The sequence below is a fragment of the Luteococcus sp. H101 genome (genome assembly GCF_038433155.1).
GTDB lineage: Bacteria > Actinomycetota > Actinomycetes > Propionibacteriales > Propionibacteriaceae > Luteococcus.
This window is the reverse complement of the sequence record NZ_JBCDMW010000005.1, coordinates 1-54588: the sequence shown is the minus strand read 5'-3', so window position 1 is coordinate 54588 and position 54588 is coordinate 1. Positions and strand designations below refer to the sequence as shown.

The window sequence follows — 54588 nt, the reverse complement described above, 5'->3', positions numbered from 1 at the left end:
GCCGGGCCAGCAGGCTGCGCGACGCGGCGGGTGACTTCCCGAACAACCCCAGCAGCGCCACCAGACCCGGCCCCGGCAGTTCGGGCAGGGCAGTGATCCCGAAACAGAAAGCCACCAGCCCCGCGTCATTGTCCAGTTCCCGGAGTGCGCTCACGCCCCCAGCATTACAGGCTCGCCGGAGGCCGGTGCAGCCGATTCTGGAAAACGACCTCGAGATTCCAGCGGGCCCCGTCAGGTCAGCCGAACCAGGGCGAGGGGCCAGGATTCGGGGGTCGATTTCCAGAATTGGACGACGGACCAGGTTCTTGGGGGCTCCGAGGAGAGGCCTCGACAAGCTCGGCCACCATGGCTGGGTCCGGCTCGGCCGCCGTGGCGGGCAAGCCCGCCCACTGTGGTGGATCCGGGCCGGATTCTGGAAAGTGACCTCCAGAGTCCTTCTCCGTCCGCCTGTCAGGCGGGGCAGCGCGAGGGAGTCGGAATTCTGGAGGTCAATTCCCAGAACTGGACGAAGGACCCAGATCTCCGGCGCCCCCAAGGAGGGGCCTCGACAGGCTCGGCCACCGTGGCCTGGAGACCTGGGAGGGCCTCGACAGGCTCGGCCGCCGTGGTGAGCCATGCTTTCCCCGCCGTGATGGGTGAATTTCCGGGCAACTCCTTGCCCCGGCCATTCATCCGTCGCGCCGGTGCGGCAAGAATGGTGGGGTGAGCACCGAGCAGACCGTCCCCACCACGCCCGACGCCCCCGAGAGCGCCCCCGTGAAGCTGGGCATCCTGACCTCCGGCGGCGACGCCCAGGGCATGAATGCCGCCGTGCGCGCCGTGGTGCGCACCGCCATCCGGCTGGGCGCCCAGCCCTATGCCATCTTCGAGGGCTACCAGGGCATGATCGACGGCGGCGACGGGATCAAGGCCTTCGGCTGGGACGACGTCGGCAGCATCATGCACCGCGGCGGCACCTTGATCGGCACCTTCCGCAGCAAGGAGTTCCGGGAGCGGGACGGTCGGTTGAAGGCGGCGGCAAACCTCGTCGGGCACGGGATCGACCACCTCGTCGTGATCGGCGGCGACGGCTCCCTGTCCGGCCTGGACCTGTTCCGCCAGGAGTGGCCGGGCCTGCTGGCCGAGCTGGCCGAGAACGGCGTGATCACCCAGCAGGAGGCGGATCAGCACCCGTCGCTGATGATCGCCGGGCTGGTGGGCTCCATTGACAATGACCTGGTGGGCACGGACATGACCATCGGCGCGGACACCGCGCTGCACCGGATCGTCGACGCCATCGATGACCTGGCCAGCACCGCCGCCAGCCACCAGCGCTCCTTCGTGGTGGAGGTGATGGGCCGGCACTGCGGCTACCTGGCACTGATGGCCTCGGTGGCCGGCGGCTGTGACTACTGCCTGATCCCGGAGTACCCGCCCGCCGAGGGCTGGGAGGACCGGATGTGCGCCGAGCTGAAGCGGGGGCGCGACGCCGGCCGTCGGGACTCGATTGTGATTGTGGCCGAGGGCGCCAAGGACCGCGACGGCAACCCGATCACCAGCGAGTACGTGCGCCAGACCCTGGAGGACCGGCTGGGCGAGGACGCCCGGGTCACCATCCTGGGCCACGTGCAGCGCGGCGGCACGCCCAGCGCCTATGACCGGTGGGCCTCCACCTGGCTGGGCCACGAGGCCGCCAAGGAGGTGCTGGCCGCCACCCCGGACAGCCCCGGGAATGTGATGGCGCTGCGCGGCAACCGGGTGGTGGGGGTTGACCTGATGGAGGCCGTGAAGCAGACCCGTCGAGTACCGGAACTGATTGCGGACAAGAACTTCGACCAGGCGATGACGCTGCGCGGCGGCTCCTTCACCGAGATGCGCAAGATCTTCCTGGAGCTGGCCGAGCCCAGCCGGGTGAACCCGGATTCCAGCGCCAAGCGGATCGCGATTGTGCACGCCGGCGGCCTGGCCCCGGGCATGAACACCGCCGCCCGGGCCGCGGTCCGGCTGGGGATCAGCCGCGGCCACACCATGCTGGGCGTGCGCAATGGCTTCGTCGGGATGCGCGACGGGCAGATCGAGGAGCTCAGCTGGGACGACGTCGAGGGCTGGACCGGCGAGGGCGGCGCGGAGCTGGGCACCCGTCGCACCATCCCCCCGCTGGAGCACCTGTACGGGATCAGCCGATCGCTGGAGGACAATGACGTCGACGCGCTGCTGGTGATCGGCGGCTGGAATGCCTACCGGGCCGCCCACATGCTGCACACGGAGAAGGACCGCTACCCGGCCTTCAACATCCCGATCATCTGCGTGCCGGCCACCATCGACAACAATGTCCCCGGCTCGGAGCTGGCGATCGGCACGGACACCGCGCTGAACGTGATCGTCGAGGCGATCGACCGGATCAAGATGTCCGGCTCGGCCACCCGACGGGCCTTCGTGGTGGAGACCATGGGCCGCTACTGCGGCTACCTGGCGCTGATGAGCGGCATCTCCGCCGGCGCGGAGCGGGTCTACCTGCACGAGACCGGGATCAGCCTGGGTGACCTGTACCACGACATGGAGTGGCTGCGCGGCTCCTTCGAGGGCGGCCGACGGCTCTTCCTGGCGATCCGCAATGAGCGGGCCAGCGAGCACTATGACACCGAATTCCTGGCCAACCTGTTGGAGGAGGAGGGCAAGGACTCCTTCGACGTGCGGCACTCCATCCTGGGCCACGTCCAGCAGGGCGGCGCCCCCACCCCCTTCGACCGACTGCTGGCCACCCGGCTGGTCTCGCACGCCCTGGAACTGCTGGACCAGGGCTGGGCCAAGCGCCGCCCGCAGTCCTTCTACATCGGGCTGCAGGAGGGGGCGGTGGCCAAGCAGCCGCTGGCCCACATGATGGAGCACGTGGACCCGGTCTTCCGTCGCCCGCTGGAGCAGTGGTGGCTGGAGCTGCAGGAGGTCTTCGCCGACGTCGCCTACGAGCCGTCGACCCCCTCGCACACCTCTCTCTGACGCTCGATCACCCACTATCCGCCTGTCTTGGACATTCCCGAGACAGGCGGATAGTGCGTGATCGGCCGCCGTCAGTTGTGGGATTCCCACGCCCCAAACCCAAGCATGCTGTGAATCTGGGCGGGATGGTGCAGAAACGTTACGGTACCGTAGGTTACGCAGTCGTAACCTACGGACGCGTACCCACCGAGGAGTCCCGATGAGTGAACGCCCCCTTCCCACCATCATCCAGGGCGGCATGGGCATTGCCGTCTCCAGCTGGCGGCTGGCGCGCGAGGTCAGCCTGGCCGGCGAGCTGGGCGTGGTCTCGGGAACGGCCCTGGACGCGGTGCTGGCCCGCACGCTGCAGGACGGCGACCCGGGTGGGCACTACCGGCGCGCGCTGGCGCACTTCCCCAATCCGGAGGTGGCGCAGCGCATCCTGGACAAGTACTTCAAGCCCGAGGGCCGGCAGGGCGCCCCGTACCGGCCGCACGAGACCATCACGGTCAACCCCAAGCAGAACATCATCGACCTGTGCGTGGCCGCGAACTTCTGTGAGACCTGGCTGGCCAAGGAGGGCCACGACGGGCTGGTGGGGATCAACTTCCTGGAGAAGGTGCAGATGGCCACCCCCACCGCCGCGCTGGGCGCGGTGCTGGCCGGCGTCGACTATGTACTGATGGGCGCCGGCATCCCGCGCGAGATTCCGCAGCTGCTGCGCGACCTGTCCGCCGGGCGCCCCGGCGGTGTGCACGTCGACGTCGACGGCGGGCAGGCGCTGTGGGATGAGGTGGACCCGACGTCGGTGCTGGGCGGCCCGATGGAACCGCTGCCCACCCCGCGCTTCCTGGCGATCATCTCGGTGCACTCGCTGGCCAACTTCCTCAACCGCGACGAGAAGATCAAGCCCTTCGGCTTCGTCGTCGAGGGTCCGGTGGCCGGCGGTCACTCCGCGCCGCCGCGCGGCAGGATGAACCTGGACGAGCAGGGCGACCCGATCTACGGCGAGAAGGACGTGGCCGATCTGGTCAAGATGGCCGCCGTCGGCTCCCCCTTCTGGATGGCCGGCGCCTACTCCGAGCCGGAGCGGGTGCAGGAGGCGCTGGATGCGGGGGCGGTGGGCGTGCAGTGCGGCACCATCTTCGCCCTGGCCAAGGAGTCCGGCATGCGCGACGACCTGCGCCGCCAGATGCTGGACGACCTCTCCCGGGACCAGCTGGACGTGCGCAATGACCCCCGCGCCTCCCCCACCGGCTTCCCCTTCAAGATCGCCCAGGTGGCCGGCACGCTGTCCGACCCGGAGGTCTACCAGGCCCGCCCGCGGCTGTGCGACCTGTCCTACCTGCGCCAGCCCTACCAACGGGAGAACGGCAGCATCGGCTACCGGTGCGCCTCCGAGCCCGTCGACGCCTATCTCAAGAAGGGCGGCAGGGTCGAGGACACCGTGGGCCGCAAGTGCCTGTGCAACTGCCTGATGGCGAACATCGGCCTGGGCCAGGAGCGCAAGGACGGCTACACCGAGGATCCGGGGATCACCCTGGGCCAGGACGTCACCGGCGCCAAGCGGCTGCTGGAGCAGCACCCCGAGGGCTGGGGCGCCGCCGACGCAGTGGGCTTCCTGCTGGGCAAGGCATGAGCCGTCGATTCCGGCTTCTATGGCTGTCTCGGATTCTACCTAGAGGAAACCAGAAAGCTCAAGCGCTGCGATTGGCCAGTCGGTCCACGCCGAACAGCAGCAGCGTCGGCAGCAACACCATCACCGGGATGAAGGCGAAGCTCTGGGCCGCTCGGACGACGACGAACACCAGGGCCGGGTAGAGCAGCAGGACCACCGGGTAGGTGACCGTGCGCACCCGGCGCCTGGTGCCCGACTCCCCCAGCAGGACAATCAGCAACCAGGCCAACGGATGCAACAGGAGAAGCAGCGCCCCCAGCACCGCCGAGGTGCTGTTCACGGTCCAGCCGACGATCACCACGGCCGGCAGCGCCACCGCCGTCCACAGCAGTGATCCCAGTGTGCACAGGATGTAGGCACCGGAGTTGAGCGGGTGCGGCTCGGGCACCGGGAGGGTCGAACGGATGTGCAGCCAGTCCCCGACGACGAAGGCCACAGCCCCGGCCACGGCGAGGATCGTCGCGGCCTGCAGGGCAATCCCTGCCCGGGCAGGGTCACACCAGGAATAGGACTGGCAGGTGGTCGGGCTCCCCATCCACTCCGAATGAAAGAGGTATCCCAGCGCCAGCGACCCCAGCACCAGCACCGCGCCAGTTGCCCAGCAGGCGCGTGCGGCATTCCGCTGGCGACGGTGGGAGTTCACGGGGGTGACGGCCATGGGTGCCATGATGCACCCCCGCGGGCCACGGATTGGCAACTATCCCGAAATCTTGCGAATTCGCTAGAAAATGAGGTCGAGAGTCCAGACCAACAGGCAGGACCGGGCTCCTCCTTCTGGGGAAATCTTCACGGACTCCGCCAGCCGGGGCGGCCGCTTCGGCGCTCCGGTGATTCGGTCACTCGCCCAGTTGTCCCGATAGAGCGCATGCCACGGTCCACTGCCACTATGGCACTGGGGTGCGGCATGCGCTCTGTCGGGATAACTGGTCAGTCGACCAATAGGGTTGGGTGGCGCAATTGTGGGTGAATCTCCCGGAAGCACGCAGATTCTTCAGCTCTCTGGGTCAACGGCTAGATTGCCTAAGAGTCTGCCAGAGGGCGCTCTGGCCTCGCGCCGCGGCGGCTCTGCTGGCGAGCCCGAAGGCAGCGACCGTCAGCGGGCATAGTGCAGGGCGACCAGTTCCCCGTCGATCTCCCGGACCCGGATGGGCAGCCCGAAGACATCTTCGAGCAACTCGTCGCGCATGATCTCGGCGGGGCTGCCGGCCGCCACCACCCGCCCGTCGGCCATCACCACGATGTGGTCGGCGTAGACACTGGCGGCATTCAGGTCATGCAGCACCACGACGATCGACTTGCCCAGCTCATCGGCGGCCCGGCGCAGCTGGCGCATCATCCGCACCCCATGGCTCATGTCCAGGTTGTTCAGCGGCTCGTCCAGCAGGATGTGGTCCGTGTCCTGGGCCAGGACCATGGCGACGAAGGCGCGTTGGCGCTGGCCACCCGACAGTTCGTCGAGGAAGCGGCCGGCGAAGGGGGCCAGGTCCAGGTAGTCCATCGCGGCCTCGATCTGCTCCCGGTCCTCTTCGGTCAGCCGGCCCTTGGAGTGCGGGTAGCGGCCAAAGGCCACCAGGTCCCGCACCGTCAGCCGCACCGCCAGGTGGTTGTCCTGGCGCAGGATGGCGAGCGTCCGGGCCAGCTGGTCGCTGGGGGTGGTGGCGACGTCCAGGCCATCCACCAGCACCCGGCCGTAGGCGGGGGTGAGCAGCCGGGAGATCATCGCCAGCAGGGTGGACTTGCCGGCGCCATTGGGCCCCACCAGGGCGGTCACTCCCCCGGCGGGGATCTCGATGGTGACGTCGTCCACCACCACCGTGTCGCCGTACTTGGCCTGGAGGTGGTCGGTGATGATCATGCGGGCCTCCCGGCGCGGGTTGAACGAAGGAGCAGGAACAAGAAGGTGATGCCGCCGACGAATTCCACCACCATGGACAGCGAACCCTCGAAGCCGAGCACCCGCTCGAAGAGCACCTGCCCGCCCACCAGGGTGATCACCCCGGCCAGGGCGACGGCAGGGATGGTGGCGGCGTGCCGATGGTCCCCGATGGTGCGGTAGGTCAGGTGGGCCACCAGCAGCCCGAAGAACATCGTCGGGCCCACCAGGGCGGTGGCGGTGCCCACCAGCAGCGCCACGATCACCAGGTTCACCAGGCTGGCCCGGCGGTGGTTGACGCCCAGCCCGATGGCCACGTCGCGCCCCAGGGCGACGACGTCGAGCTCGCGCCGGGAGCGCCAGACCCAGGCCACCGCCAGGGCGACGATGACGGCGCTGACCCCCAGCAGCTGCGGATGGGAACCGGTGAAGTCGGCGAACATCCGGTCACTGAGCACCTGGAAGGCGTCGGGATCCAGCAGCCGCTGCATGAAGCTGGACAGGCCCCGGAAGAGTCCGCCCAACAGGACACCCACCAGCACCATCAGGGTGACCGAGCGGTTCAGCCTGACCAGCATCGCGGTGAACAACAGCAGCGCGAAGCCCACCATGGAGACCAGCACCACCAGGTACTGGGCCACCTCCCCCAACCCGATGGTCCCCAGGAAGAAGACCGACGCCGTCTGCAGGGCGACGTAGAGCGAGTCCAGCCCCATGATCGACGGGGTGAGGATCCGGTTGGCGGTGACGGTGTGGAAGAGCACGGTGGCCACGCCGATCGCCACCGCCACCACGCACATGGTGGCCAGGGTGACCAGGCGTCGCTCCACCAGGTAGGGGGAGGCAGGCAGCCGGTAGTAGAAGTAGCCGGCGCAGGCGGTCAGGGCGACGACGGCCAGGACGAGCAGCCGCCGGCCGGGGCGCGGCCCGGGACGCACGTCACGGGCGGCGGTGACGACGTCGCGTCCGGTGCGGGCGACCTCGGGCCAGTCCATGGACAGCTTGGGCATCAACGTCGCCCCCGCAGCAGGATCATCAGGAAGGCCAGGGCACCGACGATTCCCATCACGGTGCCGATCGGCATCTCGTAGGGGTGGATCAGCAGCCGGGCGGCCAGGTCACAGGCGACGACGAAGCCGGCGCCCAGCAGGGCCACCCAGGGCACGGCCCGGCGGCAGTTGTCGCCAATGGTGGCCCGCACGATGTTGGGCACCACCAGACCGAGGAAGGGCAGCCCGCCGACGGTGACCACCACCGTCGCGCTGACCACGGCAACCACCGCCATCCCGATCATCACGGTGCGGCGGTGGTCCAGCCCCAGGTTGGTGGTGAAGGCCTCACCCATCCCCGCGACGGTGAACCGGTCCGCCAGGAAGCCGGCCAGCAGGGTCAGGCCGCCGGCCACCCAGAGCAGCTCGTAGCGCCCGGCCAGCACGGCGGAGAAGTCACCCGTCGTCCAGGAGTTGAGGGACTGCAGCAGGTCGGTCCGGTAGGCGACGAAGGTCACCCCGGCGCTGACCACGCCGCCCAGCATCATCCCGACCAGTGGGGTGACCAGCATGTCGCGCAGCGGGATGTGGGACAGGATCCGCAGGAAGACGGCGGTGCCGATCAGGGCGGCCACGGCGCCGAAGCACATCTTGACGATCATCGGGGCGCCGGGCCAGCACAGGGCGCTGACCAGCAGCCCGGCGGTGGCGAACTCGATGGTGCCGGCGGTGGACGGCTCGACGAAGATGTTGCGGGTGAGCAGCTGCATGATCTGACCGCTGACGGCCAGCGCGCTGCCGGCCAGCAGCAGCGCCAGCGTGCGGGGCAGCCGGGAGTTGAGCAGCACATTGGCGTCCAGGTCCGCGACGCCCACCACCAGGGAGCCGAACGCCAGCAGGGCGACGACGGCCACCGCCGCCAGATAGGCCGCGCCGCGGGCCACCGATCCATGGCCGCCAGGAGCCCCGCGCATCCCGCGGGGGTCGGCGGCGGCGGACGCGGCATCGCCCGCCGCGGGGGTGACCGCGGCGGGCGATGTGCTGGCGTCGTGGGGGCGACGCCCCTGGAGGGTCAGGCTCATGCCAGGCCGGCCTTGAGTTCCTTGGCCATCTCCAGGGTGTTGTCCAGGCCGGAGCCCAGCAGGTACCAGCGGGCCCCGTTGAGGTAGGTGATCTTCTTGTTCTTGGCGGCATTGGTCTTGTTGACCAGCGCATTGTCCAGCAGCTTGGCGGCGCTGGTGCCCTGCCGGCCGATGGTGGCGTCGCGGTCAATCACGTAGAGCACGTCGGGATTGGTGGTGCTCAGGTACTCATGGCTCACGGCCTGGCCGTGGCTGTCCACCTTCAGGTCCGCGGCGGCGGGCTTGATGCCGTAGACGTCGTGGATGAAGCCGAACCGGCTGCCGGGGCCGAAGGCGGAGATCTTGCCGCCGCTGGTCAGGATGGTCAGGGCCTTGGCATCGCCCTTGCTGGCGGCCTGCTTGGTCTCGGTGATCGCCTTGTCCACGTCGGCCAGCTTCTGGGTCACCTCGGACTCCTTGCCGAAGATGGTGCCGACGTTCTTGGCCTGCTCCTTCATGGAGTCGACGTACTTGGTGTTGTCCACCGCCAGGTTGATGGTGGGGGCCACCTTGCTCAGCTCGTCGTACTTCTCCGCGGTGCGGCCGGCGATGATGATCAGCTCGGGCTCCAGACCGGCCACCTTCTCCAGGTCCGGCTCCTGCATGGTGCCGATGTCCTCGGTCTTCTTGAACTCGGACAGGAAGTCCGGCAGCGTCTTCGCGGGGACGCCGACAACCTTCTCACCCAGCCCCAGGGCCTTCATGGAGTCCAGGGTGGCGTAGTCCAGCACCACCACCTTGCCGGGGTTCTTGGTCACCTCGGTGCTGCCCTGGGTGTGCTTGATGGTCACCTTCTCCCCGTCCTTGGCGGCGGGGGTGGCGGAGGAGGTGGAGCCGCAGGCCACCAGTCCCAGGGTCAGGAAGCAGGCGATCAGGGCAAAGATCCGGCGCAACATGGCTTGTCCTAGCGTGTTCGTGTGAGTGGCAGCGGCGGTGGCCCCGCGACAGCGCCGGGGACACCCAGCCGCGGTTAGCTGAGGTTTACCTAACTAAGGACACCCTTACACACTACGTGGTGAATTGTCACGCCGTGACCATGTTTTAAGACACGTTGACGTCACCAAAACGTGGGGAGCGCCGACGCCTACCGCGCCGTGCGGGAACGGGCGATCCGCTGACCACCAGTCGTGCGCCGCATGTCCAGCGCCGGCACACGGTCCACGATCACCGCCTCCGCCCGGCAAACCCCTGTTCCAACGCCATCCCACGCGGATCGACAGTGGTCAGTGCTGTGCCCGGACACAGCGACGCGGGGCGAGCCGAAGCCCACCCCGCGTCCCACCGTCGTCGGGTCAGGAGACGGTGAAGGTCTTGCTCAGGGTGGCCGCCTCATGAGTGGCGGTCGCGGCCTGCTTCACCGTCACCGTGCAGGTCCCCTTGGCGCCGAAGACCATGGTGCCGGCGCCGAACTTGCAGACCCCGACTGCATTCATCGAGGCCGAGTAGCTGAAGGCGCCCGAGCCGGAGGTGCTGGTGGGGTTCAGCGGAACCGACTGCCCCACCGTGACACTGGTGGGCACATTCCAGGTGATGGCATTGGCCTTCAGCCCGCTGACCGCCCAGGACCGGGTGACCGGGGCGGCGGCATTGACCGTCGCGCTACCGGACTGGCTGGCCGTCACGGTGCAGGTGCCGCCGCTGAGGTACTTCACGGTGGTGCCGCTCACGGTGCACACCGACGGGGTGCCCGAGGCATAGCTGACCGCGAGCCCCGAGGAGGCGGTGGCCCCCAGGGTGCCCGAGGTGCCGGAGTCCACAGCCGCCGGCTGGGCCCAGGTGATCACATTGCTGGCCTTGCCCGCCTGGCCAACCAGGATGGTGCGGCTCTCGGACGTGGCGGCCCAGGTGGCGTCCCCAGCCTGCTTGGCGGTGATGGTGCAGGAGCCCTCGGCCAGGTAGCTCACCGTGGCGCCGGAGACGGTGCACACCGTCGGGGTGGACGACGAGTAGGTCACCGGCAGGCCCGAGGTGGACGTGGCCATCATCGTGGCCGTCTTGCCCGTCAGGCCGTCACCCGCCGGGGTCCACGCGAGGGTCTGCGGCGACTTGTCCTGGGTCTGGTCGAACAGCGTCGTGCGGTAGGTGTAGGCGGGCTGCTCCACACCACCCTTCTTCATGCCGCTGACGGTGATCACCAAGGTCTTGTCCGACGTGACATCGGCCGCGCTGATCCCGGGCTTGAAGCCGACGGCGGGCTTGCCGTAGCCGGCGGTGGGCCGGGTGACCTCCACGGGGACGGCCTTGCCGTCGCTGGTGATGCTGACGGTGGCCGACGACATGTCGGTGCTGGCATCGCTGGCGGAGACGGTCCAGATGTTGTTCTTGGGCACCAGCACCTTGGGCACGTAGCCGGCGTCGGGCCAGGACACGAAGGCGGGGGTGTTGGCCGGATTGGTGGCCGGGACGGACCCCTCCCACAGCTTCAGCGAGTTGCCCCGGGCGGTGAAGCCGCTACCCATGGTGGTGATCCGCGGGTCCAGGATCCAGCGCCGATGGCCGAGCGTGGTGTCATTGCCGGCGTCGTCGATGTAGCCGTTGATGGCCTTGGCGCCATTGGAGAAGCCCAGGGCAAGGTTGCCGGTGGCCGCCGCGCCGGCGCCGTCGGAGGTCCAGCACTTCCAGGTGTTGGGCGGATTGTGGCTCAGGGAGTTGTTGGCCTCCATCATCAGGGCGGCCTGCTGCGCCTTGGCAGACCAGGCGGCGTTGAAGCTGGCGGGAGCCAGGCCCACCATGGAGCGGTAGTAGTTGATGGTGGCCAGCGTCGCCGCCTGGGCATCCGCCGAAACCGTGCCGGGGGTGCAGCTGCTGACATTACCGGTCCAGCCGCCCGCCACCGCGGTGGCGGCCTCGTTGTAGGAACGGTAGGCGGCCAGCGCACCGGCGCGGGTGGAGTTGTCCACGGTTGGGTTGGCGGGCAGCGCGGCCTGCGCCAGCCCGGGGCCGGTCAGGGCGGCCAGCAACGGAGCGATCGCGACGGCGGCCAGCCCGGCTCGACGGGCAGTGGTGCGACGGGGGTTGATGGTCATGTCTTCTCCTGGGTTTCGCTGGCCACGCCCCCCGCCGCAGCCTCGATGAACGCCATCAAGAGAAGCAGAGAATGTGACGAAGATCACCATTTTCTGGACATTTGACCCATTCGCTAGCAGTGAACTGCCCACCCACAAGGGTGAACGCGGCGAGCGGCTTCCGGCGTCCCTCAGGCGGACCGGCCCGACGGCTGCCCGGTCAGGCCCGTCGCTGATCCAGCACGCTGGACCCCAACTGCCGGATGGCCAGCAGCGCCCCAACAGCGGGCAGCGCCCACGCCCCCAACCAACCGGCCATGCCCACCGCACCGGCCCAGCCGGCTCCCGCGTGGCGTTCGGCCAGCCCTCCGAGGGTGCGCATCCACGGCAGCGCCAACAGGGAGAGCAACGTCATACCGAAGACGGCCGCCAGCCGTCGTCGAGCCGGGAGCTCACCGCCCAGCCGGGCCGTCAGGGAGATCATCACCGCCAGCACCAGGGCGCAGGCGGTGAACGGCGCCAGGCTCCCCAGCACGGAGCTGGCCAGCACCCCGATCACATAGACCGGGAAGCCGAACAGGGCCGTGGTCAGCAGCCGTCGGGCCACCGGCCGGGTCCCGTGCAGCCGCATCTCCAGGTCCGGGTGGGCCCGGGCCAGCAGGCCGTCGGCCAGTGAGGCCAGCAGCAGCCCCACGCCGGCCAGCCACAGCAACTCGGTGCGGCGCAGCATGGCGGTCACCTGCTCCGGCGTGCAGGGGGTGGCCCAGCGCTCACAGGGGCGCGGCGCCGCGTTCAGGCCCGGCTCATAGCGGCTGGAGAACCACATGGCCGTGACCATGGCCAGGAGCGCCAGCGTGGTCAGCAGCGAACTCACCCAGCGCGGCAGGCGCCGTCCGTCGTCGCTTGTCATCGCAGGGGCGATTGAGCCAACCGGGGCGTCCATGGCACGGATCCTAACCGGGGGTTCGGCGTTTTGCTGAGCACTTTTCGTGGTTTCGCTGAGGACGGTTCGTGGATTCGCTGGCCCGGGCGACCCACCGATAGCGTCGACTAGCCATATCTGACAAGAACGCTAGAGATGCCCATACACTGCAAGCCATGGATCCGATCCGCAATCCCTATGCCCCCGGCGCCGGCCAGCGGCCGCCCGAGCTGGCCGGCCGCGACGAGCAGCTGCGCGCCTTCGACGTCGTGCTGGAACGGATCGCGCGCGGACGCCCGGAGCGCTCGATCATCCTCACCGGGCTGCGCGGCGTGGGAAAGACCGTCCTGCTCAATGCCCTGCGCAGCCAGGCCGTGCGGGCCAAGTGGGGCACCGGCAAGTTCGAGGCCCGGCCGGATCAGGGGATCCGACGCCCGCTGGGCGCGGCACTGCACATGGCCGTGCGGGAGCTCGGCCACCCCGACGCCGACGCGGTGCTGGGCACCATCAAGGCCTTCATCGAGCGCGACGCCAAGCCCGGCGCCAAGCTGAGCGAGAAGTGGAACCCGGGGATCATGGTGCCCGCCACCAAGGGGCGCGCGGACTCCGGCGACATCGAGATTGACCTGGTGGAGCTGTTCACCGACATCGGCGGGCTGGCGCAGGACCAAGGGGTGGGGATCGCGGTCTTCATCGACGAGATGCAGGACCTGCGCCCCGAGGACGTCTCCGCGATGTGCGCCGCGGTGCACGAGCTCAGCCAGCAGCGGCTCCCGCTGATCATCGTCGGGGCCGGGCTGCCGCACCTGCCGGCGGTGCTGTCCGCGTCGAAGAGCTATTCCGAGCGGCTCTTCCGCTACAACCGGATCGACCGGCTGGAGCGCACCGCCGCGGACCTGGCGCTGACCCTGCCGGCCGAGGACGAGGAGGCCGCCTTCGAGCCCGAGGCGCTGGACGAGATGTATGCCCTGACCGGCGGCTATCCCTACTTCATCCAGGCCTACGGCAAGGTGGTCTGGGATGTTGCGCCGGCCAGCCCGATCACCGTCGACGACGTGCGGGTGGCCACCCCGGAGGCGGAGGCGGAGCTGGCGGTGGGCTTCTTCGGCTCCCGCTTCGAGCGCGCCACCCCGGCCGAACGCGACTACCTGCGCGCCATGGCCGAGGCCTCCGACGGGGGTGACGACGCGGACCAGGTGCCCACCGCCAAGGTGGCCGAGGTGCTGGACCGCAAGGCCCAGAGCCTGTCGCCCGCCCGCGACGCGCTGATGAAGAAGGGTCTGATCTACGCCACCGAACGCGGCAAGGTGGCCTTCACCGTGCCCCACTTCGGGCGTTACCTGCGCAACCAGCAGGGCTGAGCTCTCGGGCATCACCCGCCCGTTCGCAGACCGCGGACGGGCGTCGTGCCACCGGCTCCGCTCACCGCGAAATTCACCATCAGGGCGTGGTCGTGGTCTTCCGACGCCTGCCGGCCGAGGGGTAATTTCCCCGGGACGCGGTGAGGCGGCGAGGCCTCGCCCTGACTGGAGGGGGTTGCCGATGAGTTCGGCAGCAGTTGACCAGGACAAGCCGATCCGCAGCTTGATCCCGGAGCGCATGGACAAGATGCCGTGGTCGAGGTTCCACTGGATGGTGATCTTCGGCCTGGGTACCGCCTGGATCCTCGACGGGCTGGAGATCCAGATCGTCGCCAATGCCGGCTTCGCCGAGACCTTCGGGATGAGCAGTGGCCAGGTGGGCATGACCGCCACCATCTACCTGATCGGCGAGGTGGTCGGCGCGCTGGTCTTCGGCCGCCTGACCGACACCATGGGCCGCAAGAAGATGTTCGTCACCACCCTGGCCGTGTACCTGATCGGCTCCGCGGCGGCGGCCTTCGCCCCCAACACCTACATCTTCTGGATCCTGCGCTTCATCGCCGGCATGGGCATCGGCGGCGAGTACTCCGCCATCAACTCGGCCATCGACGAGCTGATCCCCGGCAAGTTCCGCGGCCGGGTGGACCTGGCCATCAACGGCACCTACTGGTTTGGCGCCATGCTGGGCGCGCTGGTCAGCAACTACATGCTGGCCGAGGGCCGCTTCGCCCAGGACATGGGCTGGCGCCTGGCCTTCCTGGTGGGCCCCATCCTGGGCCTGAGCATCATCTACCTGCGTCGCCACATCCCGGAGAGCCCCCGCTGGCTGGTCACCCATGGCCGCGGCGAGGAGGCCGAGCGGATCGTCGTCGGCATCGAGGAGGAGGTGCAGGCGCAGGGCAAGCAGCTGCCCCAGCACGACGAGGCGGATGCCATGTGGATCAAGGCCCGCGAGGGGCTCAACCCCAAGCAGCTGGCCTGGGTCTTCTTCAAGCTCTACCCGACGCGCACCTTCCTGGGCCTGACACTGATGATCACCCAGAGCTTCCTCTACAACGCCATCTTCTTCACCAGCGCGATGGTGCTCACCAAGTTCCACGGCAAGACGGCCTCCGAGGCGGCGTTGTACTTCTTCGCCTTCGCCGCCGGCAACCTGATGGGTCCGCTGCTGCTGGGGCACTTCTTCGACACCGTGGGACGTCGCAAGATGATCGGCGGCTCCTACAGCCTGGCGGCGCTGATCCTGCTGGTCTCCGCCTGGATGTTCAACCAGGACATGCTGACCGCCACCACCCACACGCTGCTGTGGTGCGCCAGCTTCTTCTTCGCCTCCGCGGGCGCCTCGGCCGGCTACCTGACCGTCTCGGAGATCTTCCCGCTGGAGGTGCGTGGCCAGGCGATCAGCTACTTCTTCGCCGTCGCCCAGACGGTGGGTGCCTTCGGCCCGGCCATCTTCGGCTGGCTGGTGGGCGACGGCAGTGACCGCGGCCCGCTGTTCATCGGCTACGTGGCGGCCAGTCTGATCATGCTCTTCGGCGGCCTGGTGGCCTTCAAGTTCGGCGTCGACGCCGAGGGCAAGAGCCTGGAGGAGATCGCTCCGCCGCTGTCCAGCTACGACGAGCAGGGCAATGAGACCCTGCACATTCCCGTCTGAGTGCCAGGAGGAGGATCATGAGCGAGCAGTACACGATCGTCGTCGGGATCAACGGCAGCTCCCAGTCCGGCGACGCGCTGCGCTGGGCCGCCGAGCAGGCGGACCTGCGGGGCGGCCGGGTGGTTGCGCTGCGCACCTGGCGCACGGCCGCCCCCACCGCACCCCCGTCGGGGACCACGGCCGGGCGCGTGGGCAGCACCCAGCGCACCGAGGCGGAGGTTCGCGAATCCCTCGCCCGGGCCGTGGAGCGGGCGCTGGGCCCGGAACACGACGTCGAACTGCGGGTGGTCAAGGGCGGCCGGAAGAAGGCCTTCGTGGACGTCTCCCGGGAGGCGGACCTGATCGTCCTGGGCTCGCCGCGCAAGATGCAGTCGGGCCCGATGTTCGCCCACCGGCTGGTCTATGCCACCCACTGCCCCATCGTCGTGATGCCGCCGGAGCCCGTGGCGCATCCCACCACGGTGGAAAGGGCGGCCTCCGCCGCGGGACGACGGGTGGTGCGGGCGGCCGGAACCGCCGGGCGGCCGGGACTGCCCCCGCGCGGGCGCCGCTGATCCCCGGCCCGTGGCACCCGCTGGAGCGAGGTCAGGGCTGGCGTCGCTCCAGCAGGGCGTGGCCCAGGTCGAACAGCGGGGTGCGGACCCCCGCTTGCCGGCCCAGGCGGCGCACCCCGCCGACCAGCGGGTCCAGCTCACCCGGGATTCCGGCGGCCAGGTCCCGGTGCATGGAGGTGGTGGCCTCGGCGGGCATCCGGTCGGCGAAGGCCAGGGTCTGTTCGACGGCGTCGGCCAGCTCGACGCCCTGGGCCTGACCCACTGCGCGCACCTCGGCCATGATCGCGGCCAGGTTCTCCCGCAGGTCGGTGCGCTGCACCCCCAGCGGGGCCTGGGCCAGCGCCCCCAGCAGGCCGGTGGGCACGACGAACATCACCTTGTGCCACAGGTCCTGCCAGATGTCGTCGGGCACCGGGCTGGGGACCCCGGCCGTTTCGAGGGCCCGCCGGATCGCCGCCACTCGCCCGGTGGCGGCGTTGTCCCATTCGGCCAGCGTGATGGAGCCGGGCCCGCCCATGTGGTCGATCACGCCCGGTTGGGCAATCCGGGTGTAGACCCGGACGATGCCGGGCAGCACGTGCCCCCGGCCGAGCGCCTCGGCCACCCGCGAGGGGGCCTCCACCCCGTTCTGCAGGGTGACCACGGCGGTCTGTTCGCCCAGCAGGGGCACCAGGCCGGGCAGCACCTCGTCGAGCTGGGTGGCCTTGACGGCCAGCAGCACCAGGTCCACCGGGCCGATCCGGGCGGGGTCCTCGGTGACGTCGACGGGCAGTGTGCACTCGGTCTGGCCGGTGATCCGCAGGCCGTGTGCCCGCAACGCGTCGAGGTGTGCACCGCGGGCGGTGAAGTGCACCCGGTGGCCGGCCTGCTGCAGCAGGGCGCCGAAGTAGCCGCCCAGGGCGCCGGCGCCGATCACGGCCACCGACAGGGGCTCGCTGTTCGGGGCCTGGCTGTTCGGGGCCTCACTGTTCAGGGGCTGGTTGCTCACGGGCTTCCTCACATCACGGAACGCATCGCGTCGGTGGCCTGGCGCAGGAAGCGGGTGACCACGGCACGCTCCTCCTCGGACAGTTCGGTATCGGCCTGGGCCAGCCCGCGGAACATCGGCGCCAACAGGGCCACCACCTCCGCCCGGCCGGACTCGGTCAGGTCAATCTGGGTGCGCCGCCGGTCGCTGGGGTGGGGACGGCGCTCCACGTGCCCCCGCGCCTCCAGCCGGTCCACGATCCCGGTGGCCGCGGCCGAGGTCACGCCCAGCACCCGCCCCAGCTCCGCGGGGCCGATGTCGTCCTTCATCAGGTGCCGCAGGGAGTGCAGTTCGCTCTCGGAGAGCCGGGCCCGACGGGCGACGGCGGGCATCGAAGCTGCCGCCACCTGGACCAGGTCATCCAGGGCCTCCAGGGCGGAGGATCGCTCCCACCCCGGCACGGCCGCGCGCACGGCCTGATGGCCCTTCACGCCCATCGCTGCTCCTCCCGCACACCCCTGGGGGTGTGTTCCTTCTCCCTGCGGCCCATCACGCTGGCCGGTGATGCTGCACATCATCCCACCGACGGGCGCCCTCTGGTCATCTCCAACCCGTCGCTTGTCCAGATCCGGACCATGTGCTTAAGCTTACTAGTAATTAGTTTGATTAATGTTTTTCCGGAGGAACGCATGTCCACCACCACCAGCCCCCGTCGGGCCCAGCAACCCTGGGTACGCCGCCACCTCTCGTCGCTGCTCTCCCTGGCCCTGCTGCTGGTGGGCCTGGCAGTGATCGGCGGCCTGGGGACCGCCACCTCCCACCGCACCGGGCTGGACCAGCTGCCCGAGGGCAGCGACTCGGCCGCCCTGGTCAAGGCCCAGGAATCCCTCCCGGACAAGGACTCCAGCGCGGCGATCGTGCTGTTCAGCAGCGAGCAGAAACTCTCCGGGCAGGCCATGGGGGTGATCGGCAAGAAGGCGGCCGAGCTCACCGGCTCCCCCAAGGCCCCCATGGTCCCCAGCCAGGACGGCACCGCGGTCTTCGTCCCGGTGACCGTGGACGGCGTGTCCGCGCCGGAGCTGAAGGGCGGCGTCGGCGACCTGCGGGAGCGGGCCAAGCAGGGGCTGCCGGACGGGGTGACCGCCCAGGTGACCGGCCCCGCCGCGATCCAGACCGATCTGGGCGCGGTCTTCGACGGGGCGAATGTCAAGCTGCTGACCACCACCGCCCTGGTGGTCGCGATCCTGCTGGTGGTCACCTACCGCTCGCCGTGGCTGTGGCTGGTGCCGCTGGCCGTGGTGGGCGTGGCCGACCGGCTGGCGACGGTGCTGGCCACCCAGGCGCTGAACCGCTTCAACCTGGCCTGGGACGAGTCCACCACCGGCATCCTGTCCGTGCTCGTCTTCGGCGCCGGCACCGACTACGCGCTGCTGCTGATCTCCCGTTACCGCGACGAGCTGCGCCGCCACTCCAGCCGACACGACGCCATGCGGGTGGCCGCCCGGCGCACCGTGGAACCCGTCGTGGCCAGCGCGTCGACGGTCTTTGTCGGCCTGCTGACCCTGCTGCTCTCGGCCTTCCCGGCCACCCGCGGTCTGGGCGTGGCCTGCGCGGTGGGCGTGGTGGTGGCCGCCGGCTTCGTGCTGACGGTGCTGCCGGGCGCGCTGGTCGCCTTCGGACGGTGGATCTTCTGGCCGCGCAAGCCGGTGGTGGGCGAGGCGTCGGCCACGGAGAGTGACTCCATCTGGGCGCGGGTCGGACACTTCGTCAAGGGCCGCCCGGCCACGGTGGCCATCGCCTCCACCGTGTTGCTCACCCTGGCCGCGTTGGGGATCGGCTCGATCCGGCTGGGGCTGAGCGATGCCGACCAGTTCCTGAAGAAGCCGGAGGCCATCGTCGCCGCGGACCGGCTGGCCCGCTCCTACCCCGCCGGCTCGGCCAACCCGATCCTGGTCACCACCCCTACCGCCCAGGTGGGGCGAGTCACCGCGCAGCTCAAGGGCGTCGACGGGGTGAACAGCGTCCGGCCGTCGGCCGCCGGAGCTCAGGTGACCGAGCTGCAGGTGGTGACCGACGACCAACCGGGCAGCGCCGCGGCCGAGCAGCGGGTGCGCCTGGTGCGCGACTCCGTCCAGGGTCTGCCGGACACCCATGTGGGCGGCAGCGAGGCCCAACGCGTGGACAAGGCCGAAGGGAATGCGCATGACCGCAAGCTGATCTTCCCCGTGGTGCTGGGCCTGGTCTTCGCCGCCCTGGTGCTGCTGCTGCGCTCCGTGGTGGCGCCGGTGATCCTGGTGGGCACGGTGCTGCTGACCTATGTGGCGGCCCTTGGCCTGGGGTGGTGGGCCTTCACCGGAGTGCTCGGCTTCGACCGGATGGACGGCCAGGTGCCGCTCTACGCCTTCGTCTTCCTGGTGGCGCTGGGCGTGGACTACAACATCTTCCTGGTCACCCGGGCCCGGGAGGAGGCCGGCGAGCACGGCTCGCGCGACGGGATGCTGCGCGCCCTGGCGGCCACCGGCGGCGTGATCACCAGCGCCGGGATCCTGCTGGCCTCGGTCTTCGCGGTACTGGGGGTGCTGCCGCTGGTGGTGCTGGCCCAGCTGGGCGTGGTGATCTTCATCGGCGTGCTACTGGACACCCTGGTGGTGCGCACGGTGCTGGTGCCCGCCCTGGCCCTGCTCCTGGGCCGCACCTTCTGGTGGCCCCGGAAGCTGCCGCGCGGCTGATTCATCACGCGCAGTGATTCATCACGCCAGCTGAATGTTTGGTGATGTTCGGCGGACAGTGCGTCCATGAATTCACCATTGTCTTCAGCGGAGCTACAGACGCGGCAGAATGAGGGGCACTCCCGAAACCCAGCGCGGGAGGTGGCGAACCTAGGATGGACACATGATCGAGTCGCGCGACCATGCAGTCGTCGAGCCCCTGGCCGACGGCGGGCAGCGCGACGTCGAATGGGTCCGTCCGCTGGCCCCCCGCTTCATCCCCGTGGCCCTGGCGGTGATCACCGCGCTGCTCTTCGGCGTCGGGTGCACCCTGCTGGGACTCTCCTTCTCCAAGCTTGCCCAGCCCTGCCCGGCCGGCTGCACGGCGTGGTCCCGGGAACGGCTGGCACTGACCCTGATGACCACCGGCCCCGGCGTGATCAGCGTCGCATCCAGCCTGACCACACTCTGGCGGGTCCGGGCCGGGCGCAATCAGGCCTGGCTGTGCTCGGTGCTGGGCTGCCTGGGCGCGGTGGTGTGCGTGGCACTCGGTTCGGCCCTGCTCGGGATCTTCTGATGGGCAAGCACTCCGGGCCGCGGCATGCGCTGCCGCCGGTGCAACGCTGGCGGGCCGCGGGCCTGACCTGGCTGGACGAGGCACCCGATGGGGTACGGGTGCTGGCCCGTCGGCCCCGGCCCCGGGCGGCCTCCGAACCGTCCACTGCGAAGGCGGCCGAGAAGTTTGGCCGGGCGCTGGCCCGCACCCACCTGGCGGGTGCCCCCGGCTTCGGGGCCGCTCCCCCGGGCTGGCGGGGCGACGGCTTCTTCAGCCGGGAGCCGATGCCGTTGCCGCCCGCCGACGCCCTGCCCACCAGCTGGGGCGACTTCTACGCCCGCTACCGGTTGCTGCCGGCCGCTCGCGCCGCCCTGGCCGCCGGTGGACTGGACGCCCAGTCCATGCAGCAGGTTGAGCGGTTGTGTGAGGTGCTGATGGCCGGGCAGCTCGACGATTCCCGGCCCGCCTCCCGGATCCACGGCGACCTGTGGAGCCGCAACCTGGTGCAGACCAAGCGGGGTTTCGCGCTGATCCGGCCGTCGGCGCATGGGGGCCATGCGGAGACCGACCTGGCCACCCTGGGGCTGTTCGGCGCCCCCTTCCTGGACACCATCGAGGGTGCCTGGGCCGAGGAGTACCGGCCGGTCGGCGACTGGAAGGCGCGCAGCCAGCTGCACCAGCTGCACACCATGCTGGTGCACTCGGCGCTGTTCGCCAATCCCCAGCAGCGCTCCTACTACGAGGGACGGATGCCGCACCAGGCGGGCGAGATCGCCGAGTCCTATGCCAACAAGTACCGCTGAGCCGGCCGAGCCAACCCTGCCCTGACCTGCCCTGCCGAGGGTCAACTCGTGGCGACGGCCGGACGGCGCCGGCGGGTCCAGCCGGGCCACCACCCCGCCAGCCGTGGCGTCGGTCACGCGTACGGCGCCCAGGCCGCGGCCGTCGGCAGTGGCCGGCACAGTGGTCCGGCTGTGCTGGTCCGGATGGGCTGGTCAGGGCGGCCGTTCCTGTGCCGGGTCTGTTGGCGCGGCATGTGGACGTGGCCGCGGGCGGTTGCGACCTGGTCTTTCAGCGCAGGGTGGCCATGGCCTTCGCAGCCGGCACCAGGGTGTCGAACAGGTCCTTCACCTCGGCGGTGCGACGCTCGTTGGGGGCGAAGCCCTCGTCGTTCACCTCGGTGAAGATGTTGATGGTGACGGCATTGCGGATGTCGTAGATGTTGAAGTTGGCCAGAATGGTGCGCCAGTTCTCCACAGCCCGCACGCCGCCGTCCGCGCCGTAGGCGACGAAGCCGACGGCCTTCTTCATCCACTCGGGACCCAGCACGTCGACGGCATTCTTGAAGGCCGCCGGGACGCCGTGGTTGTACTCCGGGGTGACGAAGACGAAGCCGTCGAACTCGTCGATCTTCTGGCTCCAGGCCTGGATCTCCGGCTCCGGGTACTGCTTCTTCAGCGCGGCCGGCGGCACCGGGCTGGTCATGAAGGGCAGGTTGTAGTCGGCCAGGTCCACCAGCTCGGCGGTGGCGTCCTGGCGGCCCTCCGCCTGGGCGGCCACCCAGGCACCGATGTGCTTGCCGACGCGGTTCTGCCGGGTGCTACCGACGATGATGCCGATCTTCATGCTGCTCCTTGGTTGAAGTTTCCACTGTTCCAACGGGCTCGGTGGGGGCGGATATTCCGGCTGGTTATGGTTTTCCCATGGGAGCTTGGATGGGGCTGTTGCGGCCCGTCGCCGTCCGGCAGGGCGAACGCAGCATTGGACGGCTGACGGAACTGCCCCTGCCCGACGGGCCTCCGCACGGCCTGGTTTCCGCTGACGGGTCCGGCCGGGAACGGTTGGGGCTGGTGGTGCTGGGCGACGAGACGGCCCTGGGCGTCGGCGGCCCGCCACTCGACGAAGGCCTGCCCGGTCTGGTGTCGCGGGAACTGGCCCGACGCGAGGGCCGTGACGTGCTGTGGCAGGTGGTGGGCGAGCGCGATGCCACCGTGCTGGGACTGCACCATCGGCTGCTGCCCCAGGTCTCCCCGGCCACCGAGGTGGCAGTCCTGATGGTGGGGATGCATGACCTGTTGGCCCGCCGCAGCGTGCGCGAGTGGCGCACCGAACTGGCTTCCTCGCTGGACCTGCTGGCCCGGGTACCGCGGGTGCTGGTGTGTGGTTGTCCACCGCTGCACCGTGCCCCACTGCTGGGCTGGCCGTTGACCGGGCTGCTGGAGCGCGAGGCCGCTGCCCTGGATGCGGTCAGCCGGGAGCTGTGCGACGAGCGGGGCCGGGACTTCGTCGGCCTGCCGGACCGTGACGATTCACCGGCGAGCTTTGCCAGCGATGGCCTGCATCCCGGCCCCGACGGGTATCGGCAGCGCGCGGAGGCGATCATCCGGGCACTCTGAGGGGTGCTGCGGACCTTTCGACGGTGAGGCTCAGGCGGCGACGGTGTGCTTGGCGCGGTGCTTGGCCACCCAGCCCAGGGTGCGCTGCGTCAGCTCCTCGTCCCACCACCAGTTGATGGCGGCCTCGGCCTGGTCCAGCAGGGCGGTGCTGATCGGGACGTCACTGAGCAGGCTGAACTGCAGCATGTCGTCGACGGCCATGTAGACGTCGGCATCACAGGACAGCTCGCTGTGGATGATGGCCCGAGCCCCAACCTCGAGCCGTGGATACACGTCCCGGAGCATGGTGGCCAGGAGGGCGTCAACCGGATCGTCGGTCACGTCGGTTCCATCCTTCCTCATCACACCGCTGGTGCTGCAAGGGTACCTCGCGCCACCCGCTCGGCAGGTTCAACCGGACTCCCACCCCGCACACCGGGAAGCACGCCCGGAAGCTGCGGAAACCCGGACCATGGGCCGTGACCTCCACCAGGACCTGATCCACCAGCCGTCGCGCGATCCTCCGGTCACCCCAGACGGTCCACGCATCCGGATCACACCAGGTGAGCACCAATGCCCGGGTGACCTGGTCCAGGCCCCAGCTGGCGGGGAACTCCGTCTTGCCCGGCCAGCCGCGGCCCGCCCGGTGCCCGCCCTTCTGTTCGGCGATGCCATTGCGGCGTACCGCAATGTGGCCCGCCATCGTCTTGCGCTGCGCGGCCGGCGTCCACCAGTCCGGGACGACCCACTCGTCGGAGGGGTTCATGCGTCAGGCGAGCTGCGAACGTCGTCGGCCCTCCATCACCTCCTGCATCAGGTCCACCGTCTCGGGATCCAGATCCACGCCCACATTGCGGGCCTGCCGGGTCATCTGCAGCACCATCCGCTCCACCTCGGGCTGGTTGCCGGCCAGGTGCTCGGTGCGGAGCCGGGCGCACATCAGCAGCTCGTCGCCGGCGCAGGCGCGCAGCGCCCGGTTCGCGGCCCAGCGGGCCAGCTCGGTGTCCCCGTCGTCCAAGGCACGTTCGGCCAGCACCACCCCGATGTCGCGGACCACCGAGGCCATGTCGGTCCGCACCTCCTCCGCCCACAACCATTGACCGGGGGCGGCGTCGGCCAGGGGTGCTCCCCGGACCAGTTTCAGGGCGTCCACCAGGGCGTCGGTGGAGCTGCGGTTCACCCCGCGGGCCACCAACAGTTGCAGCTCCTCCCAGTCGGTGGTGACGGCCGGGTGCAGCTGGATCCGGCCGGAGTAGGCGTCGGGCAGGTAGAGCTCACCGTTCGGGTCGGTACCCAGCCAATTGCGCAGCCGGCTCATGTTGGAGCGACGGGTGCTCTCGGCCACCATCAGCTCGCGCGACATCAGGCTCGCGGTGCGGCCGGGGTTGAGCTGGATCCAGGTGCAGTACTCGATGCACTGCAGCCTGGCCCGGTTGGGCTGCTCCCCGCGACAGCCGTGCAGCTCAAGCGGTCCGAGCAGCAGCAGGGTGGGATGGGGGTAGGCCGTGGGGTCCACTGGCTCCTCCTGTTCTGGGCCAGGCGTGGTCCGGCGCCGCTCCAGCAGCGCGAGGTTGGGGGGCAGGTCGTCGTCCGGGCTCCACCAGGGCGCGGGCGTGGTGGCCAGCGACGACGTCGTCTGGCACAGCTCCAGCACGGCGCGGCGCGCGCTGGCGTCCATCAGGTGCGGGGTGAAGGGCTGGCCGCTGGAGCAGACCCGGGCGTGCTCGGCATCCGGCAGCTCCACCATTTCCCCGCAGTCGAGCACCTCGTCGGCGGCCGCCAGCACGCTGATCCCCACCGGGGACCCGGCCAGCGCGCGCACTACCCGCTGCCACTCGGCTGGCCCCAGACGGTGGGCGAAGACGAAGACGTGGGGTGCCCACGCCTCCCACCGGTCGGGATCGGCCCGCAGGCCAGCCAGATCCGGCACCGGCTGGCGAGCACGTCGCAGACCAGGGTGATCGTCCAGCCCGGCCAGCGCGGCCCGGCCCAATGCCACCCGACGGGCCGCAACCACCCGTTCCAGATGGGTCAGCCCCGCCTCCGGCTCGGGCAGGACCTGCACCTGCGGCTCGTCCAGACTGGCCAGCCAGGGCAGTTCCCCCACCACCGTGACCCGACACTCGGCTGACCACGGCTGCAGCACCAGACCGGTGGTCAGCGCCGCCACCGCCCCGTCCACGACGTCGCGGTCTCCGATCAGCAGGGTGGTGCCGCTGGCCTCAAGCTGGTGCAGCACCGGCTGCCCGTCCGGGTCGGTTCCCAACAGCACGTCGGTCAGTTCGGCCTCGGCCGGCGGCTCGGGCGCCCGGGAGGCCGACCGCCCCAGCGCGGCCTCGAAGCGCAGGCTCTCCGGCGGGGGCAGCGGGATCCGGCGGCCCGGCCGACGTTGGGCCAGTTGGCTGCGGCGACGAACGGCCAGGGCCCCGGCCAAGGCCGCGGCCAGCAGGCTCCCCAGCCCCACCACCAGTTCGGCCCCGGGCTCCGACTCCCCGGTGGCCGGCAGCTGCGCCGCCTGGCCCGACATCGGCTGCCCATCGGCGCCGGCCCCTCCCGTCGGCTGGGGCGCGGCGGCGGTCTCCGGCGGCACCTCTGAGGCCGGCGACGCGCTGGCGCCCGCGGGACTTGCGTCGGCGTCGTCCCTGGCCCCGGTCTCCCCCGGTTCCGACTGGGCGAAACTTGTCTCGGCGGGACTGGCCTGCGCGGGACTGGTCTGCACAGGACTGGTCCGGGGGGAGTTGGTCGCACTGGGACTCGTACCGGCGGGGCTCTCCCCGGCCGACCCCGGGGGTCGCGCGGTGGCCCCGGCGGGGATGCCCTGGCCACCCACTCCCCCTTGGTCTGATGGGGCCGGTTCGGTCTGATCCCCCGGTGGGGCCGGGGTGGCTGGGGCTCCGGGTGTGGCCGGGGCGGCTGGGGCTGCGGGTGTGGCCGGATGTCCGGGGCGCGACGGAAGGCGCAGTGTCCACCCGGGGTGGATCAGGTCGGGATCCTGGATCTGGTCATTGAGGGCCACGATCTCCGGCCATCGGCCGGCATCGCCCAGATGCCGTTCGGCCAGCTCACTCAGGCTGTCGCCCGGCCGCACCCTCACCTCGGCAGGCGTTCGCGGCCGCGACGGCGACGGGCTCTGGGCACCCGGTCCGGGGGCGGCCTGACGCGCAGTGGCCTGGACGCCGGTGGCCTGGTCAGTGCCGTGGCCCGGGGCGGCTCCCGTGCGCTCCTGTGGTGCCAGCCCCGTCAGCCGCAGGTCCAGACCGACGGGCAGGATCTCGGCCGGGTCCAGGCGGTTGTCCCGGGCGATCCGACGCCACTGGGTGCCATCACCGTAGAAGCGCTCCGCGATGCTCCACAGGTCGTCCCCCGTCGTCACCCGGTACAGCGTGGCAGGCTGCGTGGCCTTCTCCGGGCCCGGCTGCCCCGGCCGCTCAACGCCACCACCGACGCCGCCGGGGCCGTCGTGGGGTGCGGCATTCGCTGCTCTCGGTTCCTCGGTCGGGGCGGCCTCCGGGTGGCCGGCGGCCGCCGGAGCGCCCACCGAGTGGGCCGCCCGGTCGGGCGCCGCAGACTCCGCCCGCGCCACCCCGGGGCCGGCCGGGAGCATCGCCATGGAGGCCACCGCCATCACCAGGGCAGCAATGGTTGGTTGCGCCCAACCGCCACCGGGCACCCGGATCCGGATCCGGCCGCGGCTTGCCACCCGGGCCACCTCGGCCAGCACCGTGCCGGTCACCACCAGCCAGGCCAGCCAGCCCACCACCGTCATCAGCAGGAGCAGCAGCCCGCCCGTGTCCGGCACCACCAGGAGCGCATCCCAGGACAGACCGGACAGGGCGTCGAAGCGACCCAGGCGGAGCAGGGCCAGCGGCGCTGCGATCACCAGCCCGACCAGCACCAGCAGGGAACCGATGCCCTTCAAGAACCTCGTCATGGTTGCCTCTCCCGGAATGTGTCCATGGTGTGCCTGCCCTCACCCCGCACCTCCCACTGGCCGGGCAGTCCCGGCGTCAGCAGGTCGGCCAGCGAGACGGTGCAGGCGATGTCCACCCGAACCTCACCCCGTTCCCCCGGGGGTCGGGCGAAGTCCGCGACATCCACCTCCACGGCCGCACCCCGGCAGGGCAGGTCCAGCGAGTCCAGATTGGCCCGCGCGACGGCCTCGGCCCGGCCCCGGGCCACCGAGCCGCTGCGTTCCACGGTGGCGGCGCGGGCCGCGGAACTGGCGGCGTCAGTGACCTGGGTGCGGGCGGACCACAGCCGCCAACCGGCCACGATGGTGCCGAGCACCAGCATCAGCAGGGGAACGATCAGCACCACCTCCACCGCCACCGCACCACGCTCCGAACCGCCCGTCGCTCCCCCGAGGCGGCCCCGCCACCCGCCGGTCATGGGCCCTCCCGGGGCATCACGGCCTGCGCCTTGACCGTGCTCCGGCCCGGCCCGAAGAAGGAGTCCACCCGTCCGCTGACCTGCACGCTGACCTCGGTGGCACCACCGCCGATGGCGACGCTGACCTCACGCAGCCCCGCCTGCTCGGCGACCTCCCGGGCCACCCGCTCCCCGGACCCGCCACCATCACCCGCCAGGGCCGCGGTCTCGGCACCGGCCAGGGCGGCATGGCGGCCACGCTGCGGCCGTGCAGCCAGATGCCGGACTGGATCAGGCCCAGGATGGCCAGCATCACCAGCGGCATCAGCACTGCCCACTGCAGCGAGTCGGACAGGCCGCGCTGGTTCCGCGGCCGTCGGGGTGGGAGGAGGACGGACATCACGGCCGGCTCACTTGGGCATGTTCTTGTTCACATAGGCGGTGACGGCGGTGATCACCAGGCCGGCGACCACCACGGCGCCGGCCAGCAGCACCGCATTCTCGGTGGACTGGGACAGCCCCCGCTCGTCGCGACGCGGCAGTGGCGCGGTCAGGCTGACCACCAGACCGACCAGCAGGGCGAGCGGCCCGCCCCGGTGCTCTTCGGACCGAACGCTCAGGACCTGGTTGGGAGTGGGGTTCATCGGACTTCCTTTCGTCTCATCAGCAGTATGTGCACGGCGTGTCACTCATCCACAGGCCCATGCAAACCTGTGGAAAACTTGGGGGTTGGGCTGCTCACGGGGCCACCCCGAGCAGCTTCAGGACCGGCGGGGTGAGGAAGACCAGACCGAAGATCATCGACGGAATAACCATCCATAAGGTCATTCGCTCCGAGACCTGGTGCGCGGCGAGCTTCTCGGCCAACAGGTGGGCGTCGCGCAACTCCCGCACCCGGGCGCGCAACGTCTCGGAGAGCGCGGCGCCCTGCTCGTCCAGCCGCATCACGTCGGCGATGTCCGCGATTTCGGGAACCTCAAGTTCCTGCGCCAGCCGGTGCAGTTCCTGCCAGGGTGGCCGCTGCTCCAGCCGGGCCCGCTCCAGGGCGGTGCGCAGCCGCAGGAAGAGCGGCACGTCGGACAGGCTGGCGGCCGACATCATGGCCTGCGCGGCCGAGGCATTGGCCAGCCGCTCCAGGGTGACCAGGTCGAAGAAGGTGAACAGGGCCTCGCCCGCGTCGGCGCGCAGCGTCCGGTCCGAGCGGCGCAGGCCGATCTCCGGCCAGAACCAGCCCAACGCGGCCAGTCCCAGGCTCGCGGCCATGGGCACCGGTGTGACCAGCCGGCCGAAACCCTGCAGCACGGCGGTGAACATCAGCGGGCTGACCAGCCCCACCGTGAACAGGATCAGCTTCTCGGCAAAGAAGTCCCCGATGGAGCGGCCTCGCAGGCCAAGCGCCCGTCGGTTGCGGTCCGACAAGGGCAGATGCAGCCGGGTGAAGGCCCAGGCTCCCAGCCGGCTGGCCAGGTCACCGTCGCTGCCCGCCGGCTCGTTGCGCACCGACGATGGCCCCGGGCCGTCGGGCACCGCCCCACTCGAGAGCAGGTCCAGGGCGTCGGCCAGCCGGACCGTGCGGCCCCGCACCCCGGTGATCGCCAGGAAGAGCCCGGTGGCCACCAGGATTCCGCTGGCCACCACCCACAGCAGGATCGGGTCACGCATCGGCCACCCCCAGGGGCTGGGTGGGGCGGCGTCGGATGATTCGCTCCCGACGCCGCGGAATGGTCATCCGGCGCATCGCCAACAGGGACCCGGCGTAGGCCAGCAGCTGGCCGAGCATCAGGACCTGACCGATCGGCGTGCGGTAGGCCCGGAAGAAGGACGGCTGCAGCAGCAGGGCCAGGGTGATCGCCACCAGGCTGATCATCGTCACCTGGCGCACCACGACGCGTGGTTTGGCCCGCTCCGCCTCGATCTCCCGCAATGCCCGCAGCCGCGCCTGGATGGATTCGGCCAGTTCGGTGAGGATCGCGGTGGCCCCGACGCCGCCCCGTTCCGCCGCCAGGATCAGCGACGCCAGCACCGCGTCCGCGTCCGCGCTGTCCAAGTCATCGGCCAGGGCCACCAGCGACTCCCTGGTGGTCCACCGGGCATCCAGGCGCGCCACCATCACCTGGACCGGGCCCCGGATCTGCTCGGGGGCCTGGGGTGCGGTGGCCCGGATCGCGTCGGTGACGGACTTCCCGGTGGGTAGCGACGCCGCCAGCCCCCGAACCCAGCGGTCCAGGGCCTCCAGGATCACGAGGTCCCGGTTGCTCGGCTCGGACAGCAGGGCCGGTAGACCGATCACCACCAGCGGGACGGCCACCAGCAGCAGTGCCCAGCCGGTGACCAGGAAGGCCACCACGGCCCCGGCAAGGGTTCCCAACAGGTGGATCCGACGGGTCCGGGAGCAGCCGACCCACCAGTTGTCCACAGTTGTCCACAGGGGTGTGGAATTCCCTGTGGACAAGGCCCTGGGCCGCCTGCGCAGACCGTCGACGGCCAACAGCAGCCCGGCCACCAGACAGAAGGCGGACAGCCCCGCGATCACCGGGTTCACGTCGCCTTCTCGAAGGCACCGGCGAATTCGGCCAGCTCGTCGGCCAGCGCCGGGTCGGGATGCCAGACGGCGGGCTGGCTGGCGGTGGCGGCCTGGTAGATCAGGTGGGTGACCGGCCGGCCAGCCTCCAGCGCGCCGGTCAGCAACCGCACCTCCGAGACGTGGCGGCTCCTGGTGCCGCCCCGCCAGGTGTCGTCCACCAGCCGCACGTGCACCAGCAGGTGGATGTTGTGCGCAATCTGGCGATAGGCCTCGTCGATGCTGACCACCCCGCCCTGCGCCACCCGCGAGGCCAGCCGGTCCATCGTCGAGGAGGCGGAATGGGAGTGGGTGGTACTGAGGCTGCCCGCCCCCACTTGCATTTGGAACCTATGTCCAACATGGCATGCTGGCATATCCTTCCTACATGGGCAAAGCGGCGATCTACACGCGCATCAGCCGTGACCCCACCGGCGAGAAGGCCGGCGTCACTAGGCAGGAGGAGGACTGCCGCGCCAAAGCCGCTGAACTCGGCCATGACGTCGTGGCCGTCTACAGCGACAACGACACCTCCGCCTACAGCTCCACGCCCCGGCCCGGCTACAAGGCCTTGCTCAAAGCCATCGAGGACGGGCAGGTCGACGTCGTCCTCGTCTGGCACACCGACCGGCTGTACCGGCGCACCACCGACCTCGAGGGCTACATCGCCGTCTGCCAGCCGCGCTCGGTGCCCACCATCGCGTGCATGGCTGGCCCCCTCGACCTGGCCACCCCGTCCGGGCGCATGGTGGCCCGCCAGCTCGCCGCGGTCGCCCAGTACGAGTCCGAGCAGAAAGGCGAGCGGCAGAAGCGCGCCAACCTGCAACGCGCGCTGCAAGGCAGGCATTTCGGCACCCGGCGCTGCTTCGGGTACGAACCCGACGGGCTGACCATCCGCGAGACCGAGGCCGAGGCCATCCGCCGCGCCTACCAGACCATTCTGGATGGCGGCTCACTGGCAGGAATTGCCCGCGCCTGGAACGCGCAAGGCCTGGTCACGCCACAGGCAGGCAACCCGTGGACCGGCAGCATCGTCGGCCTCACCCTGCGCACCACCCGCCTGGCCGGTATCCGCTCCTACCAGCGCCAGGTGCTCACCGATGCCGACGGCAACCCGGTGCGCGGCGAATGGCCACCGGTCGTCGACCTGGACACCTGGCAGGCCGTCCAGGCCATCCTGAACAACCCGGAACGCAAGTGGCCTGCGCAGTCCCGTGGGCTGCTGTCAGGCGTGGCCAGGTGCGCTGTGTGCGACGCCGTCATCCACTCCGGCGGCACCCGCAACGGGCGGCGCCGCTACCGGTGCTCCAGCAAGGGCGGCCATGCCTACCGGGAAGCAGCCCCGATCGACGACTTCGTCACCCGCATCGTCCTGCAGTACCTCGCCCAGCCGCACGTGCTGGACCAGCTGGCACCCAGCGGCCAGCAGGCCGACACCGCCGCCATCCGGGAACAGATGGCCCAGGTCAACCAGCGCCGCGACGGCCTCGTGCAGGCCTTCACCGACGGCGACATCACGCTGCAGCAGCTGAAATCCGGCCAGCAGCGCCTGGCAGGCCAGCTGGAGGCCCTGGAGGCACAGCTGCCAGCCCTCGGCTCCCCCGCCCTGGCGAAGCTGCAGCAGGCCACCGACCCGGCACTCGTGTGGGAGGACCTGGACGAGGACGAGCGGCGCAACGTCATCGACGCCCTGCTCGTCGTCAAGATCAGGCCCGCCCGCACCAAGGAGGCCACCTACCTGGACTGGCGCCAGCGGATCCTCAACCCTGACTCCCTGGAACTGCAATGGAAGACGCCTCGAATGTGAGGAGATCCTCGGCCCCTCCGAGTCGCAGGCCGACTGGGCCACTCTGTTCGGACGGCACGATTGACACTGCTCAGAATTTGGGGTGGATGTGATCCAACTTCGTCGTGAAGTCGTCCCAAGAGTCGCTGAGTTTCATGATGGTCACGACCGAGGAGAGGTGCTCCCGGAGCTTGGGGTGTCCCTTGTCCGGAGTCAGGCCTTGATGAAACTTACGGATACGCCGCCCGGCTGATGAGCGGGGTGTTGACCGCTTCAGTTCGTCCAGCACCCCCGGCGCCAGGCGCTCGTACACGATGTCGTTGGTCAAGTTGCCGAAGTAGCTGGGTCTCCTGGACAGCGACTCGGGGCGGCCATGACCACGCAGGCGGAACATTTCCCGGTAGAAGTCATCGGGAAACGTAGGGACCCATGGCTGGAGCTCGCTTGCTACGTACTCCTCGAGGATGCGTGCCAGCGCGTTACGTTCCCTGACCTCTTGGTACCCAGTGGCTTCGTCCACTAGGGCGATGATGCCGACCTTGGCCAGGGCACGAATCAGCACTTCCGCCTGCTGGGCGACGTGCAACTGGTTGTAGGGAAGCTTGCCGGCCTCTCGCGCGGCCAGGTACGCCTCACAGACGAGCGGGAGCAGCTCCGCGTTATAACCGCTGGCACGACCTCCCGTGGGAAGCCTGAAGGTGACTGTGCCTGCGATTTCGAAGGCTCGCTCGGGAATGAAAGGCCGGATCGCCTGCCCCTGCAACACCGGTGGAAGGCCTGAATCCTCGCGTCGCGTGTTCGCCTTGCGATGCCGGCCCAGCGCTTCAAGAAAGGTCGCCTGGGTCAGTACCCGGATGCCGTCTTCAAGGACGTAGCACTCCACCTTCGCGGGCCCAATCGCGAGGGGCCGTTCGGCTGAGCCGCAGACAGCCTCCTTCATGTCCCACCGCGCTTTGGCGGCCTCCCTGCTGATCTGTGTTCGTCGTTCGGGGGTAAGGCTTCGCGCCCTGGCTACCCCGCCCTTCCTCCGGCCTGTCACGGCCTGTTGCTCTTCCCCTGCTTGAGCACGCATTGATCCTCCATGCTTGCATTTCATGCGTAGACAGTGTCGGGGATGCAAGCATTGCTCTTCACTGCTTGCATCTTTTGGTGTGGATGCTCTTCGCCTCACGCCGCACGACGGCCCCGCTTCTGCTTAGCCTCGGCCACCGCGCGCCGCAGGATGCGGCCCGCAGGTTCCGGGAGGTCCTGCGGGCCGCGGGCCACGAAGTCCGCGATCCAGTCGTCAACAGCCTTGCGCGGGTCCTTGCCGCTCCGAATGTCGCTCATGACCTTGTGCCATGCGGCGACATTTCACAGCGAGCGCGAGATCTCCCCTTCGAGGAGCCGCTGCATGCCGTCTGCCGCGCGGCGGTGCATGTCGTCGACGCGGTGCGTGTAGCGCGTGATCATGCCCAGGTGCGACCAGCCCATGACCTCCATGATGGTCACGTGCGGGGTGCCCAGCGCCACCAGCAGTGTCGCTGCCGTGTGTCGGGCATCGTGCAGGCGGATGTGCGGCACGCCCGCGTCCACCAGCAGGTCACGCCATGCCAGCTGGTCGACGCGCTGGCTGACCGGGTTGCCGTACCGGCCGGTGAACACGAAGTCCTTCTCCACCCACCGGTCCTTGGCGCGGCGTCGCTGGCGGTCCTGCACCTTGCGCTGGCGCCGCAGGTCTGCCACCACGCCTTCCGGCAAGGTGATGGTGCGCACGCTCCGGTCGGTCTTGGTTTCGGCCAGCTCATCGAGGCGACGGGCCTGCGGGCACGTCGAGGGGGTGCCTGGGCAGTCGTGCTCGACGTCGCAGCCGTGCTGCCACCTGCGCCGGTTCAGCTGGCGAGAGACGTGCATCAGGCCCTTGTCCAGGTCGATGTCCTGCCACCGCAAGCCCAAGGCCTCGCTCTGGCGCAAGCCCAGGACGAGTGCCAGTTGCCAGCGGGCGGCCTCGTCCCGCGACCGGGCCAGCGAGAGGACCTGCCGGACCTGGCCGACGGACAGTGGCACCACCTCGGGCTCCCGGGGCCGCTTCGTGCGGACCAGCTTGGCGACGTTGGTGTCGACGTGGCCGTAGCGCTCGGCCTCGGCCAGCGCAGCCGACAGCACCTTGTGCGCGTGCCGGCGCATCGCCGCGGACATCGCCGGATTGCCTTCGGAGTCAGTGGCGGTCAGCATCAGGTGGACATCCTGCGTGCTGAGCTTGTTGAGCGGGATGTTGCCGATCATGGGGACGATGTGGATCCGGCACATCGACTCGTACCCGGACAGGGTGTTGGGTCGCAGAACCTGCGTCTCGCGACTGGCCAGCAGCCACTGGTCGATCCACTGCGACACGGTGAGGTCGCGGCCACGGGGCACGGAGTTCATGCCGTGGTGCGTGACACGGTCCAGGAGCTTGCGGGCCTTGAGGGCGCATTCCTCGGAGGTGGCGCCGTAGACGTCACGCCTGCGCGGCTTGCCGGTGAGCGGGTCGGTGCCGATGGTCACCTTGGTGCGCCAGCGGCCGTCCTGCTGCAACCGGGGGATGATCTCGCCAGCCTTCGCCTTCGCGCGCTTCATCGCTGGCCACCGATCGTGCGACGCGGCTGGTGCTTGGCGATCCAGGCGTCCAGCTCGTCTCGCCGGAAGCGCGGGCGCGCAGCGGTGCCCTCCCCCAGCGTGAAGCACGGCAGCCCTTGCTTGCGCAGCCTGGTGAGTGTCGTCCTGCTCACTCCCAGATGGGTGCAGGCCTGCTTGACGGTGAACACCGTGACCTCCGGAGGGGGCGGTGCGCCGTGCTTCAAGAAGCCGTTGACAACGTCCTGGACCTCCAGGAACTGGCTCTGCAGCTCGTCGGCCACGAGCCACAGGTTGTTCAGGTTGTTGAGGGCCCCGTCGATGCGTGCCGCCAGTTCGGCCACGGAGGGAACGGGATGGTCTCCCTCCCGCCGGGCCTGGTACGCGAGGCCGTCAGGGCGGTGCACCGTATTGGCAACCCCCAGGCCCAGTTCACGCTCAATGTGGTCCAAGTGACCACGGGAGTGGGGTTGGGTGTTCTTGCCCCAACCGGTCGTGTTGCTGGTCATCTCGATGTTTCTCTCTGCCGAGGTCTCGGCTCAGTTGGGTCACGCAACCGCACCCATACGGCCCCCAGGTGGCCCGGATTGAACCATCTGTTGTGGGATGGAGCGGTTTTGCGTGAGAAGAGCCGCTTTTTCGGCCCTTCAAACCCCTGCATGGGACGGCGCGCGGCCCGTGGTCCACTCGAGTGCATGCGAGTTGATGCACCGCATTGCGCCGTGGTTCAACATCCGGCCGAACGGCGGGAAACCTGCCCTGATTGGGGTTTTGGTTATGAGGTGAAACAGCAAGCCAGAAGGCCATCAGGCCTTCCGCTGGGGCCAGGGCTCGACGTAGCCTCTCGACCAGGACAGGCCGGGGAGAGGACCACCACCATGCACACCGAACCGAACGAGCTGCAGCGCAAGGTGCTGCTGTGGCTGGCCGACGGGTCGCCAGACCCGGAGCCCACCCCCGGGTGGAAGATCAGCGTCAGCGCGCTTCAGGTCCGCGGGCTGGTCAGCGTCAGCAAGGCCGGCGGGTACCAGGTCACTGTCACGCCCGCGGGGCGCCGGTACGTGAAAGAGCTTCGGGCCACGCCCCACAAGCGCCGCGCCAAGCAGCCGCGGCACAAGGCCGGTGCCCAGCCAGGGCCCGAGCCCGAGCCAGTGGTGGCCCCCGAGGACCTGCACGAGGCCGCGCGGCTCCTGCAGCTCAACCCGGTCTGCCTGCCGGACGACGATGCTGCCCGGACACGGGCGATCCTGGCGGTCCACAAGCTGGCGGTCTCGGCCGAAGCAAACGGCATGACCGTCAAGCCGTGGCCGCAGCCCGAGCAGCGCACCATCGTTGGCGGCCAGGCCTACGCCGGAGAACTCGTCATGGTCCTGGAACTGGGCCAAGGTTCGGTGTCGGTCCGCCTCGGGGCCATGCAGAAGCGCATGAAGGCACCCCCGCCGGACGAGCGAGGCATCTTCCGGCCAGCCCCGGACACGGTGTGGCAGGACAACGGCATCGTTGCCTTCCGTGTCCGCGACGGCGGCCGCACCCAGATCTTCCAGGAGCGGCCGCGCACGCCCTTGGAGCACTACATCCCGCAGGTCCTGCGTCTCGTCGAGGAAGCAGCGCAGCGTGCCGAACAGGCCACGGGTGCCGAGCGTGAGCGGATCGACGACAACAAGGCGGCAACAGACCGGATCTGGGAGAACGTGACCGCCAAGCTGGACTACGCACTGTGGCAGCAGCCCCTGGCGGCCCATGCCCGGAAATGGGCCGAGGCCCGGGACCTCGACGCCTACCTGGACGCCCTGGTGGCCCACGGGGTGCAAGAGGCGAGCAGCCAGTTCGTGCTGTGGGCCCGCGGCCAAGCCGCCGCCCTTCGGGCAGCGTCCCTCAAGGTTCCGCGGGTGGTCGGGCCAGTGCCCCGCCTTAGCCACGAGGAGTGGCAGGAGGACCCGTACGTGGAACCTCTTGCCGCGGCTTCCCGCGCCATGCATTGGCATGCCGTTGCCCCTGTACCGCGGGTGGATTTCCGCTCATGAGCTGTTCGCGCTTGGGTCCAGGCGACACGGGCACGTGGATGGTGGCCTGTGCGGACGACACCGGGTTCATGCTCAACCGACCTCAAGGAGATGACGGTGCCGCGTTCAGTGACCGGCGTCCGTCCCTTTGAGCAGAATGACGTCAGCCGAGTCCGCGAGCCTTCTGGACCAACAAGACCCGAGATGCTGTCATGTGACCAACTGAGACGATCAACCCCGGAAGGTGTCAGCCGCATGAAGCCCCGCCAATTTGCTTTGCTCACCCTTGTCGTCTTGGCTGCATCCGCGTGCGGTGGGCAGGATCAGCCTGCGCCATCTCCGGCGGCAACCCCGACGACCACTGCCCCTGTGCCGTCGGCGGAACAGACCAACGCGGGGACCGAAACCCAGCCGAGTACGAATGCGGACGGCTACATGGTCAAGAAGCTCGGCGATGCCGGCGGGATGACCACCTCGGAGGGCAAAGAGATCGTCACGTTCACGGTCCACAAGATCGTCAAGGACATCAAGTGCACCACCGACTATGCTGAAAAGCCCGCGAACGGGCACTACGTGGGCATCTACATGGACGTGGAGACCACCCCTGCCCTGCTGAAGCAGGACGTGAACTACTTCACCACCAACCAGTGGTCGGTGGTCGGGCCTGACGGGATCGAGGAGAACAGCACCAGCGGCAACGCCTACAGCTGCCTGAACGAGGCCGAGACCTTGCCCGTTCAGCTGGACAAAGCCACCCACCGCAAGGGGTGGGTGGTCATCGACGTCAAGAACACCAATGGAAGGCTGCGTCTCACACAGGACACCTTCGAGGGCGGGTGGGAGTACTCGCTGTAGGTCCTGTCAGACTGCTGGGCTTCACCGGTACGTGGCGCAGGCGTTCTTCTCCGGCACGTACACCGCTGGCGGCTGGCAGGGCTGTTGGTTGGCTTCGCCCTCCGGCAGGACCGGTGACCACACCACGTCCTGCTTGGCGTCGCTCTCGTCCGTGACACCCTCGGTGGCATCAACGGTGGGCTGGCTGGTTGTGGCTGGCGTGGGTGCGCGGGTGATGTGGCTCTCGTCGGTACCGGCCCAGCGGCCAACCCCCAGCCTGACCCTGGTTTCGGGGCCTATCGGCATGTGGTGGCCAGGATCCTGCCACTGCACCAAGCCGTCCTGGTCCGCGTCACTCGTGGTCACGTCGACGATCGAGACGTTGCGCACACCGAGATCACGGAACAGCGCGACGGCCTCGTCCTCGCGGGCACCCATCATGCGAGGCATGGTCTGCTGCGCCGTGGGCTTTGCGGTGGCCGTCTGGGTGGGCTCGTCTGATGCCAATGCCGAGGCCGGCTGGCTCGTGGCGGGTGCCGGCGTCGGGCTCGGCGAGGGTGTCTCGGATGGGGTGGCGCTGGGACTCACGGCGGGCGGTGCCGGCGCGACGTAGCCGAGGGGCTTGGGGTTAAGGGCCGTCATCGTCAGGGCACCGATCGCAATGCCTGCGGTGGCAGCACCCGCGATGACGAAGGGGAGGGTTCGGGGCATGACCGGATCGTCTCAGTGAGGCAGGGGTTCCGGGGTGCGAAAGTCGCTTGCCACAGCAGGACATCAGGGAGCAACTAACCTTCTGTCATGAACATGCCCCCGACAGCTCACGGGCTGCAGCCAGCGCAGTGGGTTCGTGACGGCTGGGCGGTGCAGCCCGAATCGATCGACCAGATATTGGCTTTCACGATGCGGCTGACCCAGCTCGGTCCCGCTGTTGGCGGCTACGTCTGGCGTGGACAGGCCGACGCTGCCTGGAAGCTGGAATCCAGCCTGCAGCGACACCTGCGAACGAACGGCCTGGCGGACACGATCCCGCTGGAGAAGGCTGAGCGCGCATTGATCGAGCAAGCACGCAACTGGGGGCTGGGGACGATGGGCGCGAGCCACATCCCGGACCTGCAACTCCTGGCCCAGATGCAGCACCACGGCGTGCCCACCCGCCTCATCGACGTCAGCCGGGACCCGTTCACGGCCTTGTGGTTCGCCTGCAGTGATCTTCCCGACCGGGACGGCATCCTGTTCGCTGTCGACGCTGAGTACAGCAAGGAGACCCATGAGCGCCCGTGGGGGACCTGGGACGATGTGGGAGATCCTCTCCGCAATGCGTTGAAGCGGATTTTGGAGATGGCCGACACCCATCCTGTCGTTCTGGTCCCCACGATCCGCGACGCGCGCATGACAGCCCAGCAGGGAGCCTTCCTCATCGGGATGCTGCCTGACGGACTGGTGCCCGCGGCACCATGGGCTGCGGTCACGGATTGCCTGGCCTTCGGCCTCCATGCGAAACCAGCGGACCTCAACGCCCTCCTCCACGATGCGTCGGTCAACCTCGACGAGAGTGCCCCGCGCTTCGCCGCCGCCATCATTCCCGCAGCATGGAAGGGGCGACTGCTGGAGGTGCTGAAGGCGATGGGCAAGTCGCACCAGACCTTGTACCCGGATCTCGCGGGCTTCGCCCTGGCCTTGGCTCAAAGGGATGTCACCGTGGATTTCACTCCTGACTGGCAGCAACCAGAAACCATCGCCGAGGCGATCCCAGCGGTCGCAGACACGGACTACGCCGGCATGATCACCAACTAACCTGCCTGCCGCCTCCTACGCTGGGCCTGTGACCAGTGCCGCCCGGGACCGTGCCATCCTCGAGGCGTGGCTGTCGGGCGAGCGCGTCACCCGCATCGCGCGGCAGCACCGCCTGTCACCAACCCGCGTCTACGACATCCTGGCCCTCACGCCCGCCCTGCGCGCCGAACGGGAACGGCGCATCCAGCAAGCCCGTGAGGATCTCGAACGCCGCGCGTTGACCTGGTCCGCTGCCAACCCCGGTGTCCCGCTTAACCAGTCGGGCCTGGGCTGCAACACCAGCGAGCTTCGATCGATCCTCGGGGACCGGGCAGCGCTGCACCGGCCACCACGGCGGGCCAAGGCCACCCCGGACGAGGCCATCGAGGACGCCTTGCGTGAGTTCGTGGCTCTCACGGACACGCCCAGCATGGCCCAGTTCACGGCACTGCGGGCAGGCCGGGACTGGCCTTCCCTGGCCACCGTCCTGCGCCGGCACGGCACCTGGGCAGCAGCCTTGCAATCCGTGGGCGTGACCGTTCGGTCCGGCGGCCGGACACGCCAGTTCAGCGACGGGGACCTCGCCCGGTGGGTTTGCCGCTACTTGGAGACGCCCGGTCCGTGGACCATCACTGGCCTGGAATCGTGGCTTTCCGCCCAGGCCGGTGCCCCGTCGGGCACGCTGGTGCGCAAGAGGTTCGGCACCTGGCCCCAGATCCTGAGGGCAGCGCACCAAGGAGGCACGCCATGACCGCCAAGGACACCACGCCGGCGTACACGCTGGCAGAACGTCAGAAGGCTGTTGCGATCCTGCGCGCCATGGGAGCAGAGGTCCCGACCATCCCAAAACCACCATCCAAGCGCCCGGAAGCCAGGCCGCCCCAGGGTTGGAGCGTGCGGGTGCACGCACGGTCGGCCAGAGGTTTGGACTGACGGGCTTGGTCGCCCCCGGCGGCGTACTGGGGAGCGTGAAGTTCGCCGCATGTTGCTCCACGGTTGGGTGGCAGTTCATGCCGAAGTACGAGGGTGGGAGAAGTCCCCACACTTGACTTCGAGAGGAACCCCCATGCGTTTGAAGCGAACCCTCGCCTCCACCGTGCTGGTTGGCGCCGTTGCCGCGCCACTGCTCTCCACGCCGCCGGTCATGGCTGCGAAGGATCGTCCCGCTCCCGTCTTGCCGAAGGTGGCGAAGGAACCGACCAATGTGAAGGTCAACGCCTCGTGCAAGATCCAGCTGCAAGACCCGCTGCCTGCCCCCAAGGCCAAGGCAGATGGACGAGGCGAGGCAATGGACGGTCAGCAGCCCGACTACGCCCGGTCCTACGTCCGTGACCCGTTCCTTCACGCCGAGGTGATCCAGTACCGACGCTGGCAATGGAACGCCATGTACTCGAGCCTCGATACGAAGGCGAAGTCCAAGCCTGACTTCCTGGACACCTACCGCCTGCAGGCCGACGCGTACCAGGTCAACGCCACCTACAGCGAGGCCCTTTCCCAGCTCGACCAGGTGTTGCGTCGTCAGCCCAAGGATGTCCATGCCCTCGCCACGACGAGCATGATCCAGTACTACTTGGGCAACCGGCCCGACTACCGGTGCCGCATGGCGCACCTGGCCAAGACTTCCCCGAAGGCAGCCAAGGAGATGAAGTCCTTCCTGCGTTTCGCGGAGACCACCATGTACGCCAACTACGGCTCCCAGCCGCAGACCGACATGAAGCCGGAAGCCATTGCGGTCTTTGGCCAGTCCCCCAAGAGCGACGGCACCCCGTCGGCTGGCCTGCTCACACGGCTTGAGAAGACCAAGGAGATGGCTGAGCGTTACCCGGACGCGTGGATCGTCCTGTCGGGCGCTGCTGTCAAGACGCCCTACGCAGAGGCTGACGTCATGGAGAAGTGGCTCGTCGAGCAAGGTGTCAATGCGGGTCGCATCATCAAGGACGACCGTGCGCGGGACACCGTTGGCAACGCCATGGGCATGGTGCGGATCTTCCAGCAGTACGACATCCACGACGTCCTGCTCGTGGGCACCATCCAGCATCTGCCTCGTGCCACCACAACGACCCTCGCGCTTGCTGATCGCTACGGCTGGGAACTGAACGTGGACACGGCCGGCGGCGGAGAGCGACCCGACCCCGCTTCCCAGGTGGGCGAGCGCCAGTACACCTACGTGACCGCCGCCCGCGCCGCCGGGCTGTACGAGAAGGATGACTTCGCCAAGTTCACCAAGAAGAAGTGACGCACTGAGCACACCGCATCTCACGAGCGGCGGTCCGGGTTCCCCCGGGCTGCCGCTCGTCATGTTCTGGGAGCGTCATTCCGAAGCTCACTGTTCGCCCACAGGCGCATCTGCGCGCAGCAGGCTGCCGGCGATGACGAACAGACCGGCCTGGCCGGTGTCGTCGACAGCCGCGACCTCACCGGCCCAGGTGCCGTCGAGGTTCCGGATCCAGCGCACCAGCAGCACCGGCCGCCAGCCATCACCGAACTTCGCCCAGGCATGGCCCGGGACCGTGGCCTTGGTCTCCTGCATCCCGCGGGCACGGTCAGCCAGCGTGCCGAAGTCGGAGCGAATGCGGGAAGACATGGCGCCATCGTGGCGGACGGCACTGACAGTTCTACGGATCCAACGGGAACAGGTCGTGTTCCGGGTCCGCGAGGATCCACACGCCGTCGCTGAACTGGACTTCTGCCACTGCCCGGCCGCTGCTGGAACCGAGCATGTTCATGGCCACGTAGACCTGGCCGTCCCGCTCGCATGCCACACCATCGCGGGACGACACCGCCCGGAAGATGCCCAAGGGCTCCTGAAGGTGTCCGGGGAAGTCGATCAGGTGGCCCATGTCCCCATTGTGCCTCTGGGGTCATGCTGCTTGGGGATTCAGGAAAAGGAGTTCACCGAATCTCGTGGGGAAGACTCGTGCTGCCTCGTAGAGTTCCACGATGTCCAGCACGGTCTTTGGCACCTCGAACGTCACGTAGTTGTTGTGCACCAGGTTGTTACGCAACCTGCCGAGCTCAAGAAAGGCCCGCACCGAGCGATCGAGGGCCTCATCTGCTCCCACAGCCGCTTGGCACCGTTCCTTGGCGTCCGGACCAAACAGGGCAAAGAACCTGTTGGCATTCGTCTTATCCCACTCGAACAACGTGTGATAGCCCCTCGCCAGGATTCCCCGGGTCACGCACTCGGCCAACTCAGCGTGACCATGAGCCCGGGCAAGTCGCTGCAGTTCCTCCTTGACTTGGTCCTCCAGGGCACTGGCGGCAGCGATGAGGAGCACCTTGGGGGCGATCCTGCCCAAGGCTGCCAACGCCGAGGGGTCCGCGGACAAGAGCACTTCCATGTAAGCGATGTCATCGCTAAGCGACGCCACTGCCGCCGGCGTCCCCTCTGCACTCACTCCTCAGCCTCCGGGTTCTTGTCCTCTTCGGGTTCCTCCCCCTGGAAGTACGCCTTGGCAAGATTGATCCGCTTCTTGACATTGACCGACTTCGTCGACCCCTCCTGCAGGCTGTCCGCAAACGTGTTGTGTTCTCGTACCTGCTTGGCTACTTGGACGACTTGTTCCCCATCTGCTTGCTTTCCGAGCTGAACCCAAGCCGCAAAGACTGACTCGAAGAGGATGCCGCTGAACTTTCCACCACGTCGGAAAGCCTCCGGTGCTTCCGGATGGCCGACTGCTGCTACGGCACCAATAAAGGAGCGCAGGTCCGCGATTGCATCGTCTGCCTGAGCGTCACTGTAGCGCTTGGCGCTACCCGCGAACCGGTTGATGAAGTTAGCCATCGTGCCCGAGTAGGAGTTGAGATCCCGGGCCAGGGCCAAGGAGCGCAGGAGTACTTCCGTGTCCTTCATGCGCGGGTCGGGCGTCTTCAGCCCCAAGACGGTTCGCCAGCCATGATCTTCGTTCATGCCGATGACCGATTGCATCAGCTTGGAGTGGAAGAGGCTTGCTCGAATCTCTTGGGGGGTCAGGTTCACGCCTTGCGAGTTCAGGCGGTTGAAGATCTCGAACATCGCAGCATCGCCCTCTGGCGTGGTCTGCTTGACGACGATGTTGCGGATGGTGCGAAGGTCCAGCGTCGACTTGTAGTCCTCGAGCCCCAAGTACTTCTTCCCGTGGAACTTGTTCCTTGACCCGTCAGTCCGGCTCGGCAACTTCAGCTTGAAATCCTCGAAGAGGTCATCGTCTGCAAGTTTTGCCTGGTCGATCCCCTGACCCCCTTGGAGCAGATGCCGCACTGCAGCCCGGCTAGATGTCTTCGGGAACCTGCCCTTCATGTAGAAGTACAGCGTGAGCAGGCGCTGCTGGCCATCAATGACCAGGAACGAGTTCCGGGCCTCCTCGTAGAGGAATACCTGCGGGATCGGCAGGCCCAAAAGGAGTGACTCGATGAGTTTGGATGCCCGCTTCTGGTCCCAGACGTAGTTTCTCTGGAAGTTGGGAATCTTGACGGCACCAGAGTCGATGAAGGACGTGATCGTCAGGCAGTTCCAGTCATTGGGGGATGAGACGATGTCATACTCGTCGACGCGTACCTCATCGTCCGGCTCGGAAGGCTCGTCAAGCCATGAGCTACTGGAGGGTTCGCCTTCCTCCTGAACTTGATCGTGGTCGAAGCCGATATCTTCTAGGTCGCTCATGTCTGAAGCCTAGAGCACGAACGGCGACAGGGATGGGCATTGCGTGAACGTGCCTAGCGCACTCGACTGCACGGTCTCGCTACAGGTGCTGGAGGCGAAGCTCATCGCTATCCCGATAGGACGTGGCGAGCAGGTCCCGGGCTCGAAGGTGCTCCGGCTTTCCCAGGGTGATTGCCGGGAAGGCCCTCACCTGCTTGTTCTTACGGACGCGCTTCCAGAGCCTGTCCCAATGCCTATAGACCTCGCCGGGTAGCTGGCCGCTGCCGGTGTGGAGGACGAGCAGCCGAATCTTCTCGGCATGCTGGCGGCTCGGGCTGCAGGTGACACGGACTGATTCGACACTGCTCATCCACCTCTCACCGGATAGGCCTCGGATCTCCTCGTCCAAGACGCGCCCCATCACGGCAACGACGTCGGGCAGTGCTGGACGGGCGGCTTTGGTTGCCAGGTGGCCGGCGAATTTCAGCGCGGCGTCATCACCACAAAAGGCCTTGACGGGCTGGTGCGCCAGCAACACAGACTTGCTGACGGGCATCGAGATCCTCAGGTCGGCGATTGCCGCGACCGATTCAAGGTCATCCAGTTCGGCGCCAAGCAGGGCGAACCCTTCCGCGGGAGGATCGAGCAACACCTTGTCGACGACTCGCCAGCGCTGGAGGTCGGCCAGCTGGCTCAGGTCCTTTCGCGGCATGACCCACACAGGACTCACTTGGACGAAGGGATGCCTCCGCCCCGGCCCAGACAGGACAATGTCACACGTCTGCGAAACAACGATCGCCCCAGCGGGAACCTCCGTCACTCCCTCAGGCGACAGCCAATCCGACGCGTCGAACCCCTCGACGGAAGTGATTCCATCGAGTCCGCTGGGGGCGTACCACCCCAAGGGAATGCTGGGACACAGAGCTCCCTGATACCACTTGTCCAGGGCCTGCGCCTGGTCGTCCGTCCAGTCATCAAATGTGGGATGGAGCCGGTCGATGGGAAAGTGTCCTTGGCTCACGCCCCCTGTCCTTCCCTTGGGACGACGCGACCCCTGGCGGCCCTCCGGGCGCGAACCACAGGGCGGGGCCCAACGGGGCCAGGTGCTTCCTTGGGCTCGACGAAGAAGCCAACCGCCATCGCTTCCTCAAAGTGAGACCGGTTGCTGCGCAAGCTCTCGCGGCGAGTTGCCTCGCGTACGAGGCCCATCAAGTCCCCTCCGCGCAGCAATCGCATTCGGGCCGTGTCGGCCCTCAGCCAGAGCCCGAGGTCCCCGTCCACGAGATCCTTCAGGGTCTCGAGCGTGTCCATGAGGGCCCACACATCGGCTTGGCTCGATACACGCGGCTGCACAGCCGGCGTCTTCTTCCAGTGATGGAACGTGCGAGGACTGATCCCTGCACCCTCGCGGAGGTACTTGACGGGCAACCCCAGGGCTTGCGCGGCCTCTTCAATGGCGACCACGGCAGGGACCGTGATTGCCTCATCCTCGCCGATCTCCGACGGCGGCGCTTCACCCACCCAGGTCTCTCCCGTTGTGGAGAAGATCAAGTCCATGCGCAAGAGCCGGCCGCTGAAATTGACATCGGGGACGGACTCGTAGCGGATTCCCGTGTGGGAGACCAGGGCCCCACACCCGGCATAGGGGTCAGGATGGAAACTACCCGTTCGTGTACGGGTCAGCACTGCAGCGGTCATTGCATGTCTCCATTCCCCTGCGATTCAACCTTGCGCTTGCCGAGTGCCACCGAGAAACGCTCGGTCAGGCTCCTCTGGAACAGTTCGGCTGCGTTGCGGTTGAGCACTTCCGCCCGCGTGATGACATCCTCCGCATCGAACCTAGCGCTGTGCTCGTCAAAAGTGTCGATGTCCAGCAGGTAGCCCACGCTTGCAGGCGCGGCAGGTGAGGCGAGCAGCCCGTGCCGTAGTACTGCGCCGGCGCCACCTCCCAAGTCGAGAACCAGCTGGCTCTGCGCATCACGCAGCTGGCCCGTGAACGGGCCGCCAGCTACTGGTCCTAGCAGGGACGGCTCGATCTTGCCGTCCCAGAAGCCGGGTGTCACGGCCTTCTGGTCCTGGAAGTTGTTCACGTATCGCAACCCCACACGATCCCGTCCCACTGGCTTGAGCAGCTGTTCGACAGCCAGCACGGCCGCGCTCACCAGTGGTTTCAGTGACGTACTCCAGCGCGTGTACTGGCTCACCTGAACCGCCGCCCTAGAAGGGAAGAATGTCATCTCGCAGGAGAGTTCCGAGCTTGTGAGGCGGACGCCGACCTCCGAGTAGGACTGCTGGCGGGGCCCTTGGGGCGTCAGCTCCACCTGGGCCTCCTGCCACGTGGACTTCTCGACCTTCCACGTTCCGCCAGGAAAGGTTTTGGACATGAACTCCTGAAGGTCGTAACCCGCCTGGAGGTTGATGTGTTCGCGCCCCTCGCCGTACCGCACCTCAAAGACGCTGAACACTGCCGGAGGGCGATCCAGCGTGTAGTGCTCGCCCGAAAGCCCAAAGGGCTTGTTCATCGCAGATCCTTACCATCGACAAGCGGAAAGTTGCACTCTACTTGCACCCTAGATGATCAGCGATGGCAACGTGCCGTTTTCACAGCCAAGTCTTTGGTTCCAGCAACGGACCCCGCTCGGCTAGGCCGCGGTGCCGGCGCTAGCGTGTGCGCATGACGTCGGACGCGATTGCCCAGCCGGGCGACTGGTGCCAGCCAGATGCCCGGCGGGGGACCGTCCCCGATGGCCATGTCCTCGAGGACCCGGCGGATGACGCGCAGCTGCAGGCCGTGCGGGCGTGGCTGTCCCGGCCTGCAGTCCCGGTCGCGATGACCGCTGCGCTCGACGACAGCATCCAGTACGTGCTGGACGGCGCCCACACCGGCCGCTTCGACCTGAACGACCCGGAGGTCGACTCCGACGAGCGCAGCTCGGTCGGCACGAAGGCGCAGTACCGGATCCTGTCCGCGCTGGGGCTCGAGAAGAGAGGCCCGCTGGACACGTGGATCGAGGGCGTCCCGGTCGACATCAAGGTCACGGTCGCACGCACGTGGACGATTCCGCAGGAAGCCCAGTGCCAGCTGTGCCTGCTGGTCCGCATCGACTTCCGCCATGACCGGTTCCAGGTGCAGCTCATGCGCACCCACCACGCGTGGCTGAACGCCGGCCGCAACCAGGACCGGAAGACAACGATCCGCGCAGCAGCCCTGGACCGGTTCGGCATGATTGTCATCCCCTGGTCGGCCCTGCCGCACAACCCCTTGCGGGACCTCGAGCCGCACGAGCGTGACCTGGTCTTCGAGCCGGGCACCGGCCAGGCACGCCGCCTCACGCGGCTGTTCGGGTTCCTGCCCGGGACCGTGATTCCCAGGCATGCCATCCTGACTGTCTGCGCCAACCGTGACGACCCGCTGCGCCGGGCCCGGGAGGTCAAGGCCCTCGTGCTCGCGGAGCACAATGCCGACCTCCTGTGCGGCAAGTGGCTGGAGGACCGAGAGCGGGCCGCCGTCGCCGGGTTCGCGCTGGGGCCGGGCGACTGGCTGAGCCTGCCCAGGGACGAGCCTGCCAGGCCCGCCCCGCACGGCTTGCTGTTCTGATCCCGCGCCGGCATTTTTTAGTCTTTCCGGGCTCCCGTCGAGGCCTGCAGAGAAATCCAAGAAAGAACCCAGAATTTCCCGATTGGCTAGGCCGTTCACTGTCCGCGCACCCTAGAAATAATAGGAAGTATCTGCTATTATTGCTTCCAGCACGCCGGCATTGTGCAAGAATGAGCCAAACAGAGGAGGACGACCATGCCACTCACGTCCGTAGAGGTGTGCGCCGGAGCAGGGGGCCAGGCGCTTGGCCTTGAGGCGGCGGGGTTCAAGCACCTCGCGTGCGTCGAGATGGACGCACGCGCCTGCGAGACGCTGCGGCAGAACCGGCCCCAGTGGAACACCCTCCAGATGGACCTCAACGAGTGGTCGGCGCAGTCCTTCAAGGGCAAGGTCGACCTGTTCGCAGGCGGCGTGCCATGCCCCCCGTTCTCGAAGGCTGGCAAGCAACTGGGCGCCGACGACGAGCGCAACCTGTTCCCGCGCGCCCTGGAGCTGATCCGCCAGGCCGATCCCCGCGCCGTGATGATCGAGAACGTCCGGGGGCTGCTGGACCCGCAGTTCGAGGGGTTCCGCGACGAGGTCTCCCGCGAGCTGGCCAGCATGGGGTTCCGCCCCCACTGGAAGCTGCTGCACGCCAGCGACTTCGGCGTCTCCCAACTGCGCCCCCGCGTCGTCATGGTCGCCATCAAGGACCCGTGGGACGCCTACTTCACGTGGCCCGAGCCTGCCCGGAAGCCAGCCCGCACGGTCGGGCAGCTCCTGTTCGACCTGATGTCCAGCAACGGCTGGGAGGGTGCCAGCGAGTGGGCCCGACAGGCCAACGCCATCGCCCCGACCCTTGTCGGGGGCTCGCACAAGCATGGCGGCCCCGACCTTGGGCCCACCCGGGCCCGCAAGGCATGGGCCCAGCTGGGCGTCGACGGCAAGACGATCGCCCCGGCGGCACCCGAGGCGGGTTTCACCGGCACGCCGCGCCTGACCGTCGAGATGGGCGCCCTGGTGCAGGGGTTCCCGCCCGACTGGAAGTTCTCGGGCCCGAAGACTGCCGCGTGGCGCCAGGTGGGCAATGCCTTCCCGCCGCCTGTCGCCGCAGCTGTCGGCACCCAGATCGCCAAGGCCCTGAACGCGCGCCTCGACACGGAACCTCCCCAGAACTCCGCCCGGGCCCAGGAACCCGAGCTGCTGTTCCAGTAGGCCCGCCATGGACCACCTCAGCCCCGAAGGACGCTCACGCGTCATGAGGGCCATCAGGTCCAGCAACACCAAGCCGGAACTGGCCCTGCGGGCAGCGCTTCGCGCCTCAGGGCAACCGGGCTACCGCCTTCACCGCAAGGACCTGCCAGGACGGCCCGACATCGCCTTCGTGGGGCGAAAGGTGGCCGTGTTCGTTGACGGCGCGTACTGGCATGGCCACCCGGACCACTGGCACCCGGAGGCGGCCAGCGACTACTGGAAGGCGAAGATCGCCAGGAACCAGGAGCGTGACAAGGCAGCGAACGGCGCGCTGGAAGCCATGGGGTGGACCGTCCTACGGTTCTGGGACTTCGAGGTGAAGCAGGATGCCATGGCATGCGCTGCCCGTATCACGCAGGCGCTGGCGCAAACAGGCCCAGCAGCACGTACCGGCCCAGGTCCGGGGCGGGCATGCTGAAATCCGGGTAGGGGCAGTCACTGCCACCGCAGATGCCGCCGAAGAAGTGGGTGACGCGCGCCCCCGCCAGCGTGGCCGCCAGCTCGCTCGGGTAGAGGACCTGGGTCGCGGCATCTGGGATGGAAACAGGTCGCCGCAAGCGCTTGTCCTGAGTCAGGAAAACGTGAGCCCCGATCGCAGCTGCCTCTTCCACGAGCTGCCGGTCAGCCTCGCCCCGGGCCCCAATCACAGTCGGCGGCGACGAGGGCTCCGGCGCCTTTAGCGGAAACGGCTCCTCCCAGTCCTCGAGCTGGAAGGCCAGTGCACGAGCCAGGTGCTCGATGTCCTGCCTCCGGCGGGCAAGCCGCGAGGGATTGGCTTTGGCGTCAGTCAGGATCCGTGGCGTCGTGACCAGCCGGATGTCCCTGATGAGCCACAAGTCCAGAATGCTGGCGATCGCCTCCAGCTCCCCTGCCCTCGAGGCCGGAACCTCTGGGGGCTCGGGAAGGCTGTCCTCCACCATCCGGGTGCCAAACTCGTACAGGTCGATCAGTACATTGGAGTCGATGGCGACCACCAATGGTCCGTGGTAGCCCGCTGGGAGCAACCCGGGCATAGCGTCGTGGCAGAAGCCAAGGCCACCCCCGGCCGTGGGTTCGAACAACTGACCGGTCATGAACTCACCAAGGCTAGGACCAGCTCCTCGTAGGGCCGCACCCGCTGGCGCTCTACCAGTTCTTCCCACGTCCGGCGCTGGCTCGCCCCAGCCGGGAAGAGGGCCGTGACGGCATCCGAGACTTCATCGAAGAGCAGGTGGTACACAGCATCGACCTCACCCGTGCCCTGCGCAATGGCTGCGACACGGCTGGGCAATGGCTCGCCCGTCACGACCACCAAGTGCGGTGCCCGCCCCTGCCTAGTGCGCAGCAGCGTGGCAAACTCGAATCGGATGTTCTGGACCCGGTCAGACCGGATCGTGAACTTCGACGACACGGCCGCGTGAAGGATGTCTTGGCCAGGCTCGGTCTTGTCCGGCACGGAGACCATCACGTCAGTCTTGATCTGGTAGTCCTTGCCCATCGCCATGGGAATGTCAGGGTATGCCGCGAGCAAGTCCTTCAGCTTGGCTAGGTGCTGGTACTGGGCGAAACGCTCCACGGTTCCGCCGCGCGTGACACCCCAAGCGATACTGGGCTCCAGCGCCGCGAGGGTCTCAGCGAGGTCTGACCGGATTCCCTCCTCCAGCAACGTGCCAGGCTTTCCGGAGGAAACAGGGGATGCGCCCCTCCTGACCGATAGCGACTCGAGCATGGCCGCCCCGAGCCGGAGGCTCGGCTTGTTGGCGACGTCGGCAAGGTTGGGGGCCCTTGGGATTCCGAAGAGGTCCTGCGACATGGGTTGGCTCTTGGCCTCCAAGGCTTTCCAGCCGAGCTGGTCCACGAACCACGGGGGAGCTGGCATGGCCTCACTGTATTGCCGGTCCTCCCTCTTGGCAGGAGATTCGAGAGGCTAGTTTCCGCCTGCAAGTGCCCGACTGCATGGCCTCGAACATGGCGGCCGCCTCGCCGCCCCGGACCTCGCCCACCACCAGTCGGGACAGGTTCTGCCGCAGGGCCTCCGGAATCAGGTCGCTGATGCTGAACTCGCCCATCCGGCTGCCGTCGGCGGCCCGCTCCCCCAGGCCCACCTTGGCCTGCAGGGCCAGCATGTTCTTGCGGCCGGGCTGCAGGTGGGTGAGCAGTTCGTAGTCCGTCTCCAGGGTGCCGAAGCGTTCCGTGGTGGGAATCGCGTTGATCATGGCGCGCAGCAGGGTGGTCTTGCCGGCCCCCTGGTCGCCGGAGATCACCGCCGACTTGCGGGCCAGCACCGCGTCGTGCAGCAGCCTGGCCACCTCCAGCGGCATCATCCCGCCGTTCGCCAGCTGACGCAGACTGACCCGGGTCAGGATGTGCTGCCGGATGATGATGCTGGGCCGGAAACTCAACCCGAAGCCGATGGCGTGCAAGCGGAAGCGTTCGCCCAGCGCCAGGGTCATCATCGGGTGCGCGTCGTCGAAGGGACGGCTGGGTGAGGCCGATTCCCCGAGGAAGCGGATGGCTTCCACCAGTTCCTCGTCGGAGTCCGCGACGGGCGGGTGGGCCTCCCGTCGCCCGTCGCCATACTGGACCATCACCGAGTCCCAACCGTGGATCTCGATGTTCTCGGCGTCGGGGATCTCGAACAGCGGTTGCAGGCGGCCGTAGCCGAAGATCGCATTCTCCACCGCCGCCGCGTAGGCCTGTTCCAGCTCGATCGGCCACAGCGCCTGGCCCTCGTGCGCCAGGATCTCGGCATGTTGCCGCACCACCTGGCGGATCACCGATCGCCCCATCATCCGCCGGTCGTCCGGCTTCATCAGCCGGCCGCGTTCCCCGCTGAAGTGCTCGCTGGCCTCGGTGATCTGCTCCGACGCGCGGCGCCGCAGCTGCACCACGACGTCCCAGTCCACCCCGGGCTGGTCCGTCCCGGTGGCCGGATAGGGGGCGGCCTGGCCGCTCGTGTCCGCGCGGGCGGGCCGCACCCGGACCTGTGGGCTCGGCCCGGCCAACTGCCCGAGCAGGTCGGCCAGGGCGGGCGCGGGTTCGGCAACGCGACGGCTCATCGCGCACCCCACTCGACGCTGGGCCGGGTCCCGGCCACCACCTCGGTGCGACGCTGCACGGATTCGGCCAGCCGGGAGGAGCACGCCCGGTAGCTGCGGACCAGGGATCCGCCCGCCAGACCGCGTGAGGGCTTCGCGCCATCGCTGAAGACCCTTGCCTGCTTGGGTTCCCAGGCAATCGAGTAGCGCGCCGGCAGACCAAACTGCTTCTCGATCTCGGCGCCGCTGTAGGGCTTGCCGGGCCCCACCACCAGCAGTGCCAGCTCGGCGTGCGCGGCCAGGGCCTCCAGCTGGGCCTGCACCGCCGGCAGGTGCAGCCGCAGGGCGGCCAGCGCCCGCAGGGAACTGCGCACCGTCACCAACAGCACGTCGCTGGTCATCAGCAGCGGGCCGGGCAGGCCATCGCGCCCCACCCGGCCGGCGTCCACCAACACGTCGGTTCCGCTGGCCCCCAGCGCGACGAAGGAGTCCGCCAGCTCCTGCCAGATGGGCCCGAACAGGCCCACCGCCCCGGGATGGGTGAAGCCGGGCAGGAAGCGACGGTCCCGCTCCCCGCCGTCCAGGCGCACAGTCTGCAGCCAGATCTCCTCGGCCAGGCGCCGGTGTTCCCGGTGCACCGCCGCCAGCTGGCCCAGGCCTCGGCCGCCCAGGTCCGTCCCCCGCAGGTAGCCGGCCGGGATGGTCTGCGCGGGATCCCGGTCACAGTCGGCCAGCAGCACGTCGCGCGGCCAGGCCAGCGCCAGGCCCAACGCACTGGTGCTGACCCCGGGCGCCCCAGCGACGCTGGCCAGGGTGATCACCGCCACGTCAGCCACCCGCCTTGCGCACAACCACCAACAGGTCCCGGGCGGAGAGGTCCGCCAGCCGTTGGGCCTGCGCCTCGGGCACCCCGACGTCGAGCATCTGGCTGGTGCCGTCGGGCAGGGTCCGGGCGGCGGTGACGATCATGGCCTCCACCACCAGCGCCGAGTTCTCCTGCTTGTCCGAGGTGACCTCCACCAGACGCACCGGGGTGCCGGCGGGCATCGGCTCCACCGGCACCCGCCCCGGCGCCAGCCTGAGCCCCAGTTGGACGTGCCCCTTGGCCAGCCTTACCTGGCCCACCGAGCCAGCACCCACCAGGGAACCGGCCGGCAGGTCCACCAGCGCCTGCTTGCCCACCAGGGAGGGCAACTGGTTGGCGTCGACGGTGTGCACCCCGGGCGCCGGGCCGATGGTGACGACGGACAGGTCCTGCGCCCGGACCAGTTCCCCGCGCGGCACGGCGTGTTGCACCACCACCACCTGGTTGGCGTGCGAGGCCCGTTGGTAGGCCAGCGCCCCGCCCAACCCACCCAGACAGGCCAGCAGCAGCCCGGCCGCCACCAGGCGGGGGCTACGCCGCGGCCGCAGATGGGCGGCGACGGGGAGCGTCGGGTCGGGCAGGTCCACGCGCGCTGCCGGGGTGCCGGGGTCGGAGGTCTTCTTGACGGGGCGGAGCATGGCGGCGAGCGTTGCAGCACGATCCGGAACCGGCCTACCGTCATAGCAGGGCTGTGGACAACTTCCTGCTTTTCCACAGCGATCCACAGGGGCCTGTGGACAACTTCGGTGGATGCCCCGAATTTTCTTGCGCCGCTGGGCAACCCGGCGGCCTCTGGCGGACGTCCTGCCGGCCCGGGCCGGGCCGTGGCGGCCCTGGATGAGCCGGATCCGTTTCCGAAGAGTTCACCTCAGACCGTGCGGTAGGTCAGTCGCGGGCCCGTGACCCTCCGGTGCTGGTTGCCTGCACCTGCACGGTGGCGGACTGCACGACGTAGGTCTGCTGGCGGACCCCCGCGGCCTGGGCGTCGCTGACCGACAGGGTGCCGACGCCGCCAAAGGCAATGGCGCCCGCAGCCGCGAGGCCGGCCACGGCCCGCCGCAGGGCGCTGGGGCGGCCGGCCCGGGAGGCAGGGATCACGGTCTGGGAAGGGGTGCTGGGAGGCCTCTGGTTGCTCATGTCATCACCATCCACGCGAAGTCTGTGTGCCCTCTGTGTGAACCCAAGGCATCGGCCATGAGAACGCCCATCCGAAGATCCTTCGGAATTTCCGTGCTGTGCCGAGGATTCTGCGCCGAAGCGGCCAATGGCATTCGAAGATCGTTCGGGAGTTGACCCAATCCCTTCCCATGTGACCCCGGGGCGCGTTGACTCGATTGCAGAGACGCCGCCGAACGGCCTGCGGCGTCACCGTCCAATGGAGGATGTCATGCGTATCGCAGTACCCACTGAGGTCAAGAACAACGAATTCCGGGTTGGGATCACGCCCGTCGGCGTACACGAACTGGTCAAGCACGGCCACGAGGTCTTCATCCAGAAGGGGGCCGGTCTGGGCTCCTCGATCCCCGACGAGGAGTACATCGCGCAGGGAGCAACGATGCTCGAGACTGCCGAGGAGACCTGGGCCAAGGGCGAGATGGTGATCAAGGTCAAGGAGCCGATCGAGCAGGAGTACGGCTTCCTGCGCGATGACCTGCTGCTGTTCACCTACCTGCACCTGGCCGCGGACAAGCCGCAGACCGACGCCCTGCTGAAGGCCGGCACCACCGGCATCGCCTACGAGACCGTGCAGCTGCCCGACCGCTCGCTGCCGCTGCTCTACCCGATGAGCGAGGTGGCCGGTTGCCTGGCCCCCCAGGCCGGCGCGGCCCACCTGATGAAGGCCAATGGCGGCCGCGGCGTGCTGCTGGGCGGCGTCGGCGGCGTGCAGCAGGCCAAGGTGGTCATCCTGGGCGGCGGCGTCGCCGGCCAGAATGCCGCGCAGATTGCCATGGGGATGGGCGCGGACGTGACCATGCTCGACGTCGACCTGAACAAGCTGCGCCAGAGCTACTGGCGCTACGGCAACAAGGTCCACGCCCTGGCCTCGTCGGCCCTGACCGTGCGCGAGCAGGTGCTGGCGGCGGACCTGGTGATCGGCACCGTGCTGATCCCCGGCGCCAAGGCCCCCAAGCTGGTCACCAATGAGATGGTCTCCCAGATGAAGCCCGGCTCGGTGCTGGTCGACGTCGCCATTGACCAGGGCGGCTGCTTCGAGGACTCGCACCCCACCACGCATGCCGAGCCCACCTTCACGGTGCACAACTCGGTCTTCTACTGCGTGGCCAACATGCCGGGTGCCGTGCCGAACACCTCCACCTGGGCGCTGACCAATGCCACCCTGCCCTACGCGGTCAAGCTGGCCGACAAGGGCTGGAAGCAGGCCTGTCAGGAGGACGAGGCGCTGGCCAAGGGCCTGAACACCCACGCGGGCAAGGTGACCTTCCCCGGTGTCGCGGAGGCCTTCGACATGGAGTGCACCCCGCTGGCGGAGATCCTCAAGTAGCTGCCCGACGGCAGGGGGTCGACCGGCCCGGTGGTGGCCCCCTGCAGGCCGTTCCCGGTGGGTGCGTCGCGCGACGCACCCACCGGGGCCCACCCCGCCAACCCCCCTTCTCCC

General features: G+C 68.7%; 57 protein-coding genes and 2 pseudogenes (1 of these 59 only partly in view). 21 read left to right on the top strand and 38 right to left on the bottom strand.

Annotation, left to right across the window (positions count from 1 at the left end):
- Positions 1–154, bottom strand: partial view of a hypothetical protein gene (locus AAEX60_RS01370; RefSeq protein ID WP_342100574.1) — the beginning only. Its footprint begins 674 nt before the window's first position; the window shows 154 of its 828 coding nt (coding positions 1–154); the start codon lies at positions 152–154; the stop codon falls past the left edge of the window.
- Positions 155–702: 548 nt separating this feature from the next.
- Here AAEX60_RS01370 and AAEX60_RS01365 point away from each other — a divergent pair.
- Both AAEX60_RS01365 and AAEX60_RS01360 read left to right on the top strand, forming a co-directional pair.
- Entirely contained in the window at positions 703–2976 is a 2274-nt protein-coding gene (locus AAEX60_RS01365; protein ID WP_342100573.1) for a 6-phosphofructokinase, read from the top strand.
- Positions 2977–3175: 199 nt separating this feature from the next.
- On the top strand, positions 3176–4594 hold the full coding sequence (locus tag AAEX60_RS01360) for a nitronate monooxygenase (RefSeq protein WP_342100572.1): 1419 nt from the start codon (positions 3176–3178) through the stop codon (positions 4592–4594).
- Positions 4595–4652: 58 nt separating this feature from the next.
- On the opposite strand, the gene AAEX60_RS01355 is transcribed toward AAEX60_RS01360, so the two are convergent.
- The 7 genes from AAEX60_RS01355 to AAEX60_RS01325 all read right to left on the bottom strand — a co-directional run bounded on the left by AAEX60_RS01355 (position 4653) and on the right by AAEX60_RS01325 (position 12564).
- On the bottom strand, positions 4653–5291 hold the full coding sequence (locus AAEX60_RS01355; protein WP_342100570.1) for a hypothetical protein: 639 nt from the start codon (positions 5289–5291) through the stop codon (positions 4653–4655).
- Between the two features lie 435 nt (positions 5292–5726).
- Positions 5727–6488 (bottom strand): iron ABC transporter ATP-binding protein, encoded by a 762-nt coding sequence (locus AAEX60_RS01350; protein ID WP_342100566.1) that lies wholly within the window; start codon positions 6486–6488, stop codon positions 5727–5729.
- On the bottom strand, positions 6485–7516 hold the full coding sequence (locus AAEX60_RS01345; RefSeq protein WP_342100563.1) for an iron chelate uptake ABC transporter family permease subunit: 1032 nt from the start codon (positions 7514–7516) through the stop codon (positions 6485–6487). Before AAEX60_RS01345 ends, AAEX60_RS01350 begins: the two co-directional genes overlap by 4 nt.
- Entirely contained in the window at positions 7516–8577 is a 1062-nt protein-coding gene (locus AAEX60_RS01340) for an ABC transporter permease (RefSeq protein WP_342100561.1), read from the bottom strand. Before AAEX60_RS01340 ends, AAEX60_RS01345 begins: the two co-directional genes overlap by 1 nt.
- Positions 8574–9512, bottom strand: coding sequence for a siderophore ABC transporter substrate-binding protein (locus tag AAEX60_RS01335; RefSeq protein WP_342100559.1), 939 nt, complete (start codon positions 9510–9512; stop codon positions 8574–8576). Before AAEX60_RS01335 ends, AAEX60_RS01340 begins: the two co-directional genes overlap by 4 nt.
- Before the next feature lie 396 nt (positions 9513–9908).
- Complete coding sequence (locus AAEX60_RS01330; protein ID WP_342100557.1) at positions 9909–11642, bottom strand: CAP domain-containing protein; 1734 nt, start codon at positions 11640–11642, stop codon at positions 9909–9911.
- A gap of 199 nt (positions 11643–11841) precedes the next feature.
- A complete protein-coding gene (locus AAEX60_RS01325) occupies positions 11842–12564 on the bottom strand; it encodes a hypothetical protein (protein ID WP_342100555.1) in 723 nt (240 codons plus the stop codon).
- A 155-nt stretch (positions 12565–12719) separates the two neighbouring features.
- Here AAEX60_RS01325 and AAEX60_RS01320 point away from each other — a divergent pair, with 155 nt between their 5' ends.
- From AAEX60_RS01320 to AAEX60_RS01310, 3 genes are all read left to right on the top strand, one after another.
- Entirely contained in the window at positions 12720–13904 is a 1185-nt protein-coding gene (locus AAEX60_RS01320; RefSeq protein WP_342100553.1) for an ATP-binding protein, read from the top strand.
- A 181-nt stretch (positions 13905–14085) separates the two neighbouring features.
- Positions 14086–15558: an MFS transporter gene (locus tag AAEX60_RS01315; protein WP_342100550.1), complete on the top strand. Its 1473-nt coding sequence runs from the start codon at positions 14086–14088 to the stop codon at positions 15556–15558.
- Between the two features lie 17 nt (positions 15559–15575).
- A complete protein-coding gene (locus tag AAEX60_RS01310) occupies positions 15576–16112 on the top strand; it encodes a universal stress protein (RefSeq protein WP_342100548.1) in 537 nt (178 codons plus the stop codon).
- A 31-nt stretch (positions 16113–16143) separates the two neighbouring features.
- Here AAEX60_RS01310 and AAEX60_RS01305 read toward each other — a convergent pair whose 3' ends face one another.
- Both AAEX60_RS01305 and AAEX60_RS01300 read right to left on the bottom strand, forming a co-directional pair.
- Positions 16144–17100, bottom strand: coding sequence for a 2-dehydropantoate 2-reductase (locus AAEX60_RS01305; RefSeq protein ID WP_342100546.1), 957 nt, complete (start codon positions 17098–17100; stop codon positions 16144–16146).
- An 8-nt stretch (positions 17101–17108) separates the two neighbouring features.
- Positions 17109–17570 carry a MarR family winged helix-turn-helix transcriptional regulator gene (locus AAEX60_RS01300; protein WP_342100545.1) on the bottom strand — a complete coding sequence of 154 codons (462 nt, stop codon included), beginning with the start codon at positions 17568–17570 and terminating at the stop codon, positions 17109–17111.
- A gap of 198 nt (positions 17571–17768) precedes the next feature.
- On the opposite strand from AAEX60_RS01300, the gene AAEX60_RS01295 reads away from it, so the two are divergent.
- From AAEX60_RS01295 to AAEX60_RS01285, 3 genes are all read left to right on the top strand, one after another.
- Positions 17769–19808, top strand: coding sequence for an MMPL family transporter (locus AAEX60_RS01295; RefSeq protein WP_342100542.1), 2040 nt, complete (start codon positions 17769–17771; stop codon positions 19806–19808).
- Between the two features lie 163 nt (positions 19809–19971).
- Complete coding sequence (locus tag AAEX60_RS01290) at positions 19972–20364, top strand: hypothetical protein (protein ID WP_342100541.1); 393 nt, start codon at positions 19972–19974, stop codon at positions 20362–20364.
- Positions 20364–21146: a fructosamine kinase family protein gene (locus AAEX60_RS01285; protein WP_342100539.1), complete on the top strand. Its 783-nt coding sequence runs from the start codon at positions 20364–20366 to the stop codon at positions 21144–21146. The genes AAEX60_RS01290 and AAEX60_RS01285 overlap by 1 nt, the downstream gene beginning before the upstream one ends.
- A gap of 268 nt (positions 21147–21414) precedes the next feature.
- Here AAEX60_RS01285 and AAEX60_RS01280 read toward each other — a convergent pair whose 3' ends face one another.
- Positions 21415–21969, bottom strand: coding sequence for an NADPH-dependent FMN reductase (locus AAEX60_RS01280; RefSeq protein WP_342100537.1), 555 nt, complete (start codon positions 21967–21969; stop codon positions 21415–21417).
- A 77-nt stretch (positions 21970–22046) separates the two neighbouring features.
- Here AAEX60_RS01280 and AAEX60_RS01275 point away from each other — a divergent pair, with 77 nt between their 5' ends.
- The gene (locus AAEX60_RS01275; protein WP_342100535.1) at positions 22047–22739 is read left to right on the top strand and encodes an SGNH/GDSL hydrolase family protein; all 693 of its coding nucleotides are present in this window, start codon (positions 22047–22049) and stop codon (positions 22737–22739) included.
- Between the two features lie 30 nt (positions 22740–22769).
- Here AAEX60_RS01275 and AAEX60_RS01270 read toward each other — a convergent pair whose 3' ends face one another.
- The 9 genes and pseudogenes from AAEX60_RS01270 to AAEX60_RS01230 form a co-directional block, all read right to left on the bottom strand.
- Entirely contained in the window at positions 22770–23060 is a 291-nt protein-coding gene (locus tag AAEX60_RS01270; RefSeq protein WP_342100534.1) for a hypothetical protein, read from the bottom strand.
- Positions 23041–23484 carry a hypothetical protein gene (locus AAEX60_RS01265; protein ID WP_342100533.1) on the bottom strand — a complete coding sequence of 148 codons (444 nt, stop codon included), beginning with the start codon at positions 23482–23484 and terminating at the stop codon, positions 23041–23043. The genes AAEX60_RS01270 and AAEX60_RS01265 overlap by 20 nt, the downstream gene beginning before the upstream one ends.
- 3 nt (positions 23485–23487) lie before the next feature.
- Complete coding sequence (locus tag AAEX60_RS01260; RefSeq protein WP_342100530.1) at positions 23488–26649, bottom strand: LysM peptidoglycan-binding domain-containing protein; 3162 nt, start codon at positions 26647–26649, stop codon at positions 23488–23490.
- Positions 26646–27107 (bottom strand): TadE/TadG family type IV pilus assembly protein, encoded by a 462-nt coding sequence (locus AAEX60_RS01255; RefSeq protein ID WP_342100528.1) that lies wholly within the window; start codon positions 27105–27107, stop codon positions 26646–26648. The genes AAEX60_RS01260 and AAEX60_RS01255 overlap by 4 nt, the downstream gene beginning before the upstream one ends.
- Before the next feature lie 16 nt (positions 27108–27123).
- Positions 27124–27399: a hypothetical protein gene (locus tag AAEX60_RS01250; protein WP_446721228.1), complete on the bottom strand. Its 276-nt coding sequence runs from the start codon at positions 27397–27399 to the stop codon at positions 27124–27126.
- A gap of 97 nt (positions 27400–27496) precedes the next feature.
- Entirely contained in the window at positions 27497–27730 is a 234-nt protein-coding gene (locus tag AAEX60_RS01245) for a hypothetical protein (RefSeq protein WP_342100525.1), read from the bottom strand.
- A 94-nt stretch (positions 27731–27824) separates the two neighbouring features.
- The gene (locus AAEX60_RS01240; RefSeq protein ID WP_342100524.1) at positions 27825–28748 is read right to left on the bottom strand and encodes a hypothetical protein; all 924 of its coding nucleotides are present in this window, start codon (positions 28746–28748) and stop codon (positions 27825–27827) included.
- The gene (locus tag AAEX60_RS01235; protein ID WP_342100522.1) at positions 28741–29628 is read right to left on the bottom strand and encodes a type II secretion system F family protein; all 888 of its coding nucleotides are present in this window, start codon (positions 29626–29628) and stop codon (positions 28741–28743) included. The genes AAEX60_RS01240 and AAEX60_RS01235 overlap by 8 nt, the downstream gene beginning before the upstream one ends.
- Positions 29625–29990: pseudogene (locus tag AAEX60_RS01230) on the bottom strand (CpaF family protein); the annotation flags it as partial. The gene AAEX60_RS01235 and the pseudogene AAEX60_RS01230, both read right to left, overlap by 4 nt.
- A gap of 44 nt (positions 29991–30034) precedes the next feature.
- On the opposite strand from AAEX60_RS01230, the gene AAEX60_RS01225 reads away from it, so the two are divergent.
- Complete coding sequence (locus AAEX60_RS01225) at positions 30035–31453, top strand: recombinase family protein (protein ID WP_342100521.1); 1419 nt, start codon at positions 30035–30037, stop codon at positions 31451–31453.
- 70 nt (positions 31454–31523) lie between these two features.
- On the opposite strand, the gene AAEX60_RS01220 is transcribed toward AAEX60_RS01225, so the two are convergent.
- From AAEX60_RS01220 to AAEX60_RS01205, 4 genes are all read right to left on the bottom strand, one after another.
- On the bottom strand, positions 31524–32372 hold the full coding sequence (locus tag AAEX60_RS01220; protein ID WP_342100519.1) for a P63C domain-containing protein: 849 nt from the start codon (positions 32370–32372) through the stop codon (positions 31524–31526).
- A gap of 227 nt (positions 32373–32599) precedes the next feature.
- Positions 32600–32761, bottom strand: coding sequence for a hypothetical protein (locus AAEX60_RS01215; RefSeq protein WP_342100516.1), 162 nt, complete (start codon positions 32759–32761; stop codon positions 32600–32602).
- Between the two features lie 24 nt (positions 32762–32785).
- On the bottom strand, positions 32786–34030 hold the full coding sequence (locus tag AAEX60_RS01210; RefSeq protein ID WP_342100514.1) for a tyrosine-type recombinase/integrase: 1245 nt from the start codon (positions 34028–34030) through the stop codon (positions 32786–32788).
- Positions 34027–34536: a helix-turn-helix domain-containing protein gene (locus AAEX60_RS01205; protein ID WP_342100512.1), complete on the bottom strand. Its 510-nt coding sequence runs from the start codon at positions 34534–34536 to the stop codon at positions 34027–34029. The genes AAEX60_RS01210 and AAEX60_RS01205 overlap by 4 nt, the downstream gene beginning before the upstream one ends.
- Positions 34537–34905: 369 nt before the next feature.
- Here AAEX60_RS01205 and AAEX60_RS01200 point away from each other — a divergent pair, with 369 nt between their 5' ends.
- Both AAEX60_RS01200 and AAEX60_RS01195 read left to right on the top strand, forming a co-directional pair.
- Positions 34906–36051, top strand: a complete 1146-nt coding sequence (locus AAEX60_RS01200; RefSeq protein WP_342100510.1) for a hypothetical protein — start codon at positions 34906–34908, stop codon at positions 36049–36051.
- A 234-nt stretch (positions 36052–36285) separates the two neighbouring features.
- Positions 36286–36885: a hypothetical protein gene (locus tag AAEX60_RS01195; protein WP_342100508.1), complete on the top strand. Its 600-nt coding sequence runs from the start codon at positions 36286–36288 to the stop codon at positions 36883–36885.
- Positions 36886–36906: 21 nt separating this feature from the next.
- Here the strand turns inward: AAEX60_RS01195 and AAEX60_RS01190 are convergent, their stop codons facing one another.
- Positions 36907–37305, bottom strand: a complete 399-nt coding sequence (locus AAEX60_RS01190) for a hypothetical protein (protein WP_342100506.1) — start codon at positions 37303–37305, stop codon at positions 36907–36909.
- Between the two features lie 7 nt (positions 37306–37312).
- On the opposite strand from AAEX60_RS01190, the gene AAEX60_RS01185 reads away from it, so the two are divergent.
- The 5 genes from AAEX60_RS01185 (at position 37313) to AAEX60_RS01165 (ending at position 40873) form a co-directional block, all read left to right on the top strand.
- Complete coding sequence (locus AAEX60_RS01185) at positions 37313–37477, top strand: hypothetical protein (RefSeq protein ID WP_342100505.1); 165 nt, start codon at positions 37313–37315, stop codon at positions 37475–37477.
- A gap of 185 nt (positions 37478–37662) precedes the next feature.
- Positions 37663–38658, top strand: coding sequence for an FRG domain-containing protein (locus tag AAEX60_RS01180; RefSeq protein WP_342100504.1), 996 nt, complete (start codon positions 37663–37665; stop codon positions 38656–38658).
- Positions 38659–38686: 28 nt separating this feature from the next.
- Positions 38687–39388, top strand: coding sequence for a hypothetical protein (locus AAEX60_RS01175; RefSeq protein ID WP_342100503.1), 702 nt, complete (start codon positions 38687–38689; stop codon positions 39386–39388).
- Complete coding sequence (locus AAEX60_RS01170) at positions 39385–39570, top strand: hypothetical protein (RefSeq protein ID WP_342100501.1); 186 nt, start codon at positions 39385–39387, stop codon at positions 39568–39570. The genes AAEX60_RS01175 and AAEX60_RS01170 overlap by 4 nt, the downstream gene beginning before the upstream one ends.
- A 133-nt stretch (positions 39571–39703) precedes the next feature.
- Positions 39704–40873, top strand: coding sequence for a YdcF family protein (locus tag AAEX60_RS01165; protein WP_342100499.1), 1170 nt, complete (start codon positions 39704–39706; stop codon positions 40871–40873).
- A gap of 87 nt (positions 40874–40960) precedes the next feature.
- On the opposite strand, the gene AAEX60_RS01160 is transcribed toward AAEX60_RS01165, so the two are convergent.
- The 7 genes from AAEX60_RS01160 to AAEX60_RS01130 form a co-directional block, all read right to left on the bottom strand.
- Positions 40961–41221: a hypothetical protein gene (locus tag AAEX60_RS01160; protein WP_342100498.1), complete on the bottom strand. Its 261-nt coding sequence runs from the start codon at positions 41219–41221 to the stop codon at positions 40961–40963.
- A 31-nt stretch (positions 41222–41252) separates the two neighbouring features.
- Complete coding sequence (locus tag AAEX60_RS01155) at positions 41253–41477, bottom strand: hypothetical protein (RefSeq protein ID WP_342100497.1); 225 nt, start codon at positions 41475–41477, stop codon at positions 41253–41255.
- Positions 41478–41498: 21 nt separating this feature from the next.
- Entirely contained in the window at positions 41499–42035 is a 537-nt protein-coding gene (locus AAEX60_RS01150) for a HEPN domain-containing protein (protein ID WP_342100495.1), read from the bottom strand.
- The gene (locus AAEX60_RS01145; RefSeq protein WP_342100494.1) at positions 42032–43279 is read right to left on the bottom strand and encodes a DUF262 domain-containing protein; all 1248 of its coding nucleotides are present in this window, start codon (positions 43277–43279) and stop codon (positions 42032–42034) included. Before AAEX60_RS01145 ends, AAEX60_RS01150 begins: the two co-directional genes overlap by 4 nt.
- A 79-nt stretch (positions 43280–43358) precedes the next feature.
- On the bottom strand, positions 43359–44279 hold the full coding sequence (locus tag AAEX60_RS01140) for a hypothetical protein (RefSeq protein WP_342100492.1): 921 nt from the start codon (positions 44277–44279) through the stop codon (positions 43359–43361).
- Entirely contained in the window at positions 44276–44956 is a 681-nt protein-coding gene (locus tag AAEX60_RS01135) for a hypothetical protein (RefSeq protein ID WP_342100490.1), read from the bottom strand. Before AAEX60_RS01135 ends, AAEX60_RS01140 begins: the two co-directional genes overlap by 4 nt.
- Entirely contained in the window at positions 44953–45780 is an 828-nt protein-coding gene (locus AAEX60_RS01130) for a TIGR04255 family protein (RefSeq protein WP_342100489.1), read from the bottom strand. The genes AAEX60_RS01135 and AAEX60_RS01130 overlap by 4 nt, the downstream gene beginning before the upstream one ends.
- Before the next feature lie 152 nt (positions 45781–45932).
- Between AAEX60_RS01130 and AAEX60_RS01125 the strand changes: the two genes are divergently transcribed.
- The 3 genes from AAEX60_RS01125 (at position 45933) to AAEX60_RS01115 (ending at position 48507) form a co-directional block, all read left to right on the top strand.
- A complete protein-coding gene (locus AAEX60_RS01125; protein WP_342100487.1) occupies positions 45933–46856 on the top strand; it encodes a NaeI family type II restriction endonuclease in 924 nt (307 codons plus the stop codon).
- 195 nt (positions 46857–47051) lie between these two features.
- Positions 47052–48050 carry a DNA cytosine methyltransferase gene (locus tag AAEX60_RS01120; protein ID WP_342100485.1) on the top strand — a complete coding sequence of 333 codons (999 nt, stop codon included), beginning with the start codon at positions 47052–47054 and terminating at the stop codon, positions 48048–48050.
- A 7-nt stretch (positions 48051–48057) separates the two neighbouring features.
- Positions 48058–48507, top strand: a complete 450-nt coding sequence (locus AAEX60_RS01115) for a very short patch repair endonuclease (RefSeq protein WP_342100484.1) — start codon at positions 48058–48060, stop codon at positions 48505–48507.
- Here the strand turns inward: AAEX60_RS01115 and AAEX60_RS01110 are convergent.
- From AAEX60_RS01110 to AAEX60_RS01085, 6 genes and pseudogenes are all read right to left on the bottom strand, one after another.
- On the bottom strand, positions 48440–49162 hold the full coding sequence (locus tag AAEX60_RS01110) for a type II toxin-antitoxin system VapC family toxin (RefSeq protein WP_342100481.1): 723 nt from the start codon (positions 49160–49162) through the stop codon (positions 48440–48442). The genes AAEX60_RS01115 and AAEX60_RS01110 overlap by 68 nt on opposite strands.
- Positions 49159–49947 carry an NgoMIV family type II restriction endonuclease gene (locus tag AAEX60_RS01105; protein WP_342100480.1) on the bottom strand — a complete coding sequence of 263 codons (789 nt, stop codon included), beginning with the start codon at positions 49945–49947 and terminating at the stop codon, positions 49159–49161. Before AAEX60_RS01105 ends, AAEX60_RS01110 begins: the two co-directional genes overlap by 4 nt.
- Positions 49948–50014: 67 nt before the next feature.
- Positions 50015–51127: pseudogene (locus AAEX60_RS01100) on the bottom strand (CpaF family protein); the annotation flags it as partial.
- Positions 51124–51942 (bottom strand): hypothetical protein, encoded by an 819-nt coding sequence (locus AAEX60_RS01095; protein ID WP_342100478.1) that lies wholly within the window; start codon positions 51940–51942, stop codon positions 51124–51126. The gene AAEX60_RS01095 and the pseudogene AAEX60_RS01100, both read right to left, overlap by 4 nt.
- Positions 51935–52609 carry an SAF domain-containing protein gene (locus AAEX60_RS01090; protein ID WP_342100477.1) on the bottom strand — a complete coding sequence of 225 codons (675 nt, stop codon included), beginning with the start codon at positions 52607–52609 and terminating at the stop codon, positions 51935–51937. Before AAEX60_RS01090 ends, AAEX60_RS01095 begins: the two co-directional genes overlap by 8 nt.
- A gap of 247 nt (positions 52610–52856) precedes the next feature.
- A complete protein-coding gene (locus AAEX60_RS01085) occupies positions 52857–53108 on the bottom strand; it encodes a hypothetical protein (protein WP_342100476.1) in 252 nt (83 codons plus the stop codon).
- Positions 53109–53358: 250 nt separating this feature from the next.
- Here AAEX60_RS01085 and ald point away from each other — a divergent pair, with 250 nt between their 5' ends.
- Positions 53359–54474 carry an alanine dehydrogenase gene (ald, locus tag AAEX60_RS01080; RefSeq protein WP_342100475.1) on the top strand — a complete coding sequence of 372 codons (1116 nt, stop codon included), beginning with the start codon at positions 53359–53361 and terminating at the stop codon, positions 54472–54474.
- Positions 54475–54588 lie beyond the last annotated feature (114 nt).

Bases quoted from the DNA above. Each gene is read 5' to 3' on its own strand.
- AAEX60_RS01360 (WP_342100572.1), top strand. From the start codon at position 3,176: ATGAGTGAACGCCCCCTTCCCACCATCATCCAGGGCGGCATGGGCATT.
- AAEX60_RS01355 (WP_342100570.1), bottom strand. From the start codon at position 5,291: ATGGCCGTCACCCCCGTGAACTCCCACCGTCGCCAGCGGAATGCCGCA.
- AAEX60_RS01350 (WP_342100566.1), bottom strand. From the start codon at position 6,488: ATGATCATCACCGACCACCTCCAGGCCAAGTACGGCGACACGGTGGTG.
- AAEX60_RS01345 (WP_342100563.1), bottom strand. From the start codon at position 7,516: ATGCCCAAGCTGTCCATGGACTGGCCCGAGGTCGCCCGCACCGGACGC.
- AAEX60_RS01340 (WP_342100561.1), bottom strand. From the start codon at position 8,577: ATGAGCCTGACCCTCCAGGGGCGTCGCCCCCACGACGCCAGCACATCG.
- AAEX60_RS01335 (WP_342100559.1), bottom strand. From the start codon at position 9,512: ATGTTGCGCCGGATCTTTGCCCTGATCGCCTGCTTCCTGACCCTGGGA.
- AAEX60_RS01330 (WP_342100557.1), bottom strand. From the start codon at position 11,642: ATGACCATCAACCCCCGTCGCACCACTGCCCGTCGAGCCGGGCTGGCC.
- AAEX60_RS01325 (WP_342100555.1), bottom strand. From the start codon at position 12,564: ATGGACGCCCCGGTTGGCTCAATCGCCCCTGCGATGACAAGCGACGAC.
- AAEX60_RS01320 (WP_342100553.1), top strand. From the start codon at position 12,720: ATGGATCCGATCCGCAATCCCTATGCCCCCGGCGCCGGCCAGCGGCCG.
- AAEX60_RS01315 (WP_342100550.1), top strand. From the start codon at position 14,086: ATGAGTTCGGCAGCAGTTGACCAGGACAAGCCGATCCGCAGCTTGATC.
- AAEX60_RS01310 (WP_342100548.1), top strand. From the start codon at position 15,576: ATGAGCGAGCAGTACACGATCGTCGTCGGGATCAACGGCAGCTCCCAG.
- AAEX60_RS01295 (WP_342100542.1), top strand. From the start codon at position 17,769: ATGTCCACCACCACCAGCCCCCGTCGGGCCCAGCAACCCTGGGTACGC.
- AAEX60_RS01290 (WP_342100541.1), top strand. From the start codon at position 19,972: ATGATCGAGTCGCGCGACCATGCAGTCGTCGAGCCCCTGGCCGACGGC.
- AAEX60_RS01285 (WP_342100539.1), top strand. From the start codon at position 20,364: ATGGGCAAGCACTCCGGGCCGCGGCATGCGCTGCCGCCGGTGCAACGC.
- AAEX60_RS01280 (WP_342100537.1), bottom strand. From the start codon at position 21,969: ATGAAGATCGGCATCATCGTCGGTAGCACCCGGCAGAACCGCGTCGGC.
- AAEX60_RS01275 (WP_342100535.1), top strand. From the start codon at position 22,047: ATGGGAGCTTGGATGGGGCTGTTGCGGCCCGTCGCCGTCCGGCAGGGC.
- AAEX60_RS01265 (WP_342100533.1), bottom strand. From the start codon at position 23,484: ATGAACCCCTCCGACGAGTGGGTCGTCCCGGACTGGTGGACGCCGGCC.
- AAEX60_RS01260 (WP_342100530.1), bottom strand. From the start codon at position 26,649: ATGACGAGGTTCTTGAAGGGCATCGGTTCCCTGCTGGTGCTGGTCGGG.
- AAEX60_RS01255 (WP_342100528.1), bottom strand. From the start codon at position 27,107: ATGACCGGCGGGTGGCGGGGCCGCCTCGGGGGAGCGACGGGCGGTTCG.
- AAEX60_RS01250 (WP_446721228.1), bottom strand. From the start codon at position 27,399: ATGCTGGCCATCCTGGGCCTGATCCAGTCCGGCATCTGGCTGCACGGC.
- AAEX60_RS01245 (WP_342100525.1), bottom strand. From the start codon at position 27,730: ATGAACCCCACTCCCAACCAGGTCCTGAGCGTTCGGTCCGAAGAGCAC.
- AAEX60_RS01240 (WP_342100524.1), bottom strand. From the start codon at position 28,748: ATGCGTGACCCGATCCTGCTGTGGGTGGTGGCCAGCGGAATCCTGGTG.
- AAEX60_RS01225 (WP_342100521.1), top strand. From the start codon at position 30,035: ATGGGCAAAGCGGCGATCTACACGCGCATCAGCCGTGACCCCACCGGC.
- AAEX60_RS01220 (WP_342100519.1), bottom strand. From the start codon at position 32,372: ATGAAGGAGGCTGTCTGCGGCTCAGCCGAACGGCCCCTCGCGATTGGG.
- AAEX60_RS01215 (WP_342100516.1), bottom strand. From the start codon at position 32,761: ATGAGCGACATTCGGAGCGGCAAGGACCCGCGCAAGGCTGTTGACGAC.
- AAEX60_RS01210 (WP_342100514.1), bottom strand. From the start codon at position 34,030: ATGAAGCGCGCGAAGGCGAAGGCTGGCGAGATCATCCCCCGGTTGCAG.
- AAEX60_RS01205 (WP_342100512.1), bottom strand. From the start codon at position 34,536: ATGACCAGCAACACGACCGGTTGGGGCAAGAACACCCAACCCCACTCC.
- AAEX60_RS01200 (WP_342100510.1), top strand. From the start codon at position 34,906: ATGCACACCGAACCGAACGAGCTGCAGCGCAAGGTGCTGCTGTGGCTG.
- AAEX60_RS01195 (WP_342100508.1), top strand. From the start codon at position 36,286: ATGAAGCCCCGCCAATTTGCTTTGCTCACCCTTGTCGTCTTGGCTGCA.
- AAEX60_RS01190 (WP_342100506.1), bottom strand. From the start codon at position 37,305: ATGATGGGTGCCCGCGAGGACGAGGCCGTCGCGCTGTTCCGTGATCTC.
- AAEX60_RS01185 (WP_342100505.1), top strand. From the start codon at position 37,313: ATGGTCTGCTGCGCCGTGGGCTTTGCGGTGGCCGTCTGGGTGGGCTCG.
- AAEX60_RS01180 (WP_342100504.1), top strand. From the start codon at position 37,663: ATGAACATGCCCCCGACAGCTCACGGGCTGCAGCCAGCGCAGTGGGTT.
- AAEX60_RS01170 (WP_342100501.1), top strand. From the start codon at position 39,385: ATGACCGCCAAGGACACCACGCCGGCGTACACGCTGGCAGAACGTCAG.
- AAEX60_RS01165 (WP_342100499.1), top strand. From the start codon at position 39,704: ATGCGTTTGAAGCGAACCCTCGCCTCCACCGTGCTGGTTGGCGCCGTT.
- AAEX60_RS01160 (WP_342100498.1), bottom strand. From the start codon at position 41,221: ATGTCTTCCCGCATTCGCTCCGACTTCGGCACGCTGGCTGACCGTGCC.
- AAEX60_RS01155 (WP_342100497.1), bottom strand. From the start codon at position 41,477: ATGGGCCACCTGATCGACTTCCCCGGACACCTTCAGGAGCCCTTGGGC.
- AAEX60_RS01145 (WP_342100494.1), bottom strand. From the start codon at position 43,279: ATGAGCGACCTAGAAGATATCGGCTTCGACCACGATCAAGTTCAGGAG.
- AAEX60_RS01135 (WP_342100490.1), bottom strand. From the start codon at position 44,956: ATGACCGCTGCAGTGCTGACCCGTACACGAACGGGTAGTTTCCATCCT.
- AAEX60_RS01130 (WP_342100489.1), bottom strand. From the start codon at position 45,780: ATGAACAAGCCCTTTGGGCTTTCGGGCGAGCACTACACGCTGGATCGC.
- AAEX60_RS01125 (WP_342100487.1), top strand. From the start codon at position 45,933: ATGACGTCGGACGCGATTGCCCAGCCGGGCGACTGGTGCCAGCCAGAT.
- AAEX60_RS01120 (WP_342100485.1), top strand. From the start codon at position 47,052: ATGCCACTCACGTCCGTAGAGGTGTGCGCCGGAGCAGGGGGCCAGGCG.
- AAEX60_RS01115 (WP_342100484.1), top strand. From the start codon at position 48,058: ATGGACCACCTCAGCCCCGAAGGACGCTCACGCGTCATGAGGGCCATC.
- AAEX60_RS01110 (WP_342100481.1), bottom strand. From the start codon at position 49,162: ATGACCGGTCAGTTGTTCGAACCCACGGCCGGGGGTGGCCTTGGCTTC.
- AAEX60_RS01105 (WP_342100480.1), bottom strand. From the start codon at position 49,947: ATGCCAGCTCCCCCGTGGTTCGTGGACCAGCTCGGCTGGAAAGCCTTG.
- AAEX60_RS01090 (WP_342100477.1), bottom strand. From the start codon at position 52,609: ATGCTCCGCCCCGTCAAGAAGACCTCCGACCCCGGCACCCCGGCAGCG.
- AAEX60_RS01085 (WP_342100476.1), bottom strand. From the start codon at position 53,108: ATGAGCAACCAGAGGCCTCCCAGCACCCCTTCCCAGACCGTGATCCCT.
- ald (WP_342100475.1), top strand. From the start codon at position 53,359: ATGCGTATCGCAGTACCCACTGAGGTCAAGAACAACGAATTCCGGGTT.